Source organism: Marinomonas ostreistagni, assembly GCF_016461785.1.
GTDB classification, from domain to species: Bacteria; Pseudomonadota; Gammaproteobacteria; order Pseudomonadales; family Marinomonadaceae; genus Marinomonas; species Marinomonas ostreistagni_A.
Genome location: NZ_JAEMUH010000022.1, coordinates 1 through 45,160, shown reverse-complemented (window position 1 = coordinate 45,160; position 45,160 = coordinate 1). Strand labels below are relative to the sequence as shown.

The window sequence follows — 45,160 nt, the reverse complement described above, 5'->3', positions numbered from 1 at the left end:
CACATAGCGAAGCTAGCCTTTGCTTTGAAGCTTCTGTTTCTCAGCACTCCAATCTATTACTGGCTTTTGTAGCCCATGTTGACCTTGATAGTTAGGAGAAACAGGGGGCTGCCAATTCTCCAAGGCTTTCTCCTCTAGCTTATAGATTTCTACTTCCAAAGAGTGACAAGTGGATAGCGGATCCTGTGCTTCAGGTCCCCATAGATCAACCGACAAATCCCCTCCCGGGCAACAAGACAAAGCACACAACAGATCTATCTCTGCAAAGAACTCTAAATAATCCCCTTTTTGAGCAGGACAAGCTTTCATGAAATATTGATCATCTTCATTTAAGCCTGTGCATTGAAATACATTCAACACATCATGCACATCAAATTCAGTCAGTCCGTATGGCAATACCGCTCGAACCAGGTTTGAGTGACAGTGATGATCAAAGTCTTCCCCTGTCAGTAAATGATTCACATAAGGATCACAGCGAGTCCCTAATAAATCGTGGACTCGACCACCCTGCTCATCTTCACCATAGGATGCTAGCGTATCGTCGATAATCGTCACCATTGGACGCAGAAACGGTAACGTCGACCAAATTCGATCATGCGTACTAATATGAGCACGCTGTATTTGACGTGTGCGAGATGCCCACATTCTTTCTCGTGGATCATGGCGATTCCACATATTAAAATCCCCAACCTGAGGACCTTCCGGTACGAGAATTCGAAAAACATGACCAGCAGGCACTTCCCATGCCATACCTTCACGCATTGGGACCGTTACCGTTTCAATAAGAGTGCGATTTGCCCTGCCTTCAACAAGGCTGTCATAAAATGCTATATTAATTTCTAACTTTGAGCCTTTGCCCGCACGATACGCCGCTTCTACCTTAGCCATCATTTAACTCCTATAAGTGGATTGACTTTAGAGTAATGCAGCAACATAGTTCTATAAAATTGAAGCTTTTATAAAATACTTGAATATTTTAAAGAATGATTCCCTACTCCGCCCTTCGCGCTTTTCAGAAAGTAGTACAGCTCGGTAGCTTAAAAGCTGCTGCAGAGAGCCTACATATCACTGAGTCTGCCATCAGCCATCAATTGAAAAAGCTTGAGCAACACACAAACACTCAACTGTTATATAAAGAAGGAAGAGGCTTAAAGGTCACTGAGAAGGGAAAGGTTTTGGCGGATCGCATTAGCGAACCCTTTAGTGACATTGATTATGCATACGATGAAATAAAGCAGCTGTCTGAATCCTGTCTCAATATTTATTGTATTCCCTCGTTAATAAACGACTGGCTGATGCCACGGTTGGTAGCGTTTAACCAAGGCGTACCGGATATGTCAGTCTCTTTGAAATATCTTCAGTCAATGCCCGCACACATTGACGAACATTCGATCTGCATAAAAAGCATTGAAGTTAACAGCACGCAGCACTATCCATTTGAAGTTTTAATGAATGGCGAAACTATTCCCGTATGTAGCCCCCTGTATCTAGCCCAGCGTGGCCCCATTAATACTCATCAATGCTTAGCACAGCAAATCTTGCTGCACGATCAGAATACTGACAGTTGGAATGACTGGCTAATTCGCTTGGGCATAGAACACGCGCAGCAGCCCCACCAAATATATGAAGATTTTTATTTACTCAAATTCGCAGCCATGGCCGCTCAAGGCGTGGCATTGTGCCCGATGAATTTGATTCAGAATGAGTTAGCAGATGGCACTCTCGTTCAACTATTTCATGAACAAGGTAATATTGGGCGAAAGTACGTAATCGAGCATAACCATCGCCCAAGCCCAGCAACTCAGTTGCTGCTTCAGTTTTTACTTAAAGACGAAAGAGTCACTGGGATAGACTCCGTCAAATAGATTTCTGTTGTATCAATATGGGCACGGTATGCAATCACCTCAACGCCCTGAGCCATCACTTCTTCTAAAGCCGCCGCATATTTAGGATCAATGTGCTGAGCTGGAGCAACGGACTGAATGCCAGTATGTGACACACAAAACATCAACACCGCACGATGGCCTGCTTTCACCATATCCGCTAATTCATATAAGTGCTTTCTGCCGCGCTCAGTAACGGCATCAGGGAAGTATCCATACCCATCTTCCTCAAGCAAGGTCACATTTTTCACTTCCACATAGCACAATGGCTTGTGCTCATCACTCAACAGCCAATCAATGCGACTGCCACTACCATATTTTACTTCAGCCTTCTGAGCGCTATATCCCGACAGCTCTGCAACTTTGCCCTGAGCGATTGCCTCGCCCACGACTTTATTAGGCAATCCCGTATTGATACAAGCAAGGAACTGCTCGTCAACTTCAACAATTTCCCAAGTGTAGGCTAGCTTGCGCTTTGGGTTATCACTTTTGGATACCCAAACCCGCGCTTGATCTTGCTGACAACGGCGCATCGACCCTGTGTTAGGGCAATGTGCGGTGATGACCTCCCCATGCGCTAATTCAATATCGGCTAAGAAGCGTTTGTATCGCTTGATTAAACGCCCTTCGATTAACTCTGAAAAATGCATCGTTCGGTCATACCTCTTTAAACTACTATCAGGTCCAATCTAGAATGACTTTCCCTGACGTACCGCTGCACATCACATCAAAGCCTTTTTGAAAGTCATCAATGTGATAATGATGGGTAATAATTGGAGTAAGATCCAAACCAGATTGAATTAAAGATGCCATTTTATACCAAGTCTCAAACATCTCTCGACCATAAATACCTTTTATAACAAGCCCTTTGAAAATCACTTGGCTCCAATCGATCCCCATGCCAGTTGGCAAGATCCCCAATAACGCAACATGGCCACCGTGATTCATCGCCGCGAGCATTGAATCAAACGCAGCAGCATTGCCTGACATTTCCAATCCTACATCAAAGCCTTCAGTCATTTTAAGCTCTACCATGACATCAGATAAGGACTGCTTCGATACATTGACCGTATGTTGAATGCCCATTTTACGGGCCAACTCTAAACGGTAATCGTTGATATCCGTGATCACAACATGTCGAGCCCCCGCATGCCTTGCTACTGCCGCCGCCATAATGCCTATTGGGCCAGCTCCTGTAATCAAAACATCCTCACCAACCAAGTCAAAAGACAGTGCTGTATGAACCGCATTACCAAACGGGTCGAAAATCGCGGCAAGGTCATCCGAAATACCATCCGGGATTTTAAAGGCATTAAACGCAGGTAAAACGAGATACTCTGCAAAAGCACCTTCACGGTTCACTCCAACGCCGATAGTGTTACGGCATAAATGGGTGCGCCCTGCGCGACAGTTACGACAGTGGCCGCAGGTAATATGCCCCTCACCTGACACCCGATCGCCGATGTTGAACCCTCGCACTTCTTGGCCGACTTCAACCACTTCACCGACGTACTCATGTCCAACAACCATCGGAACTGGAATGGTTTTTTGAGCCCATTCGTCCCAATTGTAAATATGCACATCCGTTCCACAAATGGCTGTTTTCTTAATTTTAATCAACAAGTCGTTATGGCCGATCACAGGCCGCTCGACTTGCGTCATCCAGATACCTTGCTCAGGCTTTAATTTGGCTAATGCTTTCATTAATGAATAATCTCCATCTCTCGAGCGACTTCTATAAACACTTCGATGGCCCGATCTAGCTGTTCACGGGTATGGCCCGCCGACATTTGCGTACGAATTCGAGCTTGCCCTTTAGGCACGACAGGAAACGAGAAGCCAATCACATACACGCCTTTTTGTAAGGATCGTTCAGCAAACTCCGCCGCTAATTTCGCATCGCCTAGCATAATAGGAATGATGGCATGGTCAGCACCTCCCATCACAAACCCTTCTGCTTCCATTCGTGTACGGAAATATTGAGCGTTTTCCCACAGACGATTACGCAACTCATCGCTCTGCTTCAAAACATCTAACACACGAATTGAGGCATTCACAATCGCTGGAGCTAATGAGTTAGAGAATAAATAAGGTCGTGAACGTTGACGCAACCACTCGATCACTTCTTTTTTTCCTGACGTGTAACCGCCCGACGCACCGCCTAATGCCTTGCCTAGCGTACCGGTTATGATATCAATGCGATCAACCACATCATGGTATTCATGGGTCCCGGCACCGGTTTTCCCCATAAAGCCCACTGCGTGAGAATCATCCACCATCACTAAAGCACCATATTGATCCGCTAAATCACATATAGCAGGTAAGTTAGCCACAATACCATCCATCGAAAACACACCATCTGTCACAATCAAGGTATGGCGTGCACCGGCGTCTTTTGCTGCCATTAGCTGCTGTTCTAAATCCACCATATCATTGTTGGCATAACGAAAGCGCATGGCTTTACATAAACGTACGCCATCAATGATCGACGCGTGGTTTAATGCATCGGAAATGATCGCGTCTTCCTTCCCTAAGATTGTTTCAAACAATCCCGCATTGGCATCAAAGCAAGAGGAGTAAAGAATCGTGTCTTCCATACCCAAGAACTCAGAGAGCTTATGCTCTAGTGTTTTATGGATATCTTGCGTGCCGCAAATAAAGCGTACCGACGCCATGCCAAAACCATGTTGTTCCAACCCCTCTTTTGCCGCTTGAATTAGCTCATCGTTGTTTGCTAATCCGAGGTAGTTATTGGCACAGAAGTTTAAAACCTCTTCACCCGAGGTGACGCTGACCTCAGCTTTCTGCTGAGAGGTAATCACGCGCTCAGGCTTATACAGCCCTTCAGATTTCACTTCGTCGATTTGCTGTTGAATATGCTGATAAAAAGTAGAAGTCATGATGAATACCTCTCAATCACGATGATTAATGAAGGCTTGTTAAAAGAATGAACAAGTCCATAGCCGATAACATTAAGTGTAATAGAGAGCTGAAAAAGAGATTATTGGGTTCATTGGAAAAGCATTATTGAACCTCAGGCACAAATAGACTTTACTACGTCCCGATGACAATTCGGAAACAAGGCTCGATAATCATGCAAAACACCCAGCTCATTCCATTGCTACCGGATCTAGCAAGCTTTATCTTAATAGTTGAAGAAGGCAGTTTTACCGCCGCCGCAAAAAAACTCGACGTCACCCCTTCCGCATTAAGCAAGCTTGTGACACGCCTTGAAAAAGCATTATCCATTAAGCTATTTGAACGCAGCACGCGTACATTGCTGATTACTCGTTCTGGGCAAAAGGTGTACGATCAAGCGGTCATTATGTTGAATGCTGCCAAACAAGCCGTAGAGCTATCCCTTTCCGACCATAGCGAAATCCAAGGCACGCTCACCATTGCGGCCCCCGAAGCGTTTTTGAATTCGGTGGTGCAGCCCCATGTCCTGCCCTTTTTAAATCTCTATCCAAAAGTAAAGCTGCAGCTACGGGTTGCTGACGGTGAAATTGATTTACTACGAGATAATATTGATGTGGCCTTCATGCTCACCGACACACCTGATGAGCGCCTGATCCTGAAAGAGCTGGGCAAAACCAATCTGGTCTTATGTGCCAGCCCAGACTACATCAAGCAAAGAGGCATGCCTGAGCACCCCAGTGAATTGGTCCAGCATGATTGTCTTTATCTAGCAGAGAATGATCACGACCATATCTGGCGCTTTATAAAGGGGGACGAAGTGCACTCTGTCTCCGTCACCGGACGCTATGCCGTAAACCACTCCCAAATGCGACTTGCCGGTGTTAAGAACGGGTTAGGCATCGGCATATTGCACGACTTCGTTATTACCGATGCGCTTGAAAAAGGCGATGTAGTGCCTGTGTTATCAGACTGGACCCTGCGCAGCAACTATCACGGCTTCATCGCCATGCAATACGCCCAGACTCGATATATGCCTGCACGGTTGCGTGTTTTCATCGACTACGTCAGTGAACACCTCGTTCAGCGTTTATCATGAAAATAATCAGTTGTCGTATTTAATACACACATTCTGTAATTCCGTATAAAACTCTAAGCCATGCACTCCACCTTCACGGCCAATACCAGACTGCTTTGCCCCACCAAATGCCGTCCTTAGATCTCTCAAAAACCAGCTATTAACCCATACGATGCCTACGTCGAGAGAATGTGAAACCGTCATAGCCCGTTGTATATTTTGCGTCCACACACTAGCACAGAGCCCATAATTCGTATCATTAGCCAAGGCAATAACTTCACGCTCATCATCAAACGGCTGAACATGGCAACATGGGCCAAAGATTTCTTCTTGAAGAACTTTTGATGACCGATCAAGCCCAACCCATATAGTAGGCTCTACCCAAGCACCTCCATCTAAGCTCGCCCCCAAGTTAGGCACACCTCCTCCGATCACTACTTGAGCGCCATCTTTTTTCGCTAAATCATAATAACTAAGCACCTTTAGCTGATGTTCAAGGCTGGCTAGGGGGCCTAAATTGACATTTGGCATATCAGGAGGCCCCAATTTCAGTTCACTAACCCGCTCTTTTAGCCGATGTAAAAACTCCTCAAAAATAGTGCTCTGAACATAGACGCGTTCTGTACCGAGACATACCTGCCCAGTATTCTCAAACGCTGAACGCAATACACCCTCAACCGCTGAATGCATATCACAATCTTCAAAAACAATGGCGGAATTCTTACCACCGCACTCAAGAGATATATTCCGTAAGCCCAATGCAGCGGCTTGCATAATGGATTCCCCTGTAGAAGTTTCTCCTGTAAAAGTGATGGCATCGACATCTGGATTTTGCGTTAGATACTGCCCCGCGGACTGAGCACCAAATCCATGAACAACATTATAAACACCCGCTGGAATACCACACTCATTCATGACATCACCAAGTAAAGCAGCGGTAGTTGGTGTGACTTCTGAGGGCTTTACGACAACTGTATTACCACAAGCCAAAGCAGGGCCGACTTTCCAAGTCATTAATAGCAAAGGTAGATTCCATGGACATATTACGGCAATAACCCCTTTGGGTTTTCGCAAGCCGAGATTGATTGCCTTACTGCCGTCAGGAGTATCCATTGAAAATGTTTCTGTTGGTTCATTCCCTAACGCATGACTAAAAGCCGTAAAGTTCGCTGCACCTCTAGGAATGTCGATATGTGAAGCAAGAGATTTAGGTTTCCCTGTGTCGGCACATTCAGCCTCAAGAAACTCATCAAATCGCTCAATGATGCGTTGTGCAACTTTCTCAAGCTTTTCTGCGCGCTGCCGCTGTGTCATTTGCCCCCATTCACCTTTTAATGCAGCTTTCGCGGCAGATACCGCTTTTGCAACATCTTCCTCGTCAGCTTCTTGAACTGCTGCAATTTGACGCCCATCTACTGGGGATAACTTACTGAAAGAACGTTGACTAATACTGTCGACAAACATTCCATTAATAAAATGTTGAATATGTTTCATAGAGAGCGGCCTTTAAGTTTTTGAAATTTTTCTTCACTAAAATTACTTACATGCATGGGAGTGACCGGAAACACTCTGCATGCTAAAACGACGCCCTGTTCTCGCTCCTCCTGACTTATATGTGACTTGCTCATTGCTTTAGCAAAAAACTCCCCTTTGACTACCCGACATTTGCAGACACCACAACCACCGCCACGACAGCCAACCAATACCCCTAAATTTTTATTAGAACCAATATATTCTAATAATGAAGATCCTGGACGTGGCTCTGAAGGTAACCCATGATCAACCCAAGTTTGCTGATTCCTTTTCATAGTCCGGACTCCTGCTCATTTTGAACGGTAAATTCGTTTAATGGATAGAAAGTCTTTGCCTGTTTTGCGATGAATAAATCCGGCTAAGCCATCTTTCATATATAAGCTCATGACAATAGCCAAGCCCCCCAAACCAATTAAGTACCAAGTACCATAGTCACTCAAATAATGGTTGATTAACCAGAAGACAAAGGTTCCGATAATTGGCCCCTCGATTCTTCCAACCCCACCAATCATCACAATAAAAATAGCGAACGCAGTCCAGTTAACACTAAATGCAGCATCCGGGCTGATGCGCAAATTACTCGCAAAATACAGCGCTCCAGCTAATCCACAACCTAGTGCCGCCACAACATAAACGGCGAGTTTCATACGTATGACATCAACACCTTGACTTGAAGCAGCCACCTCACTATCACGGATAGCTTGTAATGCAAGCCCTTGCTTACTGCGAAGGAATAAAAGGATCAGAGCAACGGTTGCCACCACACACGTCAGGGCAATCCAATAAGTCATGTGTTGTCGGAATACACGGTCAACACCTCGAAATGCTGTCAAACTCGTACCTGACCCACCTCCAACTATCGAAATATTAGCAACAGTCAGACGAACCACCTCCGCGATAACCCAAGTTCCAATTGCAAAATAACCGCCGTTGAGCCGGAACGCTAACTTAGACAGCGGCAGAGCCATGATCGCGGTAAGGATGGCTGCTAGTGGGATACCTATAAACGGACTGACTCCTGCTAGGTTCCCCATGGCCAACACGAAATACCCACCCAAACCAAAGAACGCTTGTTGCCCAACTGACACCATGCCTCCATATCCCGCTAGAAGATTCCACATCATTGCAAAAATGAAGAAACAGGAAATATTGACAAATTCATGCAGCCAGTAGGCCTGACCCCAAAAAGGCATCGTGATTGCTGTACCAAGAAACAATACCCCTAAACTAATTGGAAGGATCGGCAAGGGCGTTCTAGTCATGTTGATGTGCTGAGTATGTACTGTCATTTTCTTAGCCCTTTGTTTTTGGGAATAAACCATTTGGTTTAATAAATAAAACAACGATGAAAACAAGATGCCCAAACCATATTCCCCAGCCTGGGTCATAATGAAAGCCGACTTGTTGCGTCACGCCCAATACCATCGCACCAAGAAAAGTTCCCCAGAATGACCCCATCCCTCCGATAATGACGGCCTCAAATGCAAACAAAAGTAATGAGGGACCATCGCTTGGTGAAACAGTTGTACGCATGCCTTGGAACCATCCCGCTAGCGCAATCAGACAAAAAGCTAAACCTGTCGCCGTTGCAAACACCCTCTTTGCACTCAGCCCCATCAGCTCTGCTACTTCTCTATCATCTGAAACGGCTCGAAATGAGCGCCCTATTGCTGTATGTGCGAATAACCATTGCAACCCAAAAGTACAAACGATGGCGCTCACAAAAATAATCAACGGAAGCACCCCAACTGTTAAACTTGGTGAAAGCTCAACGCCGGCGGTACTTAAGCTACCCACATCAAGAGAACGCGGGTTAGCACCAAACACCATTTGTAGTGTGTTTTGGATAACGATTGACAGTCCAAAAGTCACAACAAGAGAGGGTAAAGGGTCTTTCGATAAGGTCCGATTAAGCACCCAACCTTGAAAGCAAAATCCGCTAATATAGGCAATTGGTAAAAGCAGCAGACCAATCCACAAAACATTGAAACCCAGAACTGTTGCCATACCGATGGCAATGAAACCTGAGATAATAATTTGATCGCCTAAAGCAATATTTGTAAGGCGCATCACACCAAACATCAGCGATAAACCTAGAGCAAAAATGCAATATAGCCCGCCAAGCAGGATGCCCTGAATAATCGTTTCCAACATAACTAAATCCCAAAGTAAGCTTCACTGATTTGATCACGGGTCAATGCATCACTCGTACCTTCAAGAGAGACTCTGCCTTCTTGTAAGCAATACAGCCGTGCTGAGCATTGCTGAGCAACGATGACATCTTGCTCAACTACCACAACACTCATGCCATCGGAGCAGATATCCGGAAGAGATTCATAAATGTCTTTAATAACGACCGGCGCTAATCCCAACGAAATTTCATCACATAACAACACATCAGGATTGCTCATTAGGGCCCTGCCAATGGCGACCATTTGCTGTTGACCACCAGATAGCGAGGTAGCAGGTTGGCTTCTTTTTTCTTCAAGAATGGGAAAGAGCTCAAAGATCGCATGCTTATTCCAACGGCCAGGGCGCTTGGAATATCCTCCCATCATTAAGTTCTCTTCAACGGTCATACTTGGAAAAAGTCGGCGTCCCTCTGGTACTAATGCCACGCCATGCTTTACGATTTCACCTGGCGGCATTCCACCGATCGGCTGCTGACGTAAACGAATCGCCCCCTTATCAACTGCCACTAACCCCGTCAAAGATTTCATCAAAGTTGACTTACCAGCACCATTTGCGCCCAATACGCCAACGACCTCACCTGCCCTCAGCTGCAATGAAACATTAAAAAGTGCTTGCGCATCACCATAAAAAGCATTGAGCCCTTGTACTTCTAGCAACATCTCACTCATGCCTCGATCCCCATATAAACGCGTTTCACTTCTGGATCATTCATGACCGACATGGGCTCACCATCTGCCAATTTCTCCCCAAAGTTCACGACCATCAATCGATCAGCGATAGACAGCAATGCATGAACAACATGTTCGATCCAGATCATTGTTGTACCTTTTGCTTTAATTTTTTTTAGCTCCGTGACAAGCTCTTGAGCTTCTGGTTCAGTTAATCCTCCTGCGATTTCATCAAGAAGAAGTAATTTAGGACGTGTCGCTAACGCTCTCGCTAATTCCAAGCGCTTGCGATTAAGCAAAGTCATAGAACCCGCTTGCTGATTAGCAAGCGACGTAAGCCCCATGCTATTCATCACCTCTTCTGCCACATCATATGCTTCCGGCTCAGACATCTGTCCGCCAAAGCAAGCCGCTGTAATGAGGTTTTCAAATACGGTCATATTGCCGAATGGATGAGGTACCTGATAGCTTCGACCGATACCTGACTGACAACGCTGAAAAGGAGCTAAGGTGGTAATATTTTGGCCATTGAAGTGCACGATGCCAGAATCCAAAGAAACGTCCCCAGAAATTAAATTAAATAGGGTTGTTTTACCTGCACCGTTTGGCCCTAAAATACCAAGGGTTTCACCTTCTTCGACGCTAAATGACATCCCCTTAGTCACCGCTAAGGCTCCATAGCTTTTGTGAGCATTTTCTACCGTTAATAGCATGCTTTCGACTCTTATTATTGTTCATGTAAAAAGGCCATAAAAATAAAGCGTCCCCTCTTCTTTGAGAGCGCTTAACTTTTGTATTGGATAGGCAGTAGCTCAGCCTCAACTGGAATCATCGGTGCTTGGCTGTTCTCAACAATCACAAGGTCTAGGTCTTTGCCTCGTTTTTGCCATTGTCCAGAGACCAAGGGGGTTTTGCCGACACTTGGGACGGGGCCATTCTGAAAATCTACAGGCCCTACGATCGTATCCAGTTTGGTCGCTTTGATCGCATCACGAATGACTTCAGGATCTTTACTTCCTGCGCGCTGCAAGACATCAATCGCTACTTCGAATAACGCATGCTTCAAGCCTAACGGCATAGTCCAAGGTCGACTTGTCGTTGCCATATAATCATTTGCTAACTCGCGGGCGGTTTGACCAGTTAGGGAAGACTTAAATGGATGTGATGGACTCCACATAAGTTCGACGGTCAAGCCTTCAGCACGCTCTCCAAACGCCCTGACGGCTTGCGGGAACTCCGTCGCTTTAGCAACGGTAACCACTTTAGGCTGGAAACCCATCTGGCCCGCTTGATTCCAGAAGTTAGCAAAATCAGGCGGGGCAATCACACCCGTAACAATGTCGACGTCATTGCGACGAAATTCAGATATGAATGATGAAAAGTCGTTAATTGGTGTTTGAAAACGTCCTCGATCAATGACCTCAAAACCTTTCTGTTTCAAAACAGGAGGAAAACCTCGGTCACTATTCCCCCAAGCATTACCATCTTCATCGTTCGGCCACAAAGTTCCTATGGCCTTAGAAGTAGGAATCTGCTGCCAGAGATTCGAAAATGAGCCAACAACATCTTCCAACCCCCAAAAAAAATGGAACGTCCAATCAAAACCTGTTTTTGGATCACCATTTCGGCCAAAAAAGTAAGGCTGCCATGGGGCATCATTTGTAATACAAGGCACGCCGTATAACTCACACTGATCAGCGACTGGGTTACACGTTGCAGGGGTTGAGGAGGCAACCACTAAGTCCACACCATCTTTTAGAATAAGCTCAGCTGTGACCGTGGCAGCACGGGAAGGGTTAGACTGCGAATCTTTGTATATTACTTCTACATCATGACGACGGCCGTCGATTTCAACGCCGTTTTTGATCTTTTGAAAGATCTGCATCATAGTGAAGTCATCAGGCTCGGCAAAGACCGCTAAGGGGCCTGTTTGCGGGCTGATGAAGCCAATGCGTAACGTATCAGAAGCGTGAACAAACGGAGCTTTTAAGCTTACTGCTGAAGCGGCTGAAGCGGCGAACACGCCTTTCATAAAAGAACGTCTTGATAGGGGTTTCATGATATTTGGACCTGCTTTGTTTTTGTTATCATCCTTAAAAGGTGAGCCACTCATCGAGGAGCGTTGCTTCCTACCTTTTGGTTTTATGTTTGCGAATCATGGCCCTCACGTCTAATATAGAATTCGTCTGCAACTATACCTATGAGGTATAAATGGAATTTCGTCAGCTAAAATACTTCGAAGCGGTTGCCCGCACTTTAAACTTCAGTCGAGCGGCAGAAGAGCTGCATATAGCTCAGCCACCTTTATCTCGACAGATCCAAAACCTAGAGGACGAACTGGGTGTTATTCTTATTGATAGGAGCTCCCGACCGCTGAAGTTGACCGAGGCCGGCATATTCTTTTACAACCAGTCAACTCAGCTACTGGCTAAAATAAAAGAAGTCAAAAAGACGACTCAAAGAATTGGCACAGGACAAAACCGTTGGATGGGCATTGGATTCGTGGCTTCCATTTTGTACAGTCCTATTCCAAGCATGGTTCAAGAGTTTCGCAAATCCCATGCAAATATTGATGTTTCACTTGATGAACTCACCTCTGTAGAACAAGTGAAAGCTCTGATATCAGGAAAAATTGACATAGGTTTTGGTCGGCTCGCTGTCGAGAACGATGCTATCGAAAACATACTACTTGATGAGGAAAAGCTAGCTCTGGTGATCTCACCAACGAGCTCTTTCTATGGTGCACAAGGCTTGTGCCTTAAAGATATTATTCAAGAAACATTAATTTTATACCCGTCCAACCCTCGCCCCAGTTTCGCAGATCATGTATTACGCCAATTTCAGGTTCGCAGTTTAAGCCCTGCAGATACCTACGAAACTAACGGTGTTCAAACTGCTATTGGTTTAGTCGCCGCGGGTATGGGGGTAACTCTCGTACCTGAGTCTATGCGCCTTTTAAAACGACCAGATATTGAGTTTATTTCTATTCTAGACAGCGGCGTCACCACTCCATTGATCATGTCGGTACGGAAGAACGACGTATCCGATCACATTTCTGCATTCTGCCAACGTATGCAAGAACGCTTCATATAAGCCCGTATAGGCATGTGTCGCAATGCCTCACTTATCACTCATACCTAATTGATATAGTAGGTTACTCAATTTGTATTGGACTCTTTGCTCCATCACTCTCATGATGAACTCATACAGCATATTGAAAACCTACTAACAAAAATAATATGAGGAAAATGCTATGGCGATGACAGGCGTATTACGTCCCGGACATACCCAATTGCGCGTACTTAACTTGGAAGAGTCGGTAAAGTTTTACACTGAAATTTTTGGGTTAGTAGAAACTGGTCGAGACGTCTCTGGACGGGTCTATTTTAAATGCCATGATGAAAGAGACCATAACAGCTTCATTATCCGAGAAGCGGATACAGCTGGTATGGACTTTTATGGTTTTAAAGTTCTCAACGCCGCTACATTGGACAAGCTAGAAACAGACTTAAATGAATACGGTGTACCTACTGAGCGCATTCCAGCGGGTGAGCTACTAGAAACGGGAGAGCGTGTTCGCTTCACTGCACCAACTGGCCATGTTTTTGAACTTTATTATGATAAAACAGAAGTCGGTGATGGACTGGGTTATGTAAACCCTGAAGTCATCATTCAAAATAGAAAAGGCATTTCCCCCATCAGACTAGATCACTGGCAGATCCACGGTGCAGACTTAGATGGTAGTCGAGACTTATTTATTGACGTGCTCGGTTTCAGCTTAGTTGAAAAAATTGTCAGCACTGATGGCAAACTGGACCTAGCCGTCTGGTTAACCTGCTCAACTAAAGCCCATGATATCGCCTTTGTACGCGATGAACGAAATAACACCTTACACCACATGTCATTTTTGTTAGAAACATGGGATCACGTGCTAAAAGCAGCTGACTTAATGTCCGCCAACCGAGTCCCTATTGATTTAGGGCCCGTGCGCCACGGAATCACTCGAGGCACAACCATTTATGCTTTCGATCCTTCTGGCAATCGTTTCGAAACCTTCTGTGGAGGTTACTCCTTTTACCCAGATATGAAGCCTTACACTTGGACAGAGGACGAAATGGGTGCAGCTGTTTTCTACCATACAAGAGAATTAAACGAGCGTTTTTTGACGGTCGTAACCTGATTTCAGTAATAGCAATTTGGTGTCGGGGAACAGCCGACACCTCTCACATAATCATTTAATAAAGAGGCTCACCATGCCAATTGCACACATTTATATGAAAGAAGGCCGCTCTGATGAGCAAAAGAAAGACGTGATTGACAACGTTTGCAAGGCGCTTGCCGAGTCAACTCAAGCCCCTTTAGAAACCATCAGAGTCATCATTCAAGAAGTTCCTTCTGCTCACTGGGGAAAGCCTGAAGCACCTAAAGTGCTCTAGCTCTCCCTCCACAACACCATAAATTTTAGTTCGCACAATAATAAGTGTCTTGGCACTTATGGTTTTTTGCGTCCAAAAATCGGCTTTTTAGTGTTTTTAACACTGAATAAACGAATTTATAAAGCACGAGGCTTACATGAATCAGTCTACTATACAACTATGTGGCGATGAGCTTTTCGAGGCATTACAAGCATCAAAAAGCGTCGCTCCCTTTACTGAACGCTACCCGGAAATCACGATAGATGATGCCTACCATATTTCTTTACGCTTCCTAGAACGTAGAGTTACCGCAGGAGCACGCGTGATTGGAAAAAAAATTGGTATCACATCAAAAGCCGTTCAACAGGCACTAAAGGTTGATCAGCCTGATTTTGGTTTTCTGACAGACGACATGGCTTTTAGCCAAGGCGAAGAAATGCCGATCAGCGGAAAGTTGATCGCCCCCAAAGCAGAGGGTGAAGTAGCCTTTGTGCTCGAAAAAGATTTACTGGGTCCAGGAATAACGAACGCAGACGTACTCGCGGCCACCGCTTTCGTTTTACCCTGCTTTGAAGTAGTTGACTCTCGAATAGAGAATTGGCAAATCAAAATCCAAGACACCATCGCAGACAATGCCTCTTGTGGCCTTTTCATTTTAGGTGATAAGGCCGTGTCCCCAGCAGATGTAGATCTGTCCACATGTGGCATGGTGGTTGAAAAGAATGGTCAATTACTCTCAACCGGCGCAGGTGCCGCGGCACTAGGTAGCCCTGTTAATTGCGTTACATGGTTGGCCAATAAATTAGGTGAATACGGTATTCCTCTCAAAGCTGGAGAAGTCATTCTATCTGGCTCTTTAGTACCGCTGGAACCTGTCGCTCCAGGTGATTTCATGACGGTCAGCATCGGCGGCATTGGCTCCGCTTCTGTGCGTTTCACTTAAGTTGAACTTATAAGGCTCCCAACATGACAAAAAAATTAAAAGCCGCGATTATTGGTCCAGGCAATATTGGTACAGACCTGTTAATGAAGATGATGCGTTCAGATTGGATAGAACCCGTCTGGATGGTAGGAATTGACCCAGAATCTGAAGGTTTAAAACGTGCTAAAGAAATGGGACTAAAAGTCTCAAGCACGGGCGTCGATGGTATTCTTGAGCATGTATTGAATGACGATATTCGAATCGCATTTGATGCCACATCTGCCTACGTACATGCTGAGAATAGCCGAAAGCTAAACGAGCTTGGTGTGATCATGATCGATCTCACGCCAGCAGCGATTGGCCCTTATTGCGTTCCTCCCGTTAATTTAAAAGAACACGCTCAATCTCAAGTTCAAAATGTCAATATGGTGACCTGTGGTGGCCAAGCAACCATACCTATGGTCGCTGCTATCTCGGGTGTTCAAGAAGTCGATTATGCAGAGATCATCGCTACAGTCTCTTCACGCTCCGTTGGCCCTGGTACACGCCAAAATATTGATGAATTTACCCGTACAACGGCCTCAGCTGTAGAGAAAATCGGTCAAGCAAAAGAAGGCAAGGCCATCATTATTATCAATCCAGCAGAGCCGCCACTCATGATGCGCGACACCGTGCACTGCTTAACGGTCGAAGAGCCTAACCGTGATGCCATTACGGAATCTGTCCATGCTATGGTCGCCGAAGTCCAAAAATACGTTCCCGGCTACAAGCTGGTGAACGGGCCTGTGTTTGATGGCAACAAGGTGTCTGTCTTTATGGAAGTAGAAGGCCTAGGGGATTTCTTACCTACCTATGCAGGGAACCTAGACATCATGACAGCTGCCGCCCTACGTACCGCAGAGTTGTTCGCTGAAGAGGCTTTCTTTGACCGTTTAACCTTACCAAAACGAGGCGCTTAACAATGAATTTAAACAACAAACATGTGATGCTGCATGATATGAGCCTTCGTGATGGTATGCACGCTAAGCGCCATCAAATATCACTTGATGAGATGGTGGCTATTGCAACAGGTTTAGACAATGCTGGCATGCCCTTAATCGAGGTCACTCACGGTGATGGTTTGGGCGGGACATCCCTGAACTATGGTTTTCCAGCACATTCTGATGAAGAGTATCTTAAAGCAGTCGTGCCGAAAATGAAGCAGGCAAAAATCTCAGCCTTGTTACTTCCCGGTATCGGTACGGTCGACCACCTTAAAATGGCTCGAGACTGTGGTGTCAGCACAATTCGTGTCGCCACTCATTGTACTGAAGCGGATGTATCGCAGCAGCATATTAGTGCTTCAGCGAAAATGGGGTTAGATACCGTTGGCTTCCTTATGATGGCTCATATGGCGTCACCTGAAAAAATGCTCGAACAAGCAAAATTGATGGAAAGCTATGGTGCAAACTGCATTTACTGCACCGACTCGGCAGGATACATGCTACCGGATCAAGTGACGGAAAAAGTGTCATTGCTGCGTGCAGAGCTCTCTCCTAATACAGAGATTGGCTTTCATGGACATCATAATATGGGCATGGCCATTGCAAATTCTCTTGCGGCGATTGAAGCAGGCGCACACCGTATCGACGGTTCTGTAGCAGGTCTGGGCGCGGGAGCAGGAAACACTCCGTTAGAAGTTTTGGTTGCGGTATTAGAACGCATGGGAGCAAACCATGGCATTGATTTATACAAAATAATGGATGTCGCAGAAGACATAGTCGTCCCCATGATGGATCAACCTATACGCGTTGACAGAGATGCCCTAACACTCGGCTACGCAGGGGTATACAGCTCATTCTTGTTATTTGCCCAAAGAGCGCAGCAAAAGTACGGCATTTCAGCGCGAGATATTTTAGTGGAACTAGGCAAACGTGGCACTGTTGGCGGACAAGAAGACATGATTGAAGACCTTGCGCTTACCATGGCAAAAGAAAAAGGATTAATCTAATGAACAACTTAACTAAACAAGAAATAGCAGGCTTAGCTGAACATCTTGAAAGTGCTGAATTACAGGCATTTGAAGTCACGAAAATTACCGATGAATACCCTGATATGACCTATCGTGATGCCTTCGATATTCAGTGGGAAATACGGCGTAGAAAAGAAGCCCGTGGACATAAGATTGTCGGAATGAAAATGGGGCTTACTTCATGGGCTAAGATGGCGCAAATGGGTGTCGAGCAACCTTGCTATGGCTTCTTGGCTGATTACTTTGCCGTTGCTGATGGTGCAGACATCGAACATGACAAGCTAATTCACCCGAAGATCGAAGCAGAATTGGCATTTGTTACGAAAGAGCCCTTAAAAGGCCCCGGCATTCACATTGCTGATGTTTTACGCGCAACAGACTTCATCATGCCTGCCGTGGAAATCATCGACTCACGCTATAAAGACTTCAAGTTTGACCTAAAAAGTGTGATTGCTGACAACTCCTCTTCCACCCGCTTCATTAGTGGTGGAACCATGGCCAAACCGTCTGATCTCGACTTAAAAAATCTTGGCGTAGTGATGGAGATTAATGGCGAAGTGGTGCAAACCGGTGCTGGAGCTGCCGTACTCGGGCATCCAGCCTCTTCCGTCGCAATGCTTGCTAACATGCTAGCCGAACGTGACGAAGAAATTCCTGCTGGAACATTTATCATGATCGGTGCCATCACTGCTGCGGTGCAAGTTAATAAGGGTGATAACTTCTGCGTTCGTTATCAAGGCTTAGGAACGGTTAGCGGTAAGTTTGTATAAACATTTGGGGTTACTTCTGCTTTTTAGAATATTGGGTAACGTATTACCGTCATAATGCGTTACCTTTTTTAATCTCTACCCAAAACTAATATTTCCCATCTATTAACTGGATTTAAGCGTAATGACGCTCTATCACAGCCTGAACATGTCCTAAAAATGCCTTTACCTTAGCCAATGAATACTTGCGTCCCGAATAGAGAGCGTACAACACTAAGTCTTCTGGTTCGTCTTCTAATAGGCAGACCTTCATTAACGTTCCATCAGCTAACTCCTGACGGCAAGACTCCAAAGGCAGAATCGCAAATCCCAACCCCTTAAGGGCAGCCGCCTTCGCCATGTAACCGCTATTCACCTTGTAACAAGACGACACATTCACTGAGCCAGCTTGTTTAAACCTCCACGGCATTCCTTGTAAGACCGACAAGCTGGTAATGCAAGGAAGCTTAGCAAGCTCAGCGATTGAAATGGGAGTGGTGTGATATGTCATCAGACTTGGTGTAGCTACCACGCAACTAGGCCAACGAACCAACTCTCTGGCAACCCATCCTGAATCTGCTATTGACCCACGGCCAAAACGTATCAACAGGTCAAAACCTTCTAACAACCCTTCTTCAGGGTTAAGCTGAGTGTCACAGCTAAGCTGAATGTTAGGGTTCTGATAACAGAAATCTGCCATGGCATCAGCCATAAATGGTAAATCGGGCGTTATCACTTTCAAATGTCCAGCGATCACATCAGCTTCTTGGCGAGCTTCCAACAGTACATCACCCATCGCAATAAGCAGTGGGGCCAAGCCATGGTACAACCGATCACCCGCGTCAGTCGCCACCATCTTCCGAGTAGTACGCTCTAATAATCTAGTATTCAAGGCCTGTTCAAGCAAAGCAACATGACGGCTAATGTTCGACTTAGGCAATTGCAACAATTCTGCTGCCCGCTTAAAGCTCAGCTGCTCATAGACTTTCTGAAAGCTCAACAGCCACTGTAATTCAATATTTTCAAGCATAACTATCTCAAATAATGGGACAAACAAAACAAAATCAGCGCATTTATCCCATTATTATAGGCTGAAATAATCCTCTCATCTCTCAATCATTAGGACTAGTTAGATGAAGACAATCAAAAATATGGCCATTATTGGGGCAGGTGTCGCAGGCCTCGCCTTAGCAATTTTTGCAAGAAAACAAGGTATTCACGTTACCCTATTCGAAAGAAGCAAGTGCCTCTCTTCAATCGGTGCCGGCGTAACTCTTTGGCCAAACGCAACGTTTGTAATGAAACAGCTTGGACTAATCGATGAAGTAATCCATTCCGGTGGACAGCCTTGCTTTATGCACCAGTTTAATCGACAAGGTCGGCAAACAAACACCTTTGATATTGGGGCGTTAAACGCTATGTGTGAGCACCCAACTGTCAACATATTACGCCGCGACCTGATTAAAATTCTGGGGGATGCTCTTGAAATGATGGGCGCTACTATCCTTTTTAATCACACCATTAAGGCCGAAGACATTACTCAATTAAAACAGCAGTTTGACTTAGTAGTTGGCAGCGATGGACGCATGCACTCAGCAGCGAGAGCAAGTCTCTATAAGGATACGATGCAGCCTCAATATCAGGGCTTTATCAACATCATTGGACTCTATCAAATGAACCAATCTTTATGCGATCACACCATCCACGAATATCGAGAAAACGGTGAACGCTTTGGCATTGTTCCAGTCACAAAACAACATGGCTATTGGGCTGCAGCATGGCACTGCGAAATGGATGATTCTAGAACATTAACAAGTTGGTTTGACGAGATGCACCAACGCTTTAGACATTGGCCTAGCAAGATTCAGAAAGTTCTAAATAATTATGATCCAAACAGTTTAAAACGCCTATTTGTTCACGACCTTGAGCCCCTTCCCTATTGGCATAATGGAAACCTAATTATCATCGGCGATGCAGCCCATGCCCCACTACCCACATCAGGCCAAGGCGCAAGCCAAGCCCTTGAAGACGCCTGGCATTTGTCCCAGTTACTCAATCACAACCAATCGCTCGATGCTGTTTTGAAGAAGTTTTACAGCACGCGCATCGACAAAACCACCCAAGCACAACTGATTGGCCGACAAGTCGCTCAGCAAATCTTTCACTCGACATCATCAGCACCTCCGACCCTGCCAAGCCTATCCACAGACCAAATCAGAAAATTGTATATGCAAGGATTAAGTGAAAGAGCAACAAGTTAATTAAACACAAAAAAGCCCGCTAGATAGCGGGCTTGGGAGTGTTTATTGCTGCTCAGTGCAAGGTGTTACCTAACGATGAATTATTCCCACTCGATGGTCGCTGGTGGCTTAGACGATACGTCGTAAGTCACGCGAGAGATGTGTTCGATTTCGTTGATGATACGACCCGACACTTTCTCTAGTAGCTCGTATGGTAAGTGTGCCCAACGCGCTGTCATGAAGTCGATGGTTTCTACGGCACGTAGTGCAACCACGTATTCGTAACGACGACCATCGCCTACAACACCTACAGATTTAACTGGTAGGAATACAGCGAAGGCTTGGCTTGTTTTCTCGTACCAGCCAGCGTTGCGTAGTTCTTCGATGAAGATCGCGTCAGCGCGACGTAAGATGTCTGCGTAGTCTTTCTTCACTTCACCTAGGATACGAACACCTAGACCTGGTCCTGGGAATGGGTGACGGTAAACCATGTCGTACGGTAGGCCTAGCTCTAGACCAAGCTTACGTACTTCGTCTTTGAATAGTTCGCGCAGTGGCTCAACAAGTTGCATCTTCATGTCTTCTGGCAGACCACCGACGTTGTGGTGAGACTTGATGACATGTGCTTTACCTGTTTTAGAGGCAGCAGATTCGATTACGTCTGGGTAGATAGTACCTTGTGCTAGGAACTCTACTTCCGTTAGCTTAGCCGCTTCTTCGTCGAATACTTCGATGAAGGTATTACCAATGATCTTACGTTTCTTCTCTGGGTCTGCTTCGCCACCTAGTTTACCTAGGAACAGGTCTTCAGCATCCACACGGATAACGTTAACGCCCATGTTCTCTTTGAACATCGCCATGACTTGATCACCTTCGTTTAGACGAAGTAGACCGTTATCAACGAATACACAGGTTAGCTGTGTACCGATTGCTTTGTGCAGTAGCGCCGCCACAACAGAAGAGTCCACGCCACCAGAAAGGGCCAGTAGCACTTTCTTGTCGCCAACTTGCTCTTTCATACGATCAATCGCGTCTTGAGCAATGTTTGCTGGCGTCCATAGGGTTTCACAGCCACAGATATCAACGATGAAACGAGACAGGATACGACCGCCTTGTTTCGTGTGCGTTACTTCTGGGTGGAATTGCACGCCGTAGAACTTTTTGCCTTCGTGGGCCATCGCAGCGATTGGACAGCTTTCAGTTGACGCCATCAAAGCGAAACCTTCTGGCATATCAACCACTTTGTCGCCGTGGCTCATCCACACATCTAACAAGGCAACACCGTTGTTTGCAACGTGGTCTTCAATGCCGTCAAGCAATGAGTAATTACCGTGTGTGCGGATTTGCGCGTAACCAAATTCACGCAATTCAGATCCTTGAACTTTACCGCCCATTTGCTCCGCCATGGTTTGCATGCCGTAACAAATACCTAACACTGGAACGCCTAATGTGAAGACGATTTCAGGTGCACGTGGTGAACCTTCTTCAGCAACAGACTCAGGACCACCCGCTAAGATGATACCTTGAGGGTTAAAGTCTAGGATTTCCTGCTCTTCCATGTCGAATGCACGGATTTCACAGAAAACACCAATCTCACGAACACGGCGAGCGATCAGCTGCGTGTACTGAGAACCAAAATCAAGAATAAGAATTTTATGAGCGTGGATATCTTGCGACATTATTAGCTAGTCCTTCGCTCCTACCCAGTAAGAGCTGTTCAAAAAAAAAAGAAGATGGGGCGTCAGACGCCCCATCTTGGTTTTTCATTAATCAGCGCTTAACCACCAACGTGGTAGTTCGGCGCTTCTTTCGTAATGGTAACATCATGCACGTGACTTTCACGCATACCCGCACCAGTAATTTGAGAAAATTGCGTTTGAGTACGCATCTGCTCAATGTTTGCAGAGCCAGTGTAGCCCATTGAAGAACGAACACCGCCCATCAATTGGTGAACAACGGCTGCCATTGGGCCTTTTGAAGGTACGCGACCTTCAATGCCTTCTGGTACCAATTTTTCTACGCCGCTGCTTGCGTCTTGGAAGTAACGGTCTGAAGAACCTTGAGACTGTGACATCGCGCCAAGAGAGCCCATGCCGCGGTACGCTTTGAATGAACGACCTTGGAACAGAACCACTTCACCAGGTGCTTCGTCAGTACCAGCCAATAGACCACCGACCATGATTACGCTTGCGCCCGCTGCAATCGCTTTCGCAATGTCACCAGAGAAGCGTACACCACCGTCTGCGATGACTGGAATACCGCGCTCGTTCATGACCGCCGCAACGTTTGCAACCGCGCTGATTTGTGGAACACCCACACCTGCGATGATACGAGTCGTACAGATCGAACCTGGGCCGATACCCACTTTAACGCCATCAGCGCCTGCATCCGCTAGCGCGATCGCCGCTTCTGCTGTCGCGATGTTACCGCCGATCACTTGTACTTGAGGGAAATTTTCTTTCACCCAACGTACGCGGTCGATTACACCTTTAGAATGGCCGTGCGCAGTATCAACAACGATCACGTCAACGCCCGCTTCTGCTAGTGCCGTCACACGGTCACCAGTGTCTGCGCCAGTGCCTACTGCAGCGCCAACACGAAGACTACCGTTGTCGTCTTTACAAGCATGAGGGAAAGTTTGCGCTTTGTTGATGTCCGTTACCGTTACCATGCCGCGTAGTTCGAACTGTTCGTTCACAACCAACACTTTTTCGATACGGTGTTCATGAAGTAGCTTACGGATAGAACCGCTAGAAGCGCCTTCTAGGACAGTCACTAGACGCTCTTTTGGCGTCATGATGTCAGCAACGGTTTTATCGAAGTCTTTGATAAAACGAACGTCACGGCTGGTTACGATACCGACTAGGTCTTTTCCTTCAACAACCGGTACACCAGAAATGTTGTGTGCCGCAGTCAGATCCATCAATTCGCGAACGGTCGCGCCTGGGTGAATCGTTACTGGGTCTTTGACAATACCACTTTCGAACTTTTTCACGCGACGAACTTCTGCCGCTTGTTGCTCAATCGTTAGGTTTTTGTGGATAATGCCAATGCCGCCTTCTTGCGCTAGGGCAATCGCCATGCGGTGTTCAGTCACCGTATCCATGGCAGCGGAAACAAGAGGAAGATTTAGTTCAATGCCTTTCGTGATGCGTGTTTTTAGGCTCACGTCTTTCGGCAGAACTTCAGAATAGCCTGGGATAAGCAAAACGTCATCAAACGTTAGTGCTTGTTGTGCGATTCGTAACATAATAGGGAATTTCCAATGCCAACTGGGTTTAAGATGGCAAGTAATTCTACTCCAACATTGTGATTCGGTAAATCAAAACCACGAGACATTGATGAAAAAATTTACAACTTTGCACAGTTCAGAACCGACTTTTACCGTCTCAGAATTAAACCGCCAGATTCAGCAGTTGTTGGAAGCTAGCTTGCCATGGATCTTAGTGGAAGGAGAGCTCTCTAACCTTGCCAAACCAAGCTCTGGTCATTGGTACTTTTCCTTAAAAGATGATCGCGCACAAATACGCTGCGCGATGTTCAAGGGCAAAAACATGGCGGTCAAATTTAAGCCCAAAGACGGCGATCTGGTTCGACTTCGCGCAAGAGTGACCTTTTACGGCGCGCGCGGTGATTGCCAACTGATGGTGGAGTCCATGGAAGCCGCTGGCGAAGGTGCCTTGCAAGCGGCCTTCGAACGTTTGAAAAACCAATTACAAGCGGAAGGGCTGTTCGATCCAACCCACAAGAAAGCCCTCCCTACTCGTCCAGAGCGCGTTGCGATCATCACCTCTGCCAAAGGCGCAGCGGTGCGCGATATGGTCATCGCCTTTAAACGACGCTTTCCGTTGACCGAGTTAACGATTTTACCCACCCTTGTTCAAGGTGAAGGGGCTGCGACGAACATTCGCCAACAATTGGAACGTGCTGATGTCAGTGGGCATTTTGATGCCATCATCGTCGGACGTGGCGGTGGCTCGTTAGAAGACCTTTGGAGCTTTAATGACGAAGCGCTCGCTCGCGCCATTTATCAAGCTAAAACTCCGATTGTTTCAGCAGTGGGTCATGAAGTTGATTTTACCATCGCCGACTTTGTGGCAGATGTTCGAGCCGCGACGCCAACCGCAGCAGCTGAGTTATTAAGCCCCGATGTACGCAACCTAGAACAGCAAATTGCACATTTTGAGTACCTGTTTACACGCCGCTTTGAGCAAACCTTACAACAGCATCAGCAGCGATTAGATTTCCTCACGCAACGTATTCGCCACCCCAAAGAGCGAATCGAACAACAGCAAAACCGTTTAGACCAAAGCACAAAGCGTTTATCTCAAGCCATGCTCAGCCAACTTGCACAGAGGCAAGTCCGCGAAAGCCATCTACAGCAACGCCTTAAACATGCCAATCCAAATGCGAAGGTAGCCGCTCATCAGGAGCGTATTGAAAGACTTCAGCAAAGACTGAATCAAGCCTTAGGTCAAACACTGAACCAGAAACAGCAACGCTTCGCCCAGACTATTGAAAAGTTGGATTTGGTGAGCCCTTTGAATATTCTGTCTCGAGGCTATGCTATTGCCAGCAAAGACAAACAGGTCATCCGCTCTTGTCGTGATGTGACCGAAGGAGACGACATTAATATTCGCGTGGCGGACGGCACTTTAAAGTGTCTCGTCAAAGAAACATCATAATGTCCCCTGTTGTTCCTTTTTTCATCAGATAAGAAATCGTTACAGTAGGAACTTATCGACAAAAGGACCTCCTATCATGACTGCGAAAGACTTATCCCTAGGCTTAATTATTATCTTCGCTTGGGGGTTCAACTTCGTTGTCATTCGTTGGGGACTCGATGCCATGACCCCGATGATGCTCGGCGGTATGCGTTTCTTAGTCTTAGCGTTGGTCGGCTGCTTTTTCTTTGCTCGCCCTAAAACCCCACTAAAATGGTGTTTGCTCTATGCCTTGTCCCTAAACTTTGGCCAATTTGCTTGGCTGTTCTGCGCCATGACATTTGGCATGCCAGCAGGACTTGCGTCTTTAGTATTGCAGTCACAAGCCATCTTCACACTGATCTTTTCCGTACTCTTGCTAAAAGAAACGGTCCGTCCTTATCAAATACTGGCGGTTACGATTGCCAGCGGTGGTCTGGCGATCATTGGTGCCGCGGGAGAAGACACCTCCATGACTGTATTGGGCTTTATTTTGACTCTAGCGGCGGCGTCTAGCTGGGCATTGGGCAACATCACCACCAAAGCTATAATTCAGAAAGGCTACCAAGCAGACCTTAGCTTAATCGTATGGAGTGCGGGGATCGCGTCTGTGCCCTTCTTCATTACCTCTTACTTTGTCGACGGCCCAGATCTGATGTGGTCGAACCTGAAAGATATCAATTGGAGCACCGTTGCTGTTCTTGGCTACCTCGCCCTATTCGCCACATTGGCAGGCTATGGCCTTTGGAGCCAACTGATGTCTCGTTACAGCGCTGGCACCGTCGCACCACTGTCATTAGGCGTCCCAGTGGTTGGCTTAACCTCGGCTGCATTGGTGCTGAATGAAAGCATCAGCCATCAACAATGGGTCGGGATTCTTGTCGTACTGTTAGGTTTAATGCTCAACACTTTTGGCGGTCGCTTGCGCCACTCTAACCATAACCAGAGAATCAGGTAGGATCACTTCAGATAGCCAATGTAAGTCGTTCCCATACAGTTTCATATAAAAATAAACCTAGAAAACTCGACCCGAAAACGAAGTATAATAAAATAAAAATTCAAAATGATATTTCATATTTCCAATATCTTTTCGATTTTACAATCGTAAAGAAAAATAAAAAATATTATAGACATTATCAGTGAGTCAATATGTTCTAGCGCTCATCCTCCCGACAATTAAAAACCACAAAGAAAGAATCAAATATAAGTTATAGAACTTTAAACCTATAAAAACAAAAAATTGAAAATGAAACCAGAGAAGACAAAAACCACAACTCATAAAATTCAGAAAGCAAAAAAATTACCACAATCAAAAAACCATCGAAGTAATTAAAAACAGATCTCGCCTTTTCATAGAATAAAACAATAAAAAGAAAAACCAAAACCCCATCTAGATAATAACCAACATCGTAAAAAAAATTAACAGAAGCTAGTAATAAAGTATCTATAAAAACAACAAAGTAGCATATCGATTTATTTTTAATAACCCTCATATTAAAATCTTCAAACAATCCAATAAAATATATTTATTTAAAACAATAAGAGCTAAAGGAATCAAAAAAATTTTTTAAAACATAAGTTAAAAATATTCACTCTTACTTATGACTCTGCTGATAGATAAGTCACTAACCATGGAAAAAGCTTGTGGATATATCAAATACCTTAGCGTATGAGAGTGGTTTCCAAGGTTTCTTTAAACAAGCATCTAACGCGGATATGCCATAAGCTCGTTGGAAATAAGCCCCAAAGCGACCTTCATGTTCAAATATATTCCCAGCTTCTACAACATTTACAGGTGAGGATTTAGCACATCTAGTCATGTCCACTTCATACTGAACAATATCTTGTGAAAGATTAGGATAAAAAACTTTTGCAACAACATCATCATTTATTGCAAAGACTTCTCCCATATGGCCACTTCCAAGTAGCATTGAAAAATCCTTTTTCAACTATAGAAAAATTACCGAGGCTAGAAAAGAAAAGCGTCCTTCTTTTTCAGCCACATTCCATGTGTATATAACTAATTTTCATCAGCATTATGCATATATCTTTCACATTTACAACACTGTGCATATAAAAATAAAAAACAGACTGTATTATTATATCTAACCTCTTTCAAAGCTTTAAATAAATGAAGAGCGCAAACATTTCACTATAAACTCTTGCTATGGCCGCTTGCGCCACGGCCAGCCAAAGATACGCACATAATACCGCCAAGAATCACCGCACCACCCAATGCCAGTGGCAGGGTTAAGGTTTCGTCTAAGAATATTGTCGAAGCCAATAATCCTGTGACAGGAACGCCTAACATGGCGTTCGACATACTGGCTGAAGAAAGGTGCTTGCTTGCGGCATTGATGGCCACAAATGAAAAAGCGGTCGCAAACGGCCCCATGTACAACATAACCCACCAAAACGTAGCGCTGAAGTCACCAGTAAAGCTTCCTTCAAAGTAATACGCCAAAGGAATCAGACAAACGCTCGCGAGCAACATTTGCCAAGGTGCCAGTTGGTAAGCATTACTGTCCCCTTTATGATGGCGAAGGTGCAAAATACACAGCGCCCAGCATAGAGAGCAAAACAGCAGTAACGCATTGCCTTGTAGTACGGCTGTATCACGCCAATCCATGGTGGCAGGATTCAGCAAAATGAGTACACCAACAAACCCAATCACAGTACCTGCAATCTGCATCGTACTAAAGCGCTCTCGCAACACGAACAAAGCAATCGGCGTCACCCACAAAGGCGTGGTGTAACCCAATACCGCCGAACGGCCCGCTGAAACACTTAACATGGCAATCGCCCCTAGAGCAGTAAACATCATCATTTGCACTAAGCCAACGCTGGCGACAATCGGAAGGTCTTTGCGCGTTGGTAATTTCACCTTGCCTGTAATGGCCTGCAACGAGAATAAGCAAACACATCCCATCACGAATCGTACGGCCGCAAACCAAAGCGGTGAAATATGCTCTAACCCCAGTTTCATCACCGGCCAATTACCACCCAGCGCCACGACCGCTAACGCAAACATTAGGACGATTTTCAGTTGGTTAGGCAACGAAATTTGAAAGCGTTTCAGACTGGAAATAGGATAGTTTTGCGTGGATGTAGATGGCATAGATCACCTCGAAATTTGATCTAACCATTGTAATTTCTGCCGCCGAGTTTTATTTTCCTATTATCTCTCTTAAATCTCTGAATTAGAGAAAATTTACCCTATAAAATTAAATTTTAAAGAAAATATAATGAGCCAGCTTGATAAAACCGATATATTGATTCTTAACCAAATCCAAGAAAATGCTCGCATCACCCACGCTGAGCTCGCCAAAGCGGTTAACTTATCCACCACGCCTTGCTACAACCGTATCAAAGCCATGGAAGAGAAAGGCCTTATTAAACAGCAGGTAACTTTGCTAGAAGCGGAGAAGCTGGGTCTAACGCTGAACGTATTTATCCACGTTACCCTTGAGAAACAAGTAGAAGAAGCCTTACAGAGCTTTGAAGAAGCGATCAGTGATCGCCCTGAAGTGATGGAGTGTTATCTTATGACAGGGGATGAGGATTACTTATTACGTGTGGTCGTACCGAATATGAAAGCACTGGAGAAGTTTATCCTCCAGTACCTTTCAAAGATTCCCTGTGTCGCCAGCATTCGCTCCAGCTTTGCCTTAAAGCAAGTGCGCTACAAAACCGCTTTGCCGCTGCCAGAACAAGGATTAACGCTGCATTTAGACTAGCCTACTGCTAGTCCTTACGATCCAGTTTGTCGCTCAGGGCCTGAACTTGCTGCTGTAGTTGCGAGATTTGCTCGACCAAGGCTTGGTGATGATCCTCTTGGTGCTGCTGTTCTTCAGCAGACGTTTCGCGGCTCATCACTTCTAGCACGACACCCACCATCATATTTAAGAACACAAACGCGGTTAAGAAGATAAACACCACGTAGTACATCCAGCTCAGTGGGTATACGGACATCGTCTCGTACATGACATCGGTCCAATCTTCGAACGTGGCGATGCGGAACAAGGTCAACATGGAGATGGCGATATCACCCCAGAGCGTTTCATTGATGTCCTCAAAAAAGATCGAACCCATCGCACCAAAAATGTAGAAGATGATAAACATCAGCAAGGCGATGTAGCCCATCTTCGGAATGGCTTTTAGCAAGGCATTAATCAAAACGCGTAGATCTGGAATGATCGATACTAGTCGCAGTACTCGTAATACGCGCAACAAACGCGCCACCAACACCATATCGGTATTGGATATCGGCACTAAACTACCAATCACGATTACAGAATCAAACAGGTTCCAAGGATCTTTGAAAAACTCACGTTTGCGCTCATAAGTGATAAATCGCAAGAGTATTTCTGCGAGGAAAAACACGGTGATCAGCGTATCAAGATAGTTAATCGCTAACTCAACAGAATACGGCAGTGGGTAGGTTTTTGCCCCTACCGTTAAGGCCGCAATAATAATGATGCTGATGATAAAGCCTTGGAACCAAACGCTACGTTCGACACGCTTAAAAACGTCGAACCAAGACTGAGAACGGGCCGTAGTCATTACCTGATATTACTCCTAAGAAATACTCACAATGAGCGAAGAGTACCTTCAGACAATGACGAAAGGAATAGGATCCGTGGATAAGAGCTTTTTTAGTTACAGCAAGTTTAGCTGCGCTTCACACGCACGACCTTCATGACTTCCATATCGATCCCCGCAACGGATTCCTGAGCAGGATAGTAAGTTAGATTCACACGAGCACCTCGCAAGGAATGGTATTTCCCTTGGCGCTTAAAGCGAAACGGCACGTCATAACCTTCAATCATCAAAGTATGCAGCACCCAGTCCTCTTGATTACGCTGTACATGGGATTTAACTTTCATTGCGTCGCTATGTATGAGGCCGGGATGCTTAGTGATCAGGGCTTCGGGTTTGGATTTCATGGAACTCTCCTACCGAGCTTGTGGTGTGAAATGTTAGACGAGGTCTAATATTATGCCACAAGCTCCGCGGACTGAGTAAATTTTGATCAATTTTTACTTATTTCTGTATCCGCTTCGTCATTTTTCGATATTTCTTTATACAGAACAGAGTGACGCTTAGCGTCCGCTTCATCACGATATATGATGACGCCTTTTTGCAGAATCATACTATTAGGGTATGTCACCGTATCACCTACCAGTCGTGTAATGATGACATGAAAGGCCGATATCTCATGGATTTGTCCAAGAATTTCTTCATCTTTATCAACAACTTTTATCCAATCTCCAACCCGATAGGGAAAGCCAAAAAAGACAATCAGACTGGCGGTTACATTGCTTAATATCGACCATTGTGCGAACAATGCGATACCGACCACAGCAAAGACAGAGGAGAAAAAGACCGCTAATTGGCCATATCCAACGCCCAACACGACACAAAACAGGAAGACAAACACTGCGGTTAAAGCAAGATTCACCATCTTTGAGATCAAGCTAACCCGCAAATCATTTAACGATCGACGTAAGCCCACTGAGTGAATGGCTTTTGAAATTAATCGTAGCGCTACGACGTAAGCCAAGACCAATAACGCAAGCAAACCTATTTGCACCAACATGCTATGTAACTCCACTAAAGAACAAAATACAGCGCCAAAGGAATGCACACCAATGACATTAAATTACCCAGTAAAACAATGGATGCAACCTTTTGCGGCTCCTGCTGAAAGATCTCCGCCACCATATAATTCAACACCGCGGGCGGTAAACAAGCAAAGACAATTAAATAACCAAACCACTCTTCTGTTAAGCCAAATAGCCAATAGAATATGATTGCCGCGATTAGACCGCTTAACGGGCTCACTAACCCACTGACCACACCAATACGCCACTGCCCAAAATCCACATCGGTCATTCGTACACCCAAAGCAAACAGCATTAATGGAATGGATATCTGTCCAAGCATATCTACCCCAGTACCGATCGACGGCGGCAAACTCCACCCTTGAACACTCCACACAACACCTAGTGCCGTAGCAATGATCATCGGCATTTTCAGCAGGTTCATCAAATTGGTTTTCGGATTAAGAAGGTACATCCCTAGGGTAAAATGCAGCAGGTTTTCGGTTAAAAACATCACCACAGCAATAGGCAGCGCTGACTCACCAAACGCCAGTACCATCAAAGGAATACCTAAGTTACCACTGTTATTAAACATCATCGGTGGTACAAAGGTCTTAAACTCATAGCCCAGCAATCTGGCAATCGGCCACGCGACAACCCCCGAACCGATGACCACGAACGCCGAGGCAGCAATTAAGGGTTGATACGCTTGTATTTGGAAGTCTTTCGCGGCCATGACTGAAAAAATCAAAGCAGGAATAAACACGCTCATATTGATTCGATTAGCGACAGTCATGTCGGTCGGCCGAACACGAGCGTAAAAGAACCCGATCAGAACAATGATCAGTAATGGGAAAACCGTATTAAAGATTTGTTGGAAGAGACTCGACGTATCCATATAACATCCTTGGCGACTAAGTCGTTAGAGTAACGAGGTTCGCCAAGAACGCCAACTATTAGCCTTCAATTAGATGATGGTTGCGCACCCTTCTGCGCCAACTTGGCAGGAATCAGAATAAAGCGTTGGCGCACGTCCTCCCCTTTAAGCAACGCCATGCCAATTTCTACCGCCTTTTCCGCCATAAGTTGTGGCCTTTGAATGGCGGTCGCTAACCATATATTAGGGTATTGAATGGTTTTGATGGCAAAGTTAGAACCATCAACGGAGGCTAGCACAAACTCGTTTCTGCCAGCTTGCTGCGCTGCCATCATGGCACCGTATGCGGTCGGATCATTGATCGCAAAGACAGCGTCTAAATGGTCATATTCTTCCATTAGATAAGTCATCGCTTCCATACCGCCTTCGCGACTGCCGGTACCATTTAGTCGATCACTTAACAAGGTGATATTGGGGTAACGACTGATAGCAGATTTGCACCCAGCAACCCGCTCAAGCACCGATGAAACTGACACGCCATTAATAATAACGAACTGTCCTTGATAGCCAATTTCCTTGGCGAGCCTTTCACAGGCAACCATCCCCGCTTGAACGTTATCTGTGGTAATGGTGGCATCCGCACCGTGTGCGTTGACATCCACCGCGATCACCTTGATGCCTGCTCGCTGAGCCTTCGCCACCACCGGCGCAATCTTATACTCGTCCGCAGCGGTTAAAATAATGAGATCAACTTTCCGCTCAATAAAATCATTCAGTTGACGCATCTGACGTTTCAGGTCATAAGCATCCGAACGAACGATGACCTCCACCGGTACACCTTCATTCAGCTCATTCGCTTTGCGGGTAGCGGAATCCACCAACTCCACAAAAAATGGATTACCAAGATCCGCTACGCTCATACCAATAGAGCGTAGCGGCTGATCAACGACTGGCTGCGCAAACACTCCCCACGAGGCGCTAATGCAGGCAGCCGTGATCAAGGCGCGTTTTAGGCACGATGCCATACAAGCGTAAGCAGAAAGCGGCGCTGCCACTTTTGCCTTATTACGCGCGTTTGATAAACATGCCATAGTCACTCCACCGATTCCGCCACACACTTTATTCAGCCGCCACTTTACGCAGCCGCGGAGCTGTCGTCCACTTCCATTGCCCCAGTCATAATGGCAACGGCTTCAGACATAGTATGTGATTCAGGCGTAATGGTTGCTGCACACTTTCCTAAACGGTGAATATGAATGCGATCTGCTACTTCAAATACGTGCGGCATGTTGTGACTGATTAAGATGATCGGCAAACCACGGTCACGCACTTCTTTAATCAAATTCAGGACACGACGAGACTCTTTCACACCGAGTGCAGCAGTTGGCTCATCCATAATCACCACTTTACTACCAAATAAAGCAGAACGCGCTACAGCCACACCTTGGCGCTGACCACCCGAAAGTGACTCAACGGCCTGAGAGATGTTTTGAATGGTCATCAGACCGAGTTCTTTCATCTTCGCTTGAGCACGCTCTTCCATGGCTTTTTTGTCGAGCATACGGAAAACCGAACCCAAAATACCTGGCTTGCGAAGCTCTCGTCCTAAAAACAAGTTATCGGCAATATTAAGTGCTGGCGATACGGCCAAATTCTGGTAAACGGTTTCAATGCCAAGTTCACGAGCTTGCATTGGTGAGTTGAACTGAACTGGCTGACCATCCAATAGGATCTCACCTTCATCGGGCACCAATGCGCCTGAAAGAGCTTTGATCAAGGACGACTTACCCGCTCCGTTATCGCCAATCACCGCTAGGATTTCCCCAGGGTAAAGCGCTAAATCAGCATGATCGATGGCGGTCACGCTACCGTAGCGTTTTACTAAACCACGAGCTTGTAATACGGGTTGTTGATCGTAATGTGCTGTCATTATGCTGTCCCCTTACGGATCCACTGGTCGACACCAACGGCGACGATAATCAAGATACCTACGGTGAATTCCTGCCACAGTACATCGACTCCGGCGAGCGCCAAACCGTTTCGGAATACCCCCACCACGAGCGCCCCGATCAGCGTGCCATAAATAGAGCCTCGCCCACCAAATAAACTACACCCGCCGATTACCACAGCCGTAATACTATCAAGGTTAGTGGTGTAACCGGCTTGCGGTGATACTGAACCGATACGACCGATCAATACCCAAGCACCTATTGCACATACCACGCCCGCTAACACATAGACAGACAATAGAATGCGATCAGTACGAATACCTGCCAACTTAGCTGCCGCAGGGTCATCCCCCGTGGCATACACATGACGCCCCCAAGCGGTCCAATTTAAGGCGTACCAAATTACAAAAAACAGGGCCAACATCAAGAGAGAGCCATAGGTCAAACGGGCACCAAAGAATGAAATCGTTTCCCCTAACCATTGCAACAGTGGCGCGTTATTGGCGATGTCTTGTGAACGAATGGTCTCACTTTTTGAGTACCAAAGGTTCAAGGCAAAAAACACGTTCCAAGAGCCTAGGGTGGCAATGAATGGTGGCAATTTGAAGCGGGTAATCAAGGTACCGTTAATCAAACCTGCCAAGGCACCAACACTGATACCGATTAGCAAGGCAAAGCCCGCATCCAGGCCGTGATCAATTGCCATACGCCCCATCACGACGGAGGCTAATACCATGATCGCCCCCACGGACAGATCGATCCCCGCGGTCAAAATAATTAACGTTTGCGCCACACCGATCACACCAATGATAGTCACTTGCTGTAGCACTAGGGATAAGTTGAATGGATGTAAGAAGCGGTCTCCAACCAAAAGACTAAAACCAATAATGGCGCATACTAATACGATGGTTGGCGCTGCGACCGGGTACTTATGAAGAAATTTCTGAAAGCGTGTCAGCGCACTGTCTTTACTTTCGAAATTCGCTACATAGCTACCACTGCCAGCCTGATCTGCGACTTTATCATGATCTAATACCGGTGCAGACGGTTTTGGGTTAGCAGAACTCATAGGGTTAACTCCAGACAGAATAACTGCCGCTGACCAAGGCTCAGCCAGCGGCGCAAGGGAACAGTCCCTTCAAGGAAAAGTCTTTACTTGATTAGCCCCAGCACATCGCTAGGCCTGTTTTGGATGTAACAGAATCAACACCTTTAGCAGGTTCATCTGTAATCAACTGAACACCTGTGTCGTAGAAGTCTAGACCGTCAGAAGCTCCGGGACGTGCGCCAGATTTAGCGAACTCAACAATCGCTGTGACACCTTCAGAAGCCATTTTTAGGGGGAATTGCATAGACGTTGCACCGATTACACCGTCTTCAATGTTGCGCACACCTGGACAGCCACCATCAACGGATACGATCAGCACGTCTTTCTCCATACCGAAAGATTTCAGTGCTTCATATGCCCCCGCTGCGGCAGGTTCATTGATGGTGTAGACCAAGTTCACGCCTGGATCTTTTTGCAGTAAGTTTTCCATAGCTCGACGACCGCCCTCTTCTGAGCCTTGGGTCACGTCGTTGCCAACGATGCGCGGGTCGGTTTCATCGCCCATTTGATTTGGATCGTTCAGATCAATACCGAAGCCTTTCAAGAAACCTTGGTTACGCGCCACATCTACCGTAATTTGGCTTGTGCTTAGATCCAACAGTGCGATTTTTGCATCTTTCGCTTTATCGCCCATTTTCGCTTTGGCCCACATACCGATCATTTCACCGGCTTTGAAGTTGTCTGTTGCAAACGTCATATCCGCCGCACTGGCTGGCGAAAGCGGTGTATCCAGTGCAATCACCAACAAGCCCGCTTCACGTGCTTTTTCGATCGTAGGTACAATCCCTGCAGTGTCACTAGGCGTAATCAAAATACCTTTAGCACCGGACGCAATCAGGTTTTCAATAGCTTGTACTTGGGTTTCATTGTCACCATCGTAGCGACCAGCAAAGGTACGCAACTCAACACCTAGCTCAGCGGCTTTTTCTTGAGCGCCTTCTTTCATTTTTACGAAGAATGGGTTGGTGTTGGTCTTAGTGATCAGACCGATGATAGGAGTTTCCGCCATCGCAGCAGTGGATAGTGCGCCGGCAGCAACAAGACAAGCAAGTTTACGGTAGTTAAATTTCATGAGAACGACTCCAATATTGTTTTTATTCTCGGCAAAGGCCGCTGAAACAGACAGTCACCGCTGTTTCTAAAAAACAATATGGTCGACAAAAGCTAACGAAAAATTTCAACCAGCCCATCAGAGCTGTAATATTTGTAATAGTTCAATTCTTAAAACAATAAACCTTACTTAATTCATTGATAGTAAAGGGTTTTGAGAGAATTAAATCTTCTTTAGTTAATCCGTATTTTTCTGTTAATTCATGAACAGGCAAACCCGACATTAATAGCACCTGTCCTTGCCATGACGACATTCGTTTCAAACTGTGAGCCAGCGCCACACCGTGCAGGTCGCCAGCAAGGTTCACATCCGACATCACTACATCAGGATGAAACGCCCCTTGCAAGGCTTGTAATACTGCTTCCGCGCATTCAAAGGTTTGCACACTACAACCAAGCTGTTGTAACTGCTCGCGCATCACATGGCATACCTCAGGGTCGTCTTCTACCAGCCAAATAAGTGGCTCTTCGGACACAACTAAGGTCGGTAAACTTTCAACAGTCGTTCGTTTATTAAAGGCTCGCTCTTGCGCCATTAAAGGCAAGAACAAACAGACTTTCGTCCAAGCACCTTCTTCAGAAGTCACTATGATCTCACCACCGCTTTGCTTCACGAAACCATAGATCATACTGAGCCCCAAACCACTGCCTTTACCAACAGGTTTGGTGGTAAAGAACGGCTCAAAAATGCGTCCCAATACAGCTTCGGATATTCCCTTTCCAGTGTCTTCTACTTTAATACGCACCGCGGGGATATCTGAGTCCGGCAGTTGAGTCAATTTAGTAGAGAACCGTAGATAGCCTCCTCGGGCCATGGCAGCGGCGCTGTTTAAGGAAAGATTTAAGAGGGCATTCTCCAATTGCGAAGGGTCAATCAGACAATGTTCTTCGGGACAGTTCAGGTCAACTTCTACCGTAATATGATTGCCCACACTGTACTCAACTAAGTCCAACATGCCCTCGATCAAATCATCAATATGCGTCGGTTCTGGGAACAGCTGCTGTCTACGACTGAACGCTAATAAACGGTGCACTAAGTTACTGCTCTTTTCAGCCACCGCTAAAGATCGCTCAATATAACGACTTTGATCCAGTGTTTTGGGTTCAGAATCCGACAGCATTTGTAAATTCCCCATGATGGCTGCCAGTAGATTATTAAAGTCATGGGCCACACCACCCGTTAGCTGCCCAAGCACCTCCATTTTCTGAGCCTGACGCAATTGGCTCTCGACACTTTTACGCTCAGTAAGATCCGTATAAAGGGTTACAAAGCCTCCTTCAGGCATAGGCTTTGACCTAAACTCGACTATCTTTCCTGAGTCAAAATGCCGCTCAAAACTTTGGCTACTGTGATGACGGGACGCATTGATCTCATCCATGCGCACTAGCTGATTTTCCATATTGAGGTTTTTATGGGAGCTTTGTGTAATCAACACTTGCACTTCAGCAAGCGACATACCTCGATACAATTGGTCTGGCGGAATATCGAACAAGCTCTCATAACCTTTATTCCAAGCAATTAGCTGTCCCTGCTCTGAAAATACACTTAAGCCGTCGTTCATATTATCGAAAATCGTTTCCAGTAAGCGCTTTTGCTCTGACAGCTCAGCAGACACTTCGATACGACGAATAGCATCCCGACGAAATACTTCAAAAGCATTGGCTAAGGTACCAATTTCATCATTGCGACGTACCTGAGGGCGACGCGAGTCCACTTGCCCAAGGGACAGTTCTTTCATGTCATGGGTCACGGCTTCCAAGTCCTTTGTCATACGGCGGCTGGAAACGTATAGATACCCTAGACCTAAGACAAGAAATAGCGAAATCCCTGCCAACCAACGCTGCCCTTTCGCTACAACGTTGCTGACTTCAATACGTTGACGAGACACTTGTTTCTGCAGCATGCCGACAAAATCACTGACTTGCGCGCTTAACTGCTCAGACTTCGCACGCAATGAAATCAGCAAATAGACTTTCCGCGCTTGAATGTCATTCAGTCGTTGCTGCGCCTTCAGTAATTCTGTCGCAATTTCTTTCGTTTCAGGTTCAGCATTTAATAGATTCAGATCATAAGTCAGTTGTTGCGCTGCCTCTCCAGGCTGCTCAATCAAGCTAAGCAACCATACCAAAGCCTGTTTTTGATGAACCGTTGCTAGGGAGTCTTCTGTAGTGATGAGCTGGCGAATCGCAAACTGCTGAGCCAAGCTGTCTTCTCGGATATACAACTCTTCGTGTACCAGGTCGACAAGCTCTGCTAGGGTGGCATCGAAGCTCCCCAAGCGCGTTTCTATCTGCGCACGGAATTCGGTGTCATTTAAGCTATCCGCCACACTACGCAAGTCGGTGATTCGCCGTGTTAAACGCTCGGACTCTGTTTGCAGTTGAAAGGGGCGGGCTGAACCAGCTGTATAGGGCGCGGCCGCGGCCAGTTGCGCCACACTTTCGGCGAGCGTCAAGGCGGTACTGATTTCCGGTAGCGTTTGTGCTTCAAAGTCAGACAGTGATGACTCACTTACTCGCATCGACTGCCAGCCGATTAACACCATACAAAAGGCCACCACACTGATGGCAAAGATGATGATCGAGGCTTTTTGTCGGATGCTAACTTGTCGCATTAGCTCACACTCTTAGCCACTGGACCCTGGAATAGATAGCCTAAGCCGCGCTGGGTTTTAATGAATTCTGGCGTTTTGGGATTGGCTTCTAATTTCCTGCGAAGACGCAGAATTAAGACATCGACAGTCCGGTCAAATACTTCGGTTTCAAGTCCGCGACTTAAATCAATAATTTGTTCTCGTGTTAGGACACGGTCCGGGCGCGTGGCGAGTGTTTCGAGTAGTGAGAACTCGCCAAGGGTAAGAATCACCTCTTTTCCTTGGGGGTCACGCAGTTGCCGCGATGTCAGGTCCAGTGTCCATTTACCGAAGTAGAGGCAGTCATGATCCGCATTGATTGGTTGCGTGGCAATTTGTCGGACACTGCGTCTTAACAGTGCGTGGATGCGGGCTGTCAGTTCCCGTAAATTGAACGGCTTCATCATATAATCATCTGCGGCTGTCTCCAACCCGAGGATCCTATCGGTTTCATCCCCTTTGCCTGTGAGCATCATAATCGGCATATCATGAAAGCGGTCTCGCACTTCCCGAGCCAACTGTAACCCGTCTTCCTCCTGTAGATATAAGTCCATTAACACTAAATCAACAGGCTGCTTTTCCAAGCTGCGCCACATATGTTCGCCATTCTGCGCATCCAATACTTGATAGCCTTTTTGGGCCAACGCATCACACAGCAAGTGTCGAATATCTGGTTCATCATCAACGATTAACAGGGTTTTCTTACCAAGTTCGTTCATGCCGTTCTCTATCCTTATATTTTTTATTAATTTAGCGGAAGCGGTATGCGCTAAAAGATCATTATCATGCCTTTGTTAACACACTATTAACCACTCAATTAGCACTTCGTTTCTCTATCCTGAAAGTTGACACAAATATCGCTATTATAGGGCATCGTTAAAAGGGGTTCATATGACGACTGCTTTGCCCATTATTTCTATCATCCCTACGCTGCAATCACAGCTTAATCAGCATCATGAAGCTATTTTAGAAGCGGCTCCTGGAGCGGGTAAAACTACGGCTGTACCGCTTGCTTTTCTCGATGCAGATTGGCTTGGACAGCGAAAAATCGTTATGCTCGAACCTCGTCGTCTGGCGGCTAAATCTGCTGCTAAGCGCCTAGCAGATCAACTTGGTGAGCCCTTAGGTCAACGTGTTGGTTACCAGATCCGCCAAGAAGGCAAACAAAGTGCTAGAACTCAAATATTAGTCGTGACGGAGGGAATTCTCACCCGTATGTTACAAGATGATCCGAGTTTAGATGACGTCGCATTAATCATTTTTGATGAATTCCATGAGCGCAACTTACACTCAGATCTCGCCTTTGCTTTGAGCTTACAAGCAAGGGAACTGTTTCGTGAAGAAGACCCCCTTAAACTCTTAGTTATGTCCGCAACCCTGGATAGCCAACGCTTAACGGAACTACTGCATTGTGAGCCTATCATTTGTGAAGGGCGACAATTTCCGATCACCATGCGTTACGCCAACCTATCGCTGAAACAGCAAGACGTATCTTTGCAAATTGCCAAACAGGTTCAACAAGCGTTGCGCGAAGAAGACGGATCGATTCTTGTGTTTTTGCCTGGCCAGCGTGAAATCCGCACAGTACAAAACCAGTTAGACCATCAACTGCCCGATAACACCGAACTGTTGTCTCTCTATGGCGATATGAGCATGTCAGAGCAGGAAAAAGTCATTGCTCCTGCTCCAGCGGGCCACAGAAAAGTGGTGCTAGCAACCAGTATCGCCCAGACCAGTTTAACCATCGAAGGTATTCGCGTTGTGATTGATTCCGGCCTCTCCCGCGAAGCCCGTTTTGATGCCAAAACCGCCACCACACGTTTGCATACTCGTCGTGCTTCCCAAGCTGAAACCATTCAACGGGCGGGGCGTGCGGGACGTTTGCAAGCAGGCGTCTGTTACCGTTGGTGGTCTGAAGAGCAACAGCATCGCCTAGCAGCTCATAACGCACCACAGATCGAGCTAGAAGATCTCAGTCATTTAGTGATGGATGTGGCCCGCTGGGGTGTACAAGAACGTGAAGAGTTAGATTGGATCAGCTTGCCGCCATTAGCCCATTGGCAACAGGCAAAAAGCTTGTTAACACTGTTAGGCTTGTTGGAAGCTGGTAACAACCTCACGCTGACAGCAGATGGTGAAGCGCTGGCAAATATGCCTTTACCACCGCGTTTAGCGCGCTTGCTGCTCGAAGCGAGCCGACGTGGGGAAGCACAATCAGCCTTAGAAGCTGCCGCTGTACTTTACGAAGGTGTATCGAAACAACACCAAGACTCCAACCTACACAGCACCATTAACTATGCGACCAAAGGCAAAGCTTGGCAACGCTCGATCAATGCTCTGCAACGACACCTACCTAACAATAAGTCCGATAGATCATTCTCTTTAGCCGCCTGCTTGGCCACCGCCTTTCCCGATCGTATCGCGATGCGTCAACGCCAACAGGGAGGCGAAACCTTATTTAAGTTGAGCAATGGCCGACAAGCTCTGCTTGCTAATCATGATTCAAATGCTAATAGCGATTTTCTAATCGCTTTGGAGCTCGGCGGTCATGCAGAACGGGATGCGGATTGGCTCTATCTAACCTGCCCTATTTCGTTAAACGAATTAGAACAAGCTCTGGCCGATCAAATTGAAATTATTGAACGCTGTGAATGGGATAAAGCCAGTGGTGGTTTGGTTGGTGCAGCAGAGACTTGGCTGGGCAAGCTAAAGCTCAAGCAGGAACGCCTTAATCATTTACCAGACAGCGCCGTAACCATGGCGACTTGTCACTATATCCGCCAACAAGGCTTACACGTGCTAAATTGGGATGAGGACAGCCTAGCCCTTCGTGCTCGTATTCAATTTGCCCATCGACACCTTGATCCATCAATCCCAGATGCGTCGGACGAGTGTTTGTTAGAACGTTTAGAAGATTGGCTAGGGCCTTTTTTAACGGGTGTGAAGCGCATTCAGCAGTTAGAGAAGCTTTCTCTGCTAGACCCTTTAATGGCATTACTGGATTGGCCACAACAACAAAGCTTACAGACATTACCGATTCGAATCCCAGTGGCATCCGGCTCAAATATCAAAGTGGATTACCAAGGCGAGCAGCCTGTCATTCGCGTTAAACTACAAGAGATGTTTGGCGAAACGCAAAGCCCTATGATCGCAGGGCAGACGGTAAAAATTGAACTGCTATCGCCTGCACAACGGCCTTTAGCCGTCACCATGGACTTAGCATTTTTTTGGAAAGAAGCTTACCCAGACGTACGCAAAGAAATGCGAGGTAGATACCCTAAGCATCCTTGGCCAGAAAACCCATTAACCGCGGAAGCCACAGCAAAAACTAACCGTGCACTTCGAAATAGTTAAAGGCTTACTTGGTCTAAGCCTATTTGTGTTATGCGCTGGCTAAAGTTGGTATTTTTGTGGTGAGTGGGACACCAACCCATAATAAAGCGGTGGAAGTCTGCCCATGCGACAGGGAACAGTCGATACCATGCTTGTGTCACGGATTCAGCCAAGTCTGGAGACTCTCCTCGAGCAATAATGCAACGGGCCAGTTCACTAAAATAGATATCTAGCAAATAATCGATATCTGCTTCGAGCTGTGCTTCGCTTAAGCAACTGCCTAAGAAATACGCTACGTCTTGTACGCCAATACCGCGGCCAATGTACTGGAAGTCTACCGCCGCAACATCGGATAAGTCCGCACTAAAACAAAAGTTCGCCACCTTCGCATCGCCATGCACCAACGTTTGATAAGGGCAGGTCCTAATAGCGTCATCGAGCCGCTGTGCACTCACTTTCAACTGGCCCTCTGCCATGGCTTGCCACTCATCTGGACGCGTTGCTAAATGCCAATAGGTGCCTTCGGGCCAAAGCCCTTTAGGCCAACCTACATTGGGGGTGATCACTAAGTAATGGGCATGAAGACTAGCTAACCAATGTAATACGGTACTGGCTTGATGAGATTCAAGAGATGCACAACGCACATGAAAGCCACTAGCATCAAGGTCTTCTAACAACAAATAAGCGGCAGACTCTTGTTTCAAACTAGATAAAAAGTTTGGAATCCTAATCGAATGTTGGGTGTCTCTTGACCAGTTCTTGTACCAATCCAACTCGACCTGATAGGAAGTTACCTTACGTTGATGTGCTAGGTCGGATTGCCAGCCACGAGGGTGCTTGGCATTAGTCTTCCAATCGATTGCTTTTAAGATAACACTCGAGCGATTCCCTTGATGCTCAACATGATAACGGGATATATGACCATACCCACTCCAAAGAGATTGGACTTGTTCAAGGCACTGAACCCGATCCGCTTTCATTACACGTTTGATAAATAATTCTGGGGCTAGCACAAACATCATTCACTCAAAGTTCATAAGTTAGTCATAAAAAATTCACACAGAGATATTGGCGAAGCTCAAAATTATCAACAAACCTAAAAGGACTGACATTCAATTCTTCCAGAGTTTTTGAGCAATTTGAATTTAAAAAGCGCCGAATAAGCCCATCAACTCGCCAGATATTGTGAAGCAGATAAAGAGGCGATTATGAGATATTTACTCTGTTTATTACTTTCAGCACTACCCTTTTCTGTAAATGCTGAAAACCAGCTTTATCATGTGGCCATCATAGATAGGTTTTATCCACCAATGGAGTCATTTCAGTCAGATGAGGATAAAATTCTACACACCACTCTTTATGGACTGGTCGATATCGATAAAGACTATCGTAAAGAGACACTTTATCATGGAGACATCGTTCAATTAATTGCCAACGACCCGAATATTGTGTTCTTACGCTATCCTCTGACAGGCCAAGACACCCCCATGCGCGAGATCTTCCAAGCTATAACTAGCATTAATGACCGATTCGCCTTTGCACCAATCGATTCATTGGTTTTGTCTTGGGAATCATCCACTTTAGCCAGTGCATTTGAAGACCCCCTCAAACTAGAGCATAGAGAACAATACATAGAAGCCATTCGAGTTTGGGGTGAAGAGTTTCCAGCTTGGAAAGACACTTATAATGTTATTCGAGCAATGGAAGAACTTGTTCTGAAAGGTGCCCAAGTTTTTACTATTTCAGGGAACAGCGGACCTCGTACCATCAACACTCTTTCACTTGCAAAAGGAGTGACCACGGTTGGGGCGATAGAACCCGAGCTAAGCTATTTTATTGCAGACAATGTCTTTGTGGATACTTACGAACAAGCTGCTTACTCACTTAAGCGTATTGATGACCAACTCGGTAATTCATTGGGATATGATCTTGATGGTGATGGCTGTTCTGATATCCCTTTAAGCTCTTTAACGAGTCAGTCTATTAATGACTTACCCGAAGTATTATGGCCACCTATTAAAGGTAGCTCATTTGCAGCCCCTATGGCACTCAAAAAAGCGTTAATAAAAGATCCTTGGAATTGCTATGAATCCTTTGCAGCAACGTCACTAGAGCTAAATCAAATAAATTAATAAGAGAGACGTAAAGCATAATTGTCTAATTTTTGTTCTGCTATGAATCGGTCTATACTTATTAATAATCTAGACGTTGTCCTTTAGAGGCAAAGGTAATCGTATGAACATTAATGGCATTGGCGCTAACTATGTGAACAACTCGGCCACTCAATCAGTTAGCTCATTACAAGAAAGTCTTGCTAGTGGTAAACGAATTAATAGTGCGGCAGATGATGCTGCGGGATTACAAATTGCTAATCGTTTATCCAGCCAAATAGATGGTAATGGCCAAGCAATTGCAAACAGCATGTCAGGTATTTCAGTAACACAAATTGCTCAAGGTGGGCTTGCATCAATAACCAATGACTTATCTTCTTTGCGTGAACTAGCGGTTCAAGCAGGCAATGGCATTTATTCAGATTCCGATAGACAAGCTCTACAGCAGCAGGCAAATGCGCTAATTGAAAACATACAAGGTACTATCGGCGCTACAACTTTTGCTGGGCAAGAGCTGCTCTCCAACGATGGAACTTTAGACTTCCAAGTCGGTTCAGATGCAGGTAACACTCTGAGTGTATCAACAAGTGACCTCAGCTCATCGTTATCTTCAAATGGCTTATATTCTATCGACATTACAAACCAAAGTTCTTTAGAAGCAACTCTAAATGCCATTGACAGTAGTATCGAGAGTATACACTCACTATCATCAGACTATGGAAGTGCTCAAAATGCCTTCAGCAGTCGTATAGATGCTTTGCTGGAAAGTCAGGTGAATGAATCAGCTGCACGATCGCGTATAGAAGATGCGGATTATGCTGGCACCGTCAGTACTCAGGTTATTAACGACATTTTAGAGCGCTCTTCCATTGCAGTCCAAGCTCAAGCAAATGCTGATGCAGGACGTGCATTGAATTTGCTAAGTAACTAGTACAGTTTAAGTAAGACAAGTTCATCTGTCTTAAACCTCAGAGGGCAGATCCCTGTATGCACATCAGTCTCCAAGCACTATCACCAGTTGAGGGATCTGACCCCTTTGATGAAGATGATAGCCATCACTGAGTTGGTTTCATTTTCGCCAGACGTAAAAAAGCCCTGACAGCTGAGCTATCAGGGCTTCTTAATTAG

At 45.9% G+C, this 45,160-nt stretch carries 43 protein-coding genes; 16 read left to right on the top strand and 27 right to left on the bottom strand.

Translation table 11 applies throughout. The features are described from left to right. Positions 1–12: 12 nt before the first annotated feature. On the bottom strand, positions 13–891 hold the full coding sequence (locus tag JHD44_RS17915) for an urea carboxylase-associated family protein (protein WP_233402303.1): 879 nt from the start codon (positions 889–891) through the stop codon (positions 13–15). A 92-nt stretch (positions 892–983) separates the two neighbouring features. Between JHD44_RS17915 and JHD44_RS17910 the strand changes: the two genes are divergently transcribed. Continuing rightward, positions 984–1,865 carry a LysR substrate-binding domain-containing protein gene (locus JHD44_RS17910; RefSeq protein ID WP_199464099.1) on the top strand — a complete coding sequence of 294 codons (882 nt, stop codon included), beginning with the start codon at positions 984–986 and terminating at the stop codon, positions 1,863–1,865. On the opposite strand, the gene sfsA is transcribed toward JHD44_RS17910, so the two are convergent. From sfsA to JHD44_RS17895, 3 genes are read right to left on the bottom strand one after another with little or no spacing between them, the layout of a single operon-like run. After that, positions 1,814–2,533, bottom strand: a complete 720-nt coding sequence (sfsA, locus tag JHD44_RS17905; protein ID WP_199464098.1) for a DNA/RNA nuclease SfsA — start codon at positions 2,531–2,533, stop codon at positions 1,814–1,816. The two genes, JHD44_RS17910 and sfsA, sit on opposite strands and share 52 nt — an antisense overlap. Before the next feature lie 28 nt (positions 2,534–2,561). Continuing rightward, positions 2,562–3,587, bottom strand: a complete 1,026-nt coding sequence (tdh, locus tag JHD44_RS17900) for an L-threonine 3-dehydrogenase (RefSeq protein WP_199464097.1) — start codon at positions 3,585–3,587, stop codon at positions 2,562–2,564. Further along, positions 3,587–4,783: a glycine C-acetyltransferase gene (locus JHD44_RS17895; protein WP_199464096.1), complete on the bottom strand. Its 1,197-nt coding sequence runs from the start codon at positions 4,781–4,783 to the stop codon at positions 3,587–3,589. The genes tdh and JHD44_RS17895 overlap by 1 nt, the downstream gene beginning before the upstream one ends. Positions 4,784–4,977: 194 nt before the next feature. On the opposite strand from JHD44_RS17895, the gene JHD44_RS17890 reads away from it, so the two are divergent. Continuing rightward, positions 4,978–5,898, top strand: coding sequence for a LysR family transcriptional regulator (locus tag JHD44_RS17890; protein WP_199464095.1), 921 nt, complete (start codon positions 4,978–4,980; stop codon positions 5,896–5,898). A gap of 6 nt (positions 5,899–5,904) precedes the next feature. Here JHD44_RS17890 and JHD44_RS17885 read toward each other — a convergent pair whose 3' ends face one another. The 7 genes from JHD44_RS17885 to JHD44_RS17855 form a co-directional block, all read right to left on the bottom strand. Further along, positions 5,905–7,371, bottom strand: coding sequence for a 2-hydroxymuconic semialdehyde dehydrogenase (locus JHD44_RS17885; RefSeq protein WP_199464094.1), 1,467 nt, complete (start codon positions 7,369–7,371; stop codon positions 5,905–5,907). Further along, positions 7,368–7,685: a 2Fe-2S iron-sulfur cluster-binding protein gene (locus JHD44_RS17880; RefSeq protein ID WP_199464093.1), complete on the bottom strand. Its 318-nt coding sequence runs from the start codon at positions 7,683–7,685 to the stop codon at positions 7,368–7,370. The genes JHD44_RS17885 and JHD44_RS17880 overlap by 4 nt, the downstream gene beginning before the upstream one ends. A 15-nt stretch (positions 7,686–7,700) precedes the next feature. Then, entirely contained in the window at positions 7,701–8,699 is a 999-nt protein-coding gene (locus JHD44_RS17875; protein WP_199464092.1) for a branched-chain amino acid ABC transporter permease, read from the bottom strand. Between the two features lie 4 nt (positions 8,700–8,703). Next, complete coding sequence (locus JHD44_RS17870) at positions 8,704–9,564, bottom strand: branched-chain amino acid ABC transporter permease (RefSeq protein WP_199464091.1); 861 nt, start codon at positions 9,562–9,564, stop codon at positions 8,704–8,706. 2 nt (positions 9,565–9,566) lie between these two features. Beyond that, entirely contained in the window at positions 9,567–10,271 is a 705-nt protein-coding gene (locus tag JHD44_RS17865; RefSeq protein WP_199464090.1) for an ABC transporter ATP-binding protein, read from the bottom strand. Further along, positions 10,268–10,984 carry an ABC transporter ATP-binding protein gene (locus JHD44_RS17860; protein WP_199464089.1) on the bottom strand — a complete coding sequence of 239 codons (717 nt, stop codon included), beginning with the start codon at positions 10,982–10,984 and terminating at the stop codon, positions 10,268–10,270. Before JHD44_RS17860 ends, JHD44_RS17865 begins: the two co-directional genes overlap by 4 nt. Before the next feature lie 71 nt (positions 10,985–11,055). Then, positions 11,056–12,303 carry an ABC transporter substrate-binding protein gene (locus tag JHD44_RS17855; RefSeq protein ID WP_199464088.1) on the bottom strand — a complete coding sequence of 416 codons (1,248 nt, stop codon included), beginning with the start codon at positions 12,301–12,303 and terminating at the stop codon, positions 11,056–11,058. A gap of 179 nt (positions 12,304–12,482) precedes the next feature. Here JHD44_RS17855 and JHD44_RS17850 point away from each other — a divergent pair, with 179 nt between their 5' ends. The 7 genes from JHD44_RS17850 (at position 12,483) to dmpH (ending at position 18,389) form a co-directional block, all read left to right on the top strand. Beyond that, positions 12,483–13,364 (top strand): LysR family transcriptional regulator, encoded by an 882-nt coding sequence (locus JHD44_RS17850; protein WP_199464087.1) that lies wholly within the window; start codon positions 12,483–12,485, stop codon positions 13,362–13,364. A 166-nt stretch (positions 13,365–13,530) separates the two neighbouring features. Then, positions 13,531–14,451 (top strand): catechol 2,3-dioxygenase, encoded by a 921-nt coding sequence (locus JHD44_RS17845; RefSeq protein ID WP_199464102.1) that lies wholly within the window; start codon positions 13,531–13,533, stop codon positions 14,449–14,451. A 73-nt stretch (positions 14,452–14,524) separates the two neighbouring features. Next, positions 14,525–14,707, top strand: coding sequence for a 2-hydroxymuconate tautomerase family protein (locus JHD44_RS17840; protein ID WP_199464086.1), 183 nt, complete (start codon positions 14,525–14,527; stop codon positions 14,705–14,707). Between the two features lie 136 nt (positions 14,708–14,843). Then, positions 14,844–15,629 (top strand): 2-oxopent-4-enoate hydratase, encoded by a 786-nt coding sequence (dmpE, locus tag JHD44_RS17835; RefSeq protein ID WP_199464085.1) that lies wholly within the window; start codon positions 14,844–14,846, stop codon positions 15,627–15,629. Between the two features lie 23 nt (positions 15,630–15,652). Beyond that, positions 15,653–16,567: an acetaldehyde dehydrogenase (acetylating) gene (locus JHD44_RS17830; protein WP_199464084.1), complete on the top strand. Its 915-nt coding sequence runs from the start codon at positions 15,653–15,655 to the stop codon at positions 16,565–16,567. A gap of 2 nt (positions 16,568–16,569) precedes the next feature. Continuing rightward, entirely contained in the window at positions 16,570–17,598 is a 1,029-nt protein-coding gene (gene dmpG, locus JHD44_RS17825; RefSeq protein WP_199464083.1) for a 4-hydroxy-2-oxovalerate aldolase, read from the top strand. Next, the gene (gene dmpH, locus JHD44_RS17820) at positions 17,598–18,389 is read left to right on the top strand and encodes a 2-oxo-3-hexenedioate decarboxylase (RefSeq protein ID WP_199464082.1); all 792 of its coding nucleotides are present in this window, start codon (positions 17,598–17,600) and stop codon (positions 18,387–18,389) included. Before dmpG ends, dmpH begins: the two co-directional genes overlap by 1 nt. Before the next feature lie 112 nt (positions 18,390–18,501). On the opposite strand, the gene JHD44_RS17815 is transcribed toward dmpH, so the two are convergent. Then, a complete protein-coding gene (locus JHD44_RS17815) occupies positions 18,502–19,395 on the bottom strand; it encodes a LysR family transcriptional regulator (protein WP_199464081.1) in 894 nt (297 codons plus the stop codon). A 103-nt stretch (positions 19,396–19,498) separates the two neighbouring features. On the opposite strand from JHD44_RS17815, the gene JHD44_RS17810 reads away from it, so the two are divergent. After that, a complete protein-coding gene (locus JHD44_RS17810) occupies positions 19,499–20,626 on the top strand; it encodes an FAD-dependent monooxygenase (protein WP_199464080.1) in 1,128 nt (375 codons plus the stop codon). An 80-nt stretch (positions 20,627–20,706) separates the two neighbouring features. On the opposite strand, the gene guaA is transcribed toward JHD44_RS17810, so the two are convergent. Together guaA and guaB are read right to left on the bottom strand one after the other, a co-directional pair. Further along, positions 20,707–22,284 (bottom strand): glutamine-hydrolyzing GMP synthase, encoded by a 1,578-nt coding sequence (gene guaA, locus JHD44_RS17805; protein ID WP_199464079.1) that lies wholly within the window; start codon positions 22,282–22,284, stop codon positions 20,707–20,709. Positions 22,285–22,382: 98 nt separating this feature from the next. Further along, positions 22,383–23,855 carry an IMP dehydrogenase gene (guaB, locus tag JHD44_RS17800; protein WP_199464078.1) on the bottom strand — a complete coding sequence of 491 codons (1,473 nt, stop codon included), beginning with the start codon at positions 23,853–23,855 and terminating at the stop codon, positions 22,383–22,385. A gap of 91 nt (positions 23,856–23,946) precedes the next feature. Between guaB and xseA the strand changes: the two genes are divergently transcribed. Further along, positions 23,947–25,290 (top strand): exodeoxyribonuclease VII large subunit, encoded by a 1,344-nt coding sequence (xseA, locus tag JHD44_RS17795; protein WP_199464077.1) that lies wholly within the window; start codon positions 23,947–23,949, stop codon positions 25,288–25,290. Between the two features lie 76 nt (positions 25,291–25,366). Further along, positions 25,367–26,266, top strand: a complete 900-nt coding sequence (locus tag JHD44_RS17790) for an EamA family transporter (protein WP_199464076.1) — start codon at positions 25,367–25,369, stop codon at positions 26,264–26,266. 667 nt (positions 26,267–26,933) lie between these two features. Here the strand turns inward: JHD44_RS17790 and JHD44_RS17785 are convergent. Both JHD44_RS17785 and JHD44_RS17780 read right to left on the bottom strand, forming a co-directional pair. After that, positions 26,934–27,239: a hypothetical protein gene (locus JHD44_RS17785; protein WP_199464075.1), complete on the bottom strand. Its 306-nt coding sequence runs from the start codon at positions 27,237–27,239 to the stop codon at positions 26,934–26,936. 221 nt (positions 27,240–27,460) lie between these two features. Then, entirely contained in the window at positions 27,461–28,426 is a 966-nt protein-coding gene (locus JHD44_RS17780) for a DMT family transporter (protein ID WP_199464074.1), read from the bottom strand. A 127-nt stretch (positions 28,427–28,553) separates the two neighbouring features. Between JHD44_RS17780 and JHD44_RS17775 the strand changes: the two genes are divergently transcribed. After that, positions 28,554–29,045, top strand: a complete 492-nt coding sequence (locus JHD44_RS17775) for an Lrp/AsnC family transcriptional regulator (protein ID WP_133565300.1) — start codon at positions 28,554–28,556, stop codon at positions 29,043–29,045. A gap of 7 nt (positions 29,046–29,052) precedes the next feature. On the opposite strand, the gene JHD44_RS17770 is transcribed toward JHD44_RS17775, so the two are convergent. The 10 genes from JHD44_RS17770 to JHD44_RS17725 all read right to left on the bottom strand — a co-directional run bounded on the left by JHD44_RS17770 (position 29,053) and on the right by JHD44_RS17725 (position 39,307). Continuing rightward, positions 29,053–29,871 (bottom strand): ion transporter, encoded by an 819-nt coding sequence (locus JHD44_RS17770; protein ID WP_199464073.1) that lies wholly within the window; start codon positions 29,869–29,871, stop codon positions 29,053–29,055. Positions 29,872–29,978: 107 nt separating this feature from the next. Next, complete coding sequence (locus JHD44_RS17765) at positions 29,979–30,254, bottom strand: hypothetical protein (RefSeq protein WP_133565293.1); 276 nt, start codon at positions 30,252–30,254, stop codon at positions 29,979–29,981. An 86-nt stretch (positions 30,255–30,340) separates the two neighbouring features. Next, entirely contained in the window at positions 30,341–30,907 is a 567-nt protein-coding gene (locus JHD44_RS17760) for a mechanosensitive ion channel family protein (protein WP_199464072.1), read from the bottom strand. 14 nt (positions 30,908–30,921) lie between these two features. Continuing rightward, a complete protein-coding gene (locus JHD44_RS17755) occupies positions 30,922–31,809 on the bottom strand; it encodes an AEC family transporter (RefSeq protein WP_199464071.1) in 888 nt (295 codons plus the stop codon). Positions 31,810–31,874: 65 nt separating this feature from the next. Next, positions 31,875–32,879 (bottom strand): substrate-binding domain-containing protein, encoded by a 1,005-nt coding sequence (locus tag JHD44_RS17750; RefSeq protein ID WP_233402299.1) that lies wholly within the window; start codon positions 32,877–32,879, stop codon positions 31,875–31,877. Between the two features lie 44 nt (positions 32,880–32,923). Next, complete coding sequence (locus JHD44_RS17745; protein WP_199464070.1) at positions 32,924–33,718, bottom strand: ATP-binding cassette domain-containing protein; 795 nt, start codon at positions 33,716–33,718, stop codon at positions 32,924–32,926. Continuing rightward, complete coding sequence (locus JHD44_RS17740; protein ID WP_199464069.1) at positions 33,718–34,806, bottom strand: ABC transporter permease; 1,089 nt, start codon at positions 34,804–34,806, stop codon at positions 33,718–33,720. The genes JHD44_RS17745 and JHD44_RS17740 overlap by 1 nt, the downstream gene beginning before the upstream one ends. Positions 34,807–34,897: 91 nt before the next feature. Beyond that, the gene (locus tag JHD44_RS17735) at positions 34,898–35,917 is read right to left on the bottom strand and encodes a sugar ABC transporter substrate-binding protein (RefSeq protein ID WP_199464068.1); all 1,020 of its coding nucleotides are present in this window, start codon (positions 35,915–35,917) and stop codon (positions 34,898–34,900) included. 142 nt (positions 35,918–36,059) lie between these two features. Further along, on the bottom strand, positions 36,060–38,570 hold the full coding sequence (locus JHD44_RS17730) for a PAS-domain containing protein (protein ID WP_199464067.1): 2,511 nt from the start codon (positions 38,568–38,570) through the stop codon (positions 36,060–36,062). Continuing rightward, the gene (locus JHD44_RS17725) at positions 38,570–39,307 is read right to left on the bottom strand and encodes a response regulator (protein ID WP_199464066.1); all 738 of its coding nucleotides are present in this window, start codon (positions 39,305–39,307) and stop codon (positions 38,570–38,572) included. Before JHD44_RS17725 ends, JHD44_RS17730 begins: the two co-directional genes overlap by 1 nt. A gap of 172 nt (positions 39,308–39,479) precedes the next feature. On the opposite strand from JHD44_RS17725, the gene hrpB reads away from it, so the two are divergent. After that, positions 39,480–41,942 carry an ATP-dependent helicase HrpB gene (gene hrpB, locus JHD44_RS17720; protein ID WP_199464065.1) on the top strand — a complete coding sequence of 821 codons (2,463 nt, stop codon included), beginning with the start codon at positions 39,480–39,482 and terminating at the stop codon, positions 41,940–41,942. Here hrpB and JHD44_RS17715 read toward each other — a convergent pair. After that, complete coding sequence (locus JHD44_RS17715) at positions 41,939–42,943, bottom strand: oxidoreductase family protein (protein WP_233402297.1); 1,005 nt, start codon at positions 42,941–42,943, stop codon at positions 41,939–41,941. The genes hrpB and JHD44_RS17715 overlap by 4 nt on opposite strands. A gap of 186 nt (positions 42,944–43,129) precedes the next feature. On the opposite strand from JHD44_RS17715, the gene JHD44_RS17710 reads away from it, so the two are divergent. Further along, on the top strand, positions 43,130–44,053 hold the full coding sequence (locus JHD44_RS17710) for a hypothetical protein (RefSeq protein ID WP_199464064.1): 924 nt from the start codon (positions 43,130–43,132) through the stop codon (positions 44,051–44,053). Positions 44,054–44,156: 103 nt separating this feature from the next. Then, complete coding sequence (locus JHD44_RS17705; RefSeq protein ID WP_199464063.1) at positions 44,157–44,963, top strand: flagellin; 807 nt, start codon at positions 44,157–44,159, stop codon at positions 44,961–44,963. Positions 44,964–45,160 lie beyond the last annotated feature (197 nt).

Coding starts and splice junctions, on each gene's coding strand:
- JHD44_RS17915 (WP_233402303.1), bottom strand. CDS start 891: ATGATGGCTAAGGTAGAAGCGGCGTATCGTGCGGGCAAAGGCTCAAAG.
- JHD44_RS17910 (WP_199464099.1), top strand. CDS start 984: ATGATTCCCTACTCCGCCCTTCGCGCTTTTCAGAAAGTAGTACAGCTC.
- sfsA (WP_199464098.1), bottom strand. CDS start 2,533: ATGCATTTTTCAGAGTTAATCGAAGGGCGTTTAATCAAGCGATACAAA.
- tdh (WP_199464097.1), bottom strand. CDS start 3,587: ATGAAAGCATTAGCCAAATTAAAGCCTGAGCAAGGTATCTGGATGACG.
- JHD44_RS17895 (WP_199464096.1), bottom strand. CDS start 4,783: ATGACTTCTACTTTTTATCAGCATATTCAACAGCAAATCGACGAAGTG.
- JHD44_RS17890 (WP_199464095.1), top strand. CDS start 4,978: ATGCAAAACACCCAGCTCATTCCATTGCTACCGGATCTAGCAAGCTTT.
- JHD44_RS17885 (WP_199464094.1), bottom strand. CDS start 7,371: ATGAAACATATTCAACATTTTATTAATGGAATGTTTGTCGACAGTATT.
- JHD44_RS17880 (WP_199464093.1), bottom strand. CDS start 7,685: ATGAAAAGGAATCAGCAAACTTGGGTTGATCATGGGTTACCTTCAGAG.
- JHD44_RS17875 (WP_199464092.1), bottom strand. CDS start 8,699: ATGACAGTACATACTCAGCACATCAACATGACTAGAACGCCCTTGCCG.
- JHD44_RS17870 (WP_199464091.1), bottom strand. CDS start 9,564: ATGTTGGAAACGATTATTCAGGGCATCCTGCTTGGCGGGCTATATTGC.
- JHD44_RS17865 (WP_199464090.1), bottom strand. CDS start 10,271: ATGAGTGAGATGTTGCTAGAAGTACAAGGGCTCAATGCTTTTTATGGT.
- JHD44_RS17860 (WP_199464089.1), bottom strand. CDS start 10,984: ATGCTATTAACGGTAGAAAATGCTCACAAAAGCTATGGAGCCTTAGCG.
- JHD44_RS17855 (WP_199464088.1), bottom strand. CDS start 12,303: ATGAAAGGCGTGTTCGCCGCTTCAGCCGCTTCAGCAGTAAGCTTAAAA.
- JHD44_RS17850 (WP_199464087.1), top strand. CDS start 12,483: ATGGAATTTCGTCAGCTAAAATACTTCGAAGCGGTTGCCCGCACTTTA.
- JHD44_RS17845 (WP_199464102.1), top strand. CDS start 13,531: ATGACAGGCGTATTACGTCCCGGACATACCCAATTGCGCGTACTTAAC.
- JHD44_RS17840 (WP_199464086.1), top strand. CDS start 14,525: ATGCCAATTGCACACATTTATATGAAAGAAGGCCGCTCTGATGAGCAA.
- dmpE (WP_199464085.1), top strand. CDS start 14,844: ATGAATCAGTCTACTATACAACTATGTGGCGATGAGCTTTTCGAGGCA.
- JHD44_RS17830 (WP_199464084.1), top strand. CDS start 15,653: ATGACAAAAAAATTAAAAGCCGCGATTATTGGTCCAGGCAATATTGGT.
- dmpG (WP_199464083.1), top strand. CDS start 16,570: ATGAATTTAAACAACAAACATGTGATGCTGCATGATATGAGCCTTCGT.
- dmpH (WP_199464082.1), top strand. CDS start 17,598: ATGAACAACTTAACTAAACAAGAAATAGCAGGCTTAGCTGAACATCTT.
- JHD44_RS17815 (WP_199464081.1), bottom strand. CDS start 19,395: ATGCTTGAAAATATTGAATTACAGTGGCTGTTGAGCTTTCAGAAAGTC.
- JHD44_RS17810 (WP_199464080.1), top strand. CDS start 19,499: ATGAAGACAATCAAAAATATGGCCATTATTGGGGCAGGTGTCGCAGGC.
- guaA (WP_199464079.1), bottom strand. CDS start 22,284: ATGTCGCAAGATATCCACGCTCATAAAATTCTTATTCTTGATTTTGGT.
- guaB (WP_199464078.1), bottom strand. CDS start 23,855: ATGTTACGAATCGCACAACAAGCACTAACGTTTGATGACGTTTTGCTT.
- xseA (WP_199464077.1), top strand. CDS start 23,947: ATGAAAAAATTTACAACTTTGCACAGTTCAGAACCGACTTTTACCGTC.
- JHD44_RS17790 (WP_199464076.1), top strand. CDS start 25,367: ATGACTGCGAAAGACTTATCCCTAGGCTTAATTATTATCTTCGCTTGG.
- JHD44_RS17785 (WP_199464075.1), bottom strand. CDS start 27,239: ATGCTACTTGGAAGTGGCCATATGGGAGAAGTCTTTGCAATAAATGAT.
- JHD44_RS17780 (WP_199464074.1), bottom strand. CDS start 28,426: ATGCCATCTACATCCACGCAAAACTATCCTATTTCCAGTCTGAAACGC.
- JHD44_RS17775 (WP_133565300.1), top strand. CDS start 28,554: ATGAGCCAGCTTGATAAAACCGATATATTGATTCTTAACCAAATCCAA.
- JHD44_RS17770 (WP_199464073.1), bottom strand. CDS start 29,871: ATGACTACGGCCCGTTCTCAGTCTTGGTTCGACGTTTTTAAGCGTGTC.
- JHD44_RS17765 (WP_133565293.1), bottom strand. CDS start 30,254: ATGAAATCCAAACCCGAAGCCCTGATCACTAAGCATCCCGGCCTCATA.
- JHD44_RS17760 (WP_199464072.1), bottom strand. CDS start 30,907: ATGTTGGTGCAAATAGGTTTGCTTGCGTTATTGGTCTTGGCTTACGTC.
- JHD44_RS17755 (WP_199464071.1), bottom strand. CDS start 31,809: ATGGATACGTCGAGTCTCTTCCAACAAATCTTTAATACGGTTTTCCCA.
- JHD44_RS17750 (WP_233402299.1), bottom strand. CDS start 32,879: ATGGCATGTTTATCAAACGCGCGTAATAAGGCAAAAGTGGCAGCGCCG.
- JHD44_RS17745 (WP_199464070.1), bottom strand. CDS start 33,718: ATGACAGCACATTACGATCAACAACCCGTATTACAAGCTCGTGGTTTA.
- JHD44_RS17740 (WP_199464069.1), bottom strand. CDS start 34,806: ATGAGTTCTGCTAACCCAAAACCGTCTGCACCGGTATTAGATCATGAT.
- JHD44_RS17735 (WP_199464068.1), bottom strand. CDS start 35,917: ATGAAATTTAACTACCGTAAACTTGCTTGTCTTGTTGCTGCCGGCGCA.
- JHD44_RS17730 (WP_199464067.1), bottom strand. CDS start 38,570: ATGCGACAAGTTAGCATCCGACAAAAAGCCTCGATCATCATCTTTGCC.
- JHD44_RS17725 (WP_199464066.1), bottom strand. CDS start 39,307: ATGAACGAACTTGGTAAGAAAACCCTGTTAATCGTTGATGATGAACCA.
- hrpB (WP_199464065.1), top strand. CDS start 39,480: ATGACGACTGCTTTGCCCATTATTTCTATCATCCCTACGCTGCAATCA.
- JHD44_RS17715 (WP_233402297.1), bottom strand. CDS start 42,943: ATGATGTTTGTGCTAGCCCCAGAATTATTTATCAAACGTGTAATGAAA.
- JHD44_RS17710 (WP_199464064.1), top strand. CDS start 43,130: ATGAGATATTTACTCTGTTTATTACTTTCAGCACTACCCTTTTCTGTA.
- JHD44_RS17705 (WP_199464063.1), top strand. CDS start 44,157: ATGAACATTAATGGCATTGGCGCTAACTATGTGAACAACTCGGCCACT.